Here is a 55,801-nt window from a genome sequence, read left to right as displayed (position 1 = left end):
CCCTAGCGCCGGTCCGGGCGGCCTTCGGCGGGCTCCGTGTTGACAGATTCCGAAACGCACGCCTACTCTGTGTACGTTCACAGACTCTCAACGTGGAGTTGTCGCTCTTCGATCTGTGCACGTTCACAGATCGCGGAAGGCGCCATGAGCACGACCCCCACGTTCAGCCACGACGGCATCGCCTACGGCTGCGACTACAACCCCGAGCAGTGGGATCGGTCCGTCTGGCGCGAAGACGTCGCGCTCATGCAGGAGGCGGGCGTCGACCTCGTCGCCCTCAACATCTTCGGCTGGTCGCACCTCGAGCCACGGCCGGGGGAGTTCGACTTCGCCGGGCTCGACGAGATCCTCGATCTGCTCCACGAAGCCGGCATCCGGGTCAACCTCGGGACCGGCACCGCATCGGCCCCACCGTGGCTGACGTTCCGGCACCCGGAGATCCTCCCCGAGACCGAGGACGGAACGACCCGCTTCCCTGGCGGTCGCCAGGCCTGGTGCCCGTCGTCCGCGGTCTTCCGTCGCTACGCCCTCGAACTCGTGGAGCGCGTCGCCAAGCGCTACGGCGAGCACCCCGCCGTCGAACTCTGGCACGTGTCGAACGAACTCGGCTGCCACAACGCGCTCTGCTACGACGACGAGAGCGCCGAGGCCTTCCGAGGCTGGCTCCGCGCCCGCTACGAGACGATCGAGCGCCTGAACACCGCGTGGGGCACGTCGTTCTGGAGCCAGCAGTACAGCGACTTCGCCGAGATCCTGCCGCCGCGCCTGACCCTGTCGAGCCGGAACCCGAGCCAGGTCATCGACTTCCACCGCTTCTCCTCCGACGAGCTCCTCGGCTACTACCGGGCCGAGCTCGAGGTCCTGCGCCGTCACAGCTCGGTGCCCGTCACGACCAACTTCATGGTCACTGCGCACATCCGGAACCTCGACTACTGGCAGTGGGCGCCCGAGATGGATGTCGTCGCCAACGACCACTACCTCGACAACCGCCTCGCGGACCCCACGGCCGAACTCGCGTTCGCGAGCGACCTCACGCGCGGTCTCGCCGGGGGCGGCGCATGGTTGCTCATGGAGCAGTCCACCGGTGCGGTCAACTGGCAGCCGCAGAACCTCGCGAAGGCACCGGGCGAGATGACCCGCAACTCGCTCACGCACGTCGCGAAGGGCGCGGAGGCGATCTGCTTCTTCCAGTGGCGCGCGTCGCTGCAGGGCTCGGAGAAGTTCCACTCGGCCCTCCTGCCGCACGCGGGCACCGACTCCGACGTGTGGCGCGAGGTCGTCGAGCTGGGCGGCACGCTCGACCGACTCGACGAGATCACCGGCACGCGCGTCCAGGCCGATGTCGCCCTCCTCTTCTCCTGGGAGAACTGGTGGGCCGCCGACGGCGAGAGCCGCCCGACCCACGCGATCGACCACCTCTCGCAGGTCCACGCGGTCCACGCGTCGCTGCGTCGTCTGGGCCACACCGTCGACGTCGTGCGTCCGGGCGCCGACCTCTCCGCCTACCGGCTCGTCGTCGTCCCGAACCTGTACCTGGTGCGCGACAGCGAGGCCGCGGTCGTCTCGGACTTCGTCGCAGCCGGTGGGCACGCCGTCGTCACGTTCTTCAGTGGGATCGCCGACGAGGAGGACCGGGTCCGCCCCGGCGGCTACCCCGGTGCGTTCCGTGACCTGCTCGGCGTCAACGTCGAGGAGTTCGCCCCCGTCCTCCCCGGCCAGGTGCTGACGCTCGCGTCGGGCCGGACCGCGACGGCCTGGTCCGAGCGGACCCGCGTCCGCGGTGCCGAGGTCGTCGACTCCTTCGCCGACGGCCCGTCGACCGGTCGCCCGGCCATCACGCGCAACCGCATCGCGGGTGGCGGCGACGCCTGGTACCTCGCGACGAACCTGGATGCCGTCGCGCTCGACGAGGTGCTCCGCGACGCAGCCGCGGGGGCCGGGGCGCTGCCACAGGGTGATCCGGACCAGCCGGGCCTCGAGGTCATCCGCCGCGCCGATGAGGGTCGGAGCTACCTCTTCCTCATCAACCACTCGACGAACGACGTCGAGCTGCCGGCCAGCGGGCGCGAGCTCGTCACCGGCGAACCCGTCGACTCCATTGCACGCGTGCCAGCCGGCGCCGTGCGCGTCATCAGAGAGGACCGCACGCGATGAGCGTCAACATCGAGACGGCCGAGGCGACGTCGCCACGGCCCGTCCGCCCGCCGAGGGCGGCCAAGCTGCCGAAGGCGGTGGTGCAGCACAAGCGGGCGATCGCCATCTTCATCGTCCCGTTCGCCGTGCTGTTCGCGCTGTTCTACCTCGTGCCGATCGGGTACGCGGTCTACCAGTCACTGCTCGTGATCGAGCGTGACGGCACCTTCGGTCAGGCCCGGGAGGTGTTCGGCGGACTGGCGCAGTACGTGCAGGTCTTCCAGAACGGCCCGTTCTGGCAGTCCGTCGGACGGGTGCTCCTGTTCGGCGTCGTCCAGGTGCCGGTCATGCTCGGGCTCGCGCTCCTCTTCGCGCTGCTGCTCGACTCACCGCTCCTGCGGGGCAAGCGGTTCTTCCGTCTCGCGTTCTTCGTCCCGTACGCGGTGCCCGGCGTGATCGCCGCCATCATGTGGGGCTTCCTCTACTCGCCGAACCTGTCGCCGTTCACCGCGATCACGCAGAACGTGGACTTCCTCTCGGCCGATCTCGTGCTCTGGGCCATCGCGAACGTCGTCACCTGGGTGTTCGTCGGCTACAACATGCTCATCATCTACTCCTCGCTGCTCTCCATCCCGACGGAGATCTACGAGGCCGCGCGGCTCGACGGCGCCGGTCAGGCGCGCATCGCCTGGTCGATCAAGATCCCGCTGGTGATGCCGGCGATCGTGCTCACGGCGATCTTCTCGATCATCGGCACGCTGCAGCTCCTCGCCGAGCCGCAGGTGTTCCGCACCTTCAGCTCAGCCGTCAGCAGCACCTTCACCCCGAACCTCACCGTCTACACCACCTCGTCCATCCCGAACGTGAACCTCGCAGCCGCCTTCTCGGTCGTGCTCGCGCTGGCGACCTTCGTCCTCTCCTTCGGGTTCCTGAAGTTCACGCAGCGAAAGGAAGGCAAATGACCGCCATCCTGTCCACCGGCCGCGGCCCGCAGGAGAGCCGCCTGTCGCGCGCCGGCGCGCTCATCGTGATGCTCGTCTTCACGCTCTACTTCCTCATCCCCATCTGGTGGCTGTTCATCGCCTCGACGAAGTCGTCAGCGCAGTTCGGCAACTCGGCTCCGCTCTGGTTCGCGGACTTCAACCTGTTCGACAACATCGGCCAGCTCGTCGCCTACCGCGACGGCGTCTACCTCAAGTGGATGCTGAACTCGGTGCTGTACGCCGGCCTCGGCGCACTGCTCGGCACGCTCTTCGCGGCCATGTGCGGCTACGCCCTCGCGAAGTACCGGTTCCCGGGACGCGACCTGATCTTCAACGTCGTCCTCGGCGGTGTGCTCGTCCCCGCGACCGCGCTCGCGCTCCCACTGTTCCTCATCTTCAGCCAGGTGGGCCTCACGAACACGTTCTGGGCGGTCTTCCTGCCCTCGCTGGTGAGCCCCTTCGGTGTCTACCTGACCCGGATCTTCGCGGTGTCGAGCGTGCCCGAGGAACTCCTCGAGGCCTCGCGTCTCGATGGCGCCGGTGAGATCCGGACCTTCTTCACCATCTCCGTGCGACTCATGTTCCCGGCGCTCGTCACCGTGTTCCTCTTCCAGTTCGTCGCCATCTGGAACAACTTCTTCCTGCCGCTCATCATGCTGCGCGACGAGGCCCTGTTCCCGGTCACCCTCGGGCTCTACTCCTGGAACTCGCAGGTCAACCAGATCCCCGAGCTGCGCCTCTACGTCCTCGTCGGCGCGTTCCTGTCGATCATCCCGCTCGTCATCACGTTCCTCCTGCTCCAGCGGTTCTGGCGCTCCGGCCTCGGCGCCGGCGCCGTGAAGTAGTCGGACCGACGAGCAGGCATCTTCTCCATCCCGCACCAACACCCATCCCGCACCATTCACAGAAGAACGGATTCGCTATGAACCTCAAGAGAACAGCGGTCGCCGCAGCGGTGCTGTCGGCCGTCGTCCTGAGCGGCTGCTCCTCCACCGGGTCGGAGGGCGGCAGCGCTGCTGCCTCCTGCGCCCCGGCCGAGGGCAAGGTCGACCTCAGCTTCACCTCCTGGATCCCCGGCATCGAAGAGGTCGTCGACGTCTGGAACAAGGAGAACCCCGACATCCAGGTCAAGGTCCAGACCGGCCCGAACGGCAACAGCGGTACGTACCAGAACTTCTTCAACCAGCTGAAGGCCGGCAACGCCCCCGACCTCGGCCAGATCGAGTACGACGCCCTGCCGAACTTCCGCGTGCAGAACGGCCTCATGGACCTCGGTGCGTGCGAGGACGTCATGGCAGCCAAGGACGACTTCGTCGACTGGACCTGGGGTCAGGTCTCGCTCGGTGAGTCCGACTCGGTCTACGCCGTCCCGCAGGACTCCGGCCCGATGGCCATGTTCTACCGCGCGGACCTGTTCGAGCAGAACGGGATCGCCATCCCGACGACGTGGGCGGAGTACAAGGAGGCCGCCAAGAAGGTCCGCGCCACCGGCGCGTACATCACCAACTTCTCGCAGGGCGACATCAACCAGTTCGCCGGCTTCGTCTGGCAGGCCGGCGGGAGCTGGTTCGACAACGACGGCTCCGACTGGACCGTCGACCTGACCGACCCCGCCTCCAAGAAGGTCGCCGACTACTGGCAGGACCTGATCGACGAGGACCTCGTCTCGACCGTCCCCACCTGGACGACCGAGTGGGACAACGCCTACAACTCCAGCGCCGCCTGGACCTGGAACTCCGCCGTCTGGGGCGCGAACTCCATCGCGTCGGGTGCTCCCGACACCGCCGGCAAGTGGGCCGTCGCGAAGGCTCCGCAGTGGGAGGCCGGCGACTCCGCGGCAGGCAACTGGGGCGGTTCCTCGACCGCCGTCTTCACCGGTTCCAAGCACCCCTATGAGGCGTCGAAGTTCGCGCTGTGGCTGAACACCTCGGACGAGGCGCTCACCATGCTCAACACGAGCGCCAACATCTACCCGGCGACGAAGGAGGGCCTGAACCTGCCCGTCCTCAAGGAGGGCGTCGACTTCTACGGCGGCCAGCCGATCTACGATGTCTTCGCGGAGGCTTCCTCCGAGGTGTCGGAGGACTTCGCCTGGGGTCCGACGATGACGCAGACGTACAACGACGTGTCCGACGGCTTCAAGGCTGCGGTCTCCGGCGACGGAACCCTGCTCGACGCCCTCACCAAGGGCCAGTCGGCGACGATCGACGCCCTCAAGGCGCAGTCCATCCCCGTCAAGGAGTAACAGAGCAGTGATCCACCACCTTCGTGCCGCGGGCGTCAGCCTGATCGTCGACGCCCGCGGCACGGAGGTGCCCACCATCCTCCACTGGGGAGCCGATGTCGGCGAACTCGCCACCGACGCCCTCACCGACCTCGCCGACGGGCTGACGCCGGCGATCCCGCCCTCCTCCATCGATGCCCCGCCGCGCCTCAGCCTGCTGCCCACCGTGTTCGATGGTTGGAGCGGTCGCCCCGGTATCGGCGTGCACCGGCCGGGCGGAACCGATGCGTCGAACCTGCTCGCGCTGCGGCTGATCGACCAGCAGGCCACCGACACCTCGCTGGTCCTGACGACGTCCGACGAGCGCGCCGCGGTGACGATCGTCTCGACGATCGAGTTGACCCCCCAGGGTGTGCTCCGCGTCCGGCACACGGTGCGGAACGATGCCGAGGTCGACCGACCCCTCGCCGTCGACGCCCTCGCCGTCGTGCTCCCGCTTCCCGACCGCGCCACGGAACTCCTCGACTTCACCGGTCTCTGGACGCACGAGCGCACGCCGCAGCGCCACCGCCTCGGGCAGGGCGCCTGGACGCGCGAGCACCGTCACGGACGACCCGGTCACGACGACGCGTTCCTGTCCGTCGCGGGCGCACCCGGCTTCGACTTCCGCTGCGGCGAGGTGTGGGCGACCCACCTCGCGTGGAGCGGCGACAAGGTGATCTGGAGCGAGCGCTCGCCACTCGGTCCCGTGGTCACCGGCTCCGGTGAACTCCTCGCGCCCGGTGAAGTCACGCTGGCACCGGGGGACAGCTACGAGTCGCCGTGGACGGTCGCCGTGTACTCCGACGCGGGTCTCGACGGCGTCTCCGCGCGACTGCACCCCTGGATCCGCTCGTGGAGCACGATCACGAAGCCCCGCCCGGTGGTGCTGAACACCTGGGAGGCCGTGTACTTCGACCACGACCTGCCGACACTGCTCACCCTCGTGGAGCAGGCCAAGCGCGTCGGTGTCGAGCGGTTCGTCCTCGACGACGGCTGGTTCACCGGTCGCACGGACGACCGCCGCGCGCTGGGCGACTGGTTCGTCGACCCGGAACGCTGGGCCGGTGGGCTGTCGCCACTCATCGACGCGGTCACCGGTGCCGGCATGGACTTCGGGCTATGGGTCGAGCCGGAGATGGTGAACCCCGACTCGGAGCTCGCGCGCACGCATCCCGATTGGGTCCTCGGGCATCCGGACGCTCCGACCTGGCGCTTCCAACGGGTGCTCGACCTGGACAACCCGGACGCCTTCGCGTACCTCCTCGGACGACTCGACGCGTTGCTGACCGAGTACGACATCGCGTTCCTCAAGTGGGACCACAACCGCGACCTCCTCGGCGGCTCGGCGCACCGGCAGACGACGGCGCTCTACCGACTGCTCGACGAGGTGCGTGCCCTGCACCCCGGTGTCGACATCGAGTCGTGCGCCTCAGGTGGCGCGAGGATCGACCTCGGCATCCTCGAACGGGTCGAGCGGGTGTGGACGAGCGACACGAACGACCCGCTGGAGCGGCAGTCGATCCAGCGCTACACGGGGCTCGTCGTTCCACCGGAGTACCTCGGCGGTCATCTCGGTGCGGCCCGTTCGCACACCACCTGGCGCACCTCGGACCTCTCGTTCCGCCTGGCCACGGCCCTCTTCGGCAGCGCTGGCATCGAGTGGAACCTCAACGAGGCGAGCGAGCCGGAACTCGAGCTGATCGCGACCTGGATCGCGCACTACAAGCGCCTCCGGCCGCTGCTGCACACGGGCGAGATCGTCCGCATGGACAGCGCCGACCCGGCACTGCACGCGCACGGGGTGATCGCCCAGGACCGCTCGTCCGCGATCGTCGCGCAGGTGGCGCTCGCCGCACCGCTGACGGCGATCCCCGCGCCACTGCGCGTGCCCGGCCTCGATCCCGAGCGTCGCTATCGGGTCCGCCCGCTCGACCTCGGCGCGCCCGCCCGGTCGATCCAGGACGTACCGCCCCGGTGGTTGGTCGAGGGCTCGGTCGTGCTCACCGGCCGTGCGCTGGCCGAGGTCGGGATCGCGATGCCGCTCCTCGCTCCCGAGCAGGCGCAGCTCTTCACCCTCGACGCGGAGTAGCCGCCGCGTTCGTTCGCCCATCTTCGGGCGAATGTGTGTTCGTTCGCCCCTGTTTGGGTGAACGGAGCACGGTCAGTCGATGCCGATGTCCTCGCCGACGACGGTGATCTGGGCCGGGACGGGCCAGGGGTGGTCGCCGACGGGTGCGAGACGGACGAGCTCGGTGACCCGGGGCGCCGGCGCACCCGCGGAACCGATGAGCCAGCCGCCCACGAGGAAGGTGGTGCCGGGGACCGACCAGACGGCGATGCCGGTCACGCCGAAGTCGCCGTAGGCGCCGTCGGAGAACCGCACCGTGACGAGGTCGCCGTGTGCGAGCTCGGCGAGCTGAGCGGCGACGGCACCGGGGTCGGGGTCGACGGGGTCCAGCTCGGGGATCGTCTCGAGCACCTGGAGCGGCTTCGTCGGCTTGCCGTTCTGGTCGAGCGCCGTACCGGCCAGGAGGAGCCCGCCGATGATCGGCGAGCGGCGGGCCCGGCCGACGAGATCGAACACGCCGTAGCGGGGCACGCTCAGGCGCGCTTGCAGTGAAGCAGCGTCCTCGGCCGACTCGATGGCGGCCGTGAGGCCTTTGATGTCGCGGCGAGCAGGAGCGCTGAGGTCGTAGTTCACCCATCAACTCTCCCATGTCCACTCCGGCAGCAGACAGACACGCTCAATCAACAAGTTCAATCATGTATGAACGGTCCGTTATGGAACCGTGACCAGTCTGCGTTGACCTGTCCCGGGGACACCCGGCATGCTGAACAACACTTGGCCGCTGATACTGGCGCCGCCGCCCAGGACGACCCGCATGCAGCGGACTGCTCCTCACAAGGATGTGAGTATGACGACTTCACAATTGATTACAGATTCAAACAAGCCGAGGCGGATGCCGGACGGGATGTTCGCGTTCGTCCTCGTCCTCCCCGGACTCGCGCTCCTCGTCGCGGTCGTCGCCTATCCGCTGCTGACCGCTCTCGTCACGGCGTTCTTCAAGCAGAGCCTGGTGGTGCCCGGCCGCGAGTTCGTCGGATTCCAGAACATCATCGACGTGCTGCAGGGTGACTTCCTCAAACTGCTCGGGCAGACGATGGTCTTCACGCTCGGAACGACGATCGCCCCCTTCGTCATCGGTTTCGCACTGGCCCTCGCGCTCAACACCCGCATCCGCGGTGCCAAGGTGATGCGCGGACTCATGCTGATCCCTTGGCTCGTTCCCGGCGTCGTCGTGTCGTTCCTCTGGATGTGGATCTTCAACGCGAACTACGGAGTGGCGAACGCCATCCTCGGTCTGTTCGGAATCGACGCGCAGGCGTGGCTGGCACAACCCCAGACGGCCATGTTCGCGGTGATCGTCGCGAAGACCTGGCAGTCCTTCCCCTGGATCATGGTCATGCTGCTCGCCGGCCTGCAGACCGTGCCACAGGAACTCCATGAGGCGGCCGAGATGGACGGCGCCGGGACCATCCGACGCTTCTTCTCGATCACGGTCCCGCAGCTGAAGGGCATCATCGGTCTCGTCCTGCTGCTCGAGTTCATCTGGAACTTCCAGCACTTCGACATCATCTACGTCCTGACAGGCGGCGGCCCGGCTGGGAGCACCCAGACCTTCGCCACCGCCGTCTACGAGACCGCCTTCCGCGGCTTCGACCTCGGCCACGCGGGCGCCCTCGGGCTGCTCTGGCTCATCCTCCTGATGGCGCTCGTCGTCGTCTACGTCCGATTCTCGGAGAAAGGCGAGCAGAAATGAGCGTCTCCACCGCCCCGCCGGCACCGCAGGACACCACGCCGGACCCGCAACCGCCGTTCGTCGCGACCGAGCTCGGCACGCTGCGACGCCGTCCGTCGCTCTTCCGCTCGGAGAGCCGGGCGGTCCGGATCAGCGCTTGGGTCGCGGTGATCGTCTGCGGCGGCTTCGGGCTGCTGCCGGTGTACTGGTTGCTGGCCACCTCGCTGACCCCACGCGCCCAGGTCTTCTCGTACCCACCGAAGCTCTTCCCCACGGAGATCAGCTTCGAGGCCTACACCGCCCTCGCATCGAACCCGGACCTGTTCGGTTACCTGCGGAACAGCATCATCGTGTCCGTCATCACCGCCCTGCTGTCCGTGATCGTCTCGGCCTACATGGGCTACTCGTTCTCGAAGTTCCGCTACCGCGGGCGTCGATCACTCATGTACTTCGTGCTCGCCTCGCAGATGTTCCCGCAGGCGTTGCTGCTGATCACCCTGTACTCGGTGTTCAGCGCCTACGGGCTCCTCAACACCTATGCAGCGCTGGTGCTGTCGTTCACGACGTTCACCCTGCCGCTGTGCGTCTGGATGTTGAAGGGGTTCTTCGACACGATCCCGGACGAACTCATCGAGGCGGCCCGCGTCGACGGGGCCTCCCGCCTGCGGATCATCCACTCCATCGTTCTCCCGTTGTCCGCACCCGGCCTGGTCGCCGCGGGCCTGTTCGCCTTCGTCCGCGGGTGGAACGACTTCATCTTCGCGCTCACGCTCGCGGGACCCGACAAGCAGACACTCCCGCCCGGCCTCGTGAACACCTTCGTCGGTGAGGCGGCCACGGCCTGGCCCGAGCTCATGGCCGCGTCCCTCGTCGTCTCCCTACCCGTGGCGATCGCGTTCATGGCCCTGCAGCGTCACCTCGTCGGCGGACTGACCGCCGGCGCCGTGAAGGGCTGAGCGCAGTACACCGGACCGGCCCGCCGCCGGCCTCCCCATAATCCGTCCCACCAACCCAGACACGTCCCACCAGGATCACGCTCGAGGAGGAGCCATGTCCCACCGCACCCCGTCCTTCGCCACCGCCGCACAGCAGACCGTCATCACCCGCCGCCGTGCCCTGCAGTTCCTCGGCATCGGCGTCGCCGCAGCCACCCTCGCCGGATGTGCACCCACCGGTGCTGCACCCGGGGCTGGATCCATCCCGAAGGCGACCGCCGGCGGCACCGCGACCGACTTCGACTTCGCGAGCTGGTCGCTCACCGAGAAGGCTTCGGCACCCGCCATCCAGAGCCTCCTGCAGAAGTACGAGGGCAAGGCCAAGATCGACGTCGGTGAGGTGTCCTTTCCCTACAACGAGTACATCAACCAGCTCATGCTGCAGGTCCGCGGCGGGCAGTTCTCCGGTGTCGCCCACGTCGACGTCGCTTGGCTCGGCTCGCTGGCGAGCCTCGGCAAGCTGCAGGACGTCTCCGGGCTGACCGAGGGACGCGGATACACGAAGGCAGGGCTCACGGCCGCGACATTCGACGGCGTGCAGTACGGCCTCCCGTGGACGATCGGCGCGATCGGCCTCGTCACCAACCAGGCGATCCTCGACCAGGCCGGCATCGGCGAGTTCCCCACGACGATCGACGAGTTCGAGGGGTCGCTCAAGCAGCTCAAGGGTCTCGGCAACGGCATGATCCCCTACGCCGCGTCGACGAAGGCCGCGCAGCTGAAGGACATCCTCATCTGGATGCAGACCTTCGGCAGCCCGCTGGTCGACGGGGACACCGTCACGATCGGCGACGACGCGAGCATCGAGGCGGTCACCTGGTACAAGAGCCTGTACGACCAGGGCCTCATCGCCGCCGACGTCGACCGCTTCGACGCACGCTCACTGTTCGCGCAGGGGCGCACCGCGATCTACGACGACGCGATCGTCGGACGGAGCGCCGTGACCGGCGAATCACCCGACCCCGACTTCGCGAGCAAGCTGCAGCCGGTCTCCCGGCCGGTCCTCAAGCAGGGTGACACGCCGCGTGCGCTCGTCTGGGGTGGGGCGCTCGCCGTGGTCGACGGTCCGGCCGCCGGCACCGCAGCGGACTTCGCCCAGTGGGTGACGTCCGACCCGGAGACCGTGCTCGAGGACTTCGCAGCCCGTGGTCTGCCGCCGGCGACCGAGGACGCGCTCAACTCCGACGCCGTGAAGAACGACTCGTTCGCCACGAACTTCAGTGACCGCATCACCAAGACGAGCTCGACGAACCCGTTCTGGAAGTTCGTCCAGTACTCGCAGATCGAGACGAAGATCGCGGAGAAGGTGCAGGCGGTCCTCGTCGGGCAGGAGAAGCCCGCTGAAGCCATGAAGTCCGCGGGCGAAGCCGCCCAGAAGCTCGTCGGCTGAGCCACGGATCGACGATCGGACACTTGTGACCGGCACCGGGGGAACCATGCGACGCAGCTCATCGAACACCGTCCGCGCGCTCGCCGGGGCCGCACTCACGGTCCTCGCGCTGGGGGTGACGGCGCCGGCGGTCGCCGCCCCCGGAGGACCGGTGCGTGGTGACGCGGGCGGGAAGGCGGTGACCGACACGGTCGAGACCGTGCCCGTCACCGTCGACACGTCGAACCAGGCCGGCTGGTGGCGACCGCTCGACGTCGTCGACGGTGTCTCCTACTTCGCCTTCAACGCGCCGGCGGCCACCGCGTCCAAGCACGAGGTGCACCTGGCCTCGCGGGGCGCGGACGGGACGTGGACCGAAGGGTGCCTGCGCTCGACGGCCGGAGGTGCCTGCGTGACCTTCACCGACGACAACGGCCACAACCAGCCCTCGATCGTGGTCGACGGCGACGGCGTCATCCACGCCTTCGTGTCGATGCACAACGAGCAGTGGAACGTGTTCCGCTCCTCAGTGCCCGGCGACGTCACCTCGCTCGTGGAGGCGACGTCGTCCATGCCCGACCTCGACGCGGCGATCACCTATCCGGTGACCGCGCGCGGGCCGGACGGCGACGCCTGGGTGCTCGTGCGCGTCGGAACGGACACGCAGGGGCGACGAGAGGGTCGGCTCTACCGGTACGATCTCGACACCGGTGTCTGGGAACGCGAAGCGGTGGTCGCCGCGGCGACCGGCTACTCCTTCTATCCCGACGACCTCGAGGTGGACGCCGACGGCCGCGTCCACGTGCTGTGGGAATGGGGCCCGTTCCCGGCGGACCCGGCGCGGCACCTCGGGTCGTACGCGACGTACGACCCGTCCGACGGTTCCTTCGCCGACGTCACAGGGACCGCGCTCACCGGACCGATCACCCCGACCACCCCGGGATCCGTCGTCTGGCGCCCCTTCGGTGCCGGCGAGGCCATCGGCAGCTACACGCCGGCGCTGCAGACCGCGAAGCTCGCCCTTGACGGCACAGAGCTCGCGGGGATCGTCTACCGGTTCGTCGAAGCCGACGAGACCGCATACGACGTGCGATACACCTCGTGGGACGGCGGTGCCTGGAACGACGAGTCGCTCATCGACGCCTCCGCGCTCGGTTCCGGCGTCTCGACCGTCGCCGCGATCGACGCGACGAGCTCCGGCGGAGTCGACCGCGTCTACGCGGTCCTCGCCGTACAGGTCTGCGGCGAGAACCGCAGCCAGGTGGTCCGGCTGGAGCGCGAGACGGTCGGCACCCCGTGGACGGCCCGCACGGTCGGCACCGATCAACTCGGCCAGCAACGGCTGCGGGCGGAGACCGTCGACGGCACGGATGTGCTCTACCTGAGTGCGCCACTCAGCGAGACCACTCGCGGCACCGTCCGGTACGCGGCGATCCCGCGAGCGGCGTCGGCCGAGACCGGCGGGACCTCGCTCCAGGACATCGTGTCGGGCCTTCGTGGCGAGGCATCCGGCACGAACGTGGCACTCGGTGCGACCGTCAGCGTGTCGTCGTCGCTGCGAGCCGACACCGGCGGTGCGCTCGCCGTCGACGGCGTGTGCACGGACGCGAGTCGCTGGATCTCTGCGGTCGGCGACACGGCACCCACGATCACGGCCGCCTGGCAGACCCCGACGGCGCTCGCAGAGATCAGGGTCAAGAGCGGCTACGCCGGGGGAGTCTCGACCGATTCGGTGCTCCGTGACTTCACCGTCGAGGTCCGGACGGGCGGTGCCTGGGTCGAGGTCGGACGGTTCGACGACAACACCGCCGGTACCGTCACCGCGACCGTGGACGGACTGGTCGTCGACGCGGTGCGCCTGCTCATCACCGACCCGTCCGCCTCGGCGACCGACGTCGCGCGGGTCTTCGAGATCGAGGCGATCGCGGCACCCGCCACCGAATCCGCGAGGAACGACGATGTCCCGAGATAGCGTTGTGCTCAGTCGGGACCGCAACGGTCCCGAGCGGCCGGGATCCGCCCGGTCAGCAGTGAGGAGCAGCACCATGTCGGACGCCGCTTTCGGCTCTCAGCGATCGGCACCGGTACCGCGCCGTTCGCGCACGGGCATGGTGGCGCTCGCCGTCCCGAACCTGGACGAACCGTACTTCGCGGAGCTCACGACGCTCCTCGTCCGCGGCGCCGACGAGCGTGGACTGTCGATCCTCATCCAGCACACCGAGGGCGACCACGATCGCGAGGTCGACATCGCCAACGGGGTGGGCCTGCCGCTCACGGACGGACTCATCCACATCCCCCGCTCGCTGACGGTCGGCGACCTGACGCGGCGGACCTCCCCGGGGCCCCTGGTGCTCCTCGGCGAGCACATCCAGGTGAGCCCGTTCACGCACATCTCGATCGACAACCGGGCGGCCGCCGACGCCGCGACGACCCACCTCGCCGAGGTCGGCTGCTCCCGCATCGCGTTCATCGGGCCCAGGGACGAACGTCCGTCCGACGCAGCGGATCAGCGGTACGCCGGGTATCGGGACGTGGTCGCGCGGCTCGAGCTCGCGCAGGAGCCGTCGCTCATCGGGCACGTCGACGCGTTCACCCCCGAGGAGGGACGACGCGTGATGCGTCGGATGACCGCCGAGGGCGTCGAGCTCGACGGTGTCGTCTGCTCCAACGACTCGATCGCCTTCGGCGTGCTCGCGGCCCTCCAGGAAGCTGGCCGGCGGGTTCCCGAGGAGGTCGCGGTGATCGGCATCGACGACGTCCACGCCGCCCAGTTCTCGACCCCGTCGCTCACCACGGTCGCCCCCGACTACGACGCGATCGTGCGCGCGGCCTTCACCGAGCTCGAACGTCAGATCGCCGCCCCGCCCGGTGCCGACACGCCGGTCCGGCACGTGGTCGTCGACGCGCGGATCGTCGCGCGGAACAGCACGGCGCGCTGAGGTCCATGAGCGGAAGGACAGGCCGGCGCTCCGCTGTGCCGGGGTGCTGGAAGCGGCGCGGTCAGTCGTCCATGCGGTCGTCGTCGACCGCAGCGGAAGCGACCGGCGCGAGCCAGACCTCGCCGAACTGCGCGCGGAGCGTGGTCTCGATGTCCTCGGTCACGTCGTCATCCATGACGAGGTGGTCCACCTCGCGGAGGTCGACGATCGTCGTCAGTCCGACGGCACCCCACTTCGAGTGGTCGGCGAGGACCACGGAGCGACGCCCGGCGCCGACGAACGCCCGGTTGGTCTCGGCCTCGAGGAGGTTCGAGGTCGTCAGTCCCGCCTGCAGGTCGATCCCGCGGACGCCGAGGAAGACGACGTCGCAGTGCAGGGACTCGATCGCCCGCACGGCGACCGGACCGACGAGGGCGTCCGAGGGGGTACGGACGCCGCCGGTCAACACGACCGTCTGGGTGTACGGCTCGTCGGCGCGGTCGGGCCGCGCGAACACGTCTGCCACCGGGAGGGAGTTCGTGACGATGGTGAGCTCCGGGATGGCGCGCAGCTCCTGCGCGAGGGTCCAGGTGGTGGTGCCGCCGGACAGGCCGACCGACATGCCGGGCTCGACGAGGACGGCCGCGCGACGGGCGATGGCGCGCTTCTCGGCCAGCAGTCGGCGTGCCTGGTTGGGGAAGCCGAGCTCGACACGGTCGGGCAGCCGGGGCGTGGTGGCGCCACCACGGACGCGGTCGACGAGGCCCTCCGTGGCGAGTTGCTCGATGTCGCGCCGCACGGTCATCTCGCTGACGCCGAGCGCGGTCGCGAGGTCGACGACGCTCGCCGCACCGTTGCGGCGCACCTCCGACATGATCTGCGATCTGCGTTCTGCACCGAGCACAGCGTCCTCCTTCGACCCGGTTGCCAGTCTGTCACGAGCGCGTGCCGGGCTGAGGCACCGGCGATCCACGACGACGAGACGGAGGCGGATGACGCATGCGTGAGGTACGACATCGGGACTGGTTCGGCGATGTGGTTCGCGACGGCACCTACGGCTACGACCTCGAGGCGCTCCTGGCCGTCGAACCGGTCGTGCCGCCGGCCGGATTCGAGGAGCTGTGGCGCGGGTGGTACGCGGCGGCACGTGAGGTTCCTCCGGATCCGATCTTGACCCCGATCGGCCGGCAGGGCGCGCACGAGGTCTTCGTCGTCGAGCACACGGTCGCCGACGGCCTCCGTCTGCGCGGATGGCTCGCGATGCCGGCGGGCGGGCCTGCACGCTTCGGGATGGTGCATGGTCACGGGTACGGCGGGCGGGAGGCGCCGGACTGGTCTCGCGTCCCGGACGACGCTGCCGTCATCTTCCCGATCGCCCGCGGCCAGGGCGTCTTCAACGCGGGACTCGGAGCGCCGACACCGGAGGACGGGCATGTCCTGTTCGGCATCGACAGCGTAGAGCGGTACGCGCTCGGCCGGTGTGCCGTCGACCTCTGGCACGCGGCGTCGGCGCTGCTCGACGTCGTCGGACCGCTCCCGCTCTACTTCGTCGGTGAGAGCTTCGGCGGCGGGATCGGTGCGCTCGCCCTGCCATGGGACGACCGCTTCGTCGGAGCGACGCTCGTGGTGCCGAGCTTCGGTCAGTACGACCTGCGTCTGCGCCTGCCGTGCGAGGGGAGCGGAGAGCGGGTTCGACACCACGTCGCCGAGCACCCGGAGGCGCGTGAGGTCCTGCGGTTCTTCGACGCGTCGACGGCCGCGGGGTTCGTCCACGTGCCGGTGCGGGTGGAGGCCGCGCTCTGGGACGGACACGTGCCACCACCCGGGCAGTTCGCCGTCGCCAACGCTCTCGAGGATATCGAGCTGAGCGTCCTCCCCGCCGGGCACACCGAGTACCCGGGGCTCGATGCCGTGCTGGCGGAGTCGTATGCGGCGACGAGGGCGCACGCGCTCCGGTCGGTCGCGCGGGCAGTGGGAGGAGCTGCAGGCGCGAGGTGAGAGGGTGGATGGATGATAGCTGCCCTCACGCTCCCCGTCGCCCTCTCCACACCGGGGCAGGAACTGCTGCTGCGCCGGGCCGACCTGGCCGACCTCGACGCGCTGATGACGCTCCTCGCCGACGACCCGATCAGTGCGTCCCGCGGTGACCTGGCGAACGAGAGCGATCTCCCCGCCTACGAGCGTGCGCTCGCGGACCTCGTCGGCGACCCGGCGAACGAGATCCTGCTGGTCGTCGACGCGGCGGAGGCCGTCATCGCGACGATGCAGCTGACGCGCATCCCCGGGATGGCTCGCCGCGGCTCAACCCGACTGCTCGTCGAAGCCGTGCGGGTCTCCTCCGCGCTGCGATCCGGCGGCGTCGGAACGGCGATGATGCGCTGGGTGACGGACGTCGCCGCTCCGGCGACCGGCTCCTCGATCGTGCAGTTGACCTCCGACGAGGCCAGGGTGGACGCCCACCGCTTCTACGAGCGCCTCGGCTTCGTCGGTTCGCACCGCGGCTTCAAGTACGCCGTGACGGCGGCGAGCTGAGATGGAGTTCGTCCGCGCACTCGCCCGCTGGCTCCTCGGAGCTGTCCTCACCTTCGCCGGCGTCGGCCACCTCACCTTCGCGCGGCAGTCGTTCGTCGCCCAGGTGCCGCAGTGGTTGCCCCTGCCGGTCGACGTGGTCGTCGTTGCGTCGGGAGTCGTCGAGATCCTGCTCGGCCTCTCGCTGATCCTGCTCGCCCGGTACCGCGTCGCCGTCGGCTGGATCGTCGCCGCGTTCTTCGTCGCGGTGTTCCCCGGCAACATCGAGCAGTTCGTCCGCGGCACCGACGCCTTCGGGCTCGACAGTGAGCTCGCACGCGGCATCCGGCTGGTCTTCCAACCCCTCCTCGTCATCTGGGCCCTGTGGTCGACGGGTGCGTGGCGAGCGTGGCGGACCAGCCGCCGCCGTTCTTCCTCGACTGAGTCCGGCATCGAAGCTGCCTAGTCATCCGGCCCCACCGGGTGTCAAGGGGCCTGAGCTTCCAGGCACGATCCGGCAGGGTTGATGCATGCGATGCATTACATACGCGGGTGAGAATGTCGTGACGACCGATGAGGTCGCGGGCCTCCTGGTGGAGCTGACCGCCGAGCTCGCCAAGCGAGGTCGGGCCGAAGCGGTCACGATTCCGATCGTCGTGGAGTCCGATGCCGAGGACGCATCCGCCCAACTCGTGATCGGTCTCGGCAACGACGTGCTCTCAGTGCCGCACGACTGGGACCGCGACGTGCCGGACTTCAGCGAGGCCGAATCGCGTCTGCAGGGCTATCTCGACGACCTCCGCCCGTCCACGACGGCGTACGAGCCACGCGACTCCCTCGAGACCTCGGACGTGCTCGAGGACCCCGACCTCGACCTGCGCGACTTCTCCCGCTGAGACGGACCCGCACGACAATGCCGGCGTCGACCCATCTGGTCGACGCCGGCATTCGTTCGGGTCGCTCAGCGCGGGAGCGGCAGCTTGGCCGTCTCGCGGGCCCGCAGCACGACGATCAGCGTGATGAGCGCGGCCGCCATCACGTAGAACGCGGGGGCGAACCGGTTGCCGGTCGAGGCGATCAGGAATGTCGCGAAGTACGGCGTGATCCCGCCGAACACGGCGACCGACAGGTTGTACGCGATCGCCATCGAGCCGTAACGGATGCTGGTCGGGAACAGCTCGGCCATCGCAGCACTCGACGCACCGTCGTAGGCGGCCATGAAGACACCGAGGATCACCATGGCGATCGCCGCCGCCGCGAAGTTGCCCGCGCTCATGAGCATGAGCGTCGGGTACGTCAACACCAGGAACCCGACGCAACCGGCGATCATCACCGGCTTCCGCCCGATGCGGTCGCTCAGCAGGCCCATGAACGGCACGAGGATGGCGATCGCGAGCAGCCCGAGCACGGTGACCGCGTAGCTGAGCGGTTGCGAGTAGCCGAGATCGGTCTGGAGGTACGACGGCATGAAGGTCTGCAGGATCCAGTGGCCGACGGCCTTGATGACGACGAAGCCGACGCAGAAGAGCAGCGCCTTCCAGGACGTCCGCAGCGAGGTCCGCAACGGTGACTTCGAGACGGCCCCCTTCGCTTGGATCGCTTGGAACTCGGGGGTGTCCTCGAGCTTGTTCCGCAGGTAGAGGCCCGCGAGGCCGAGCGGCAGGGCGAGGAAGAAGAGCGCGCGCCAACCCCACTCGTTGAGGGCGTCCGTGCCGAGCGTCGAGGTGAAGAGGAGCACGAGGCCCGCACCGACCACGAAGGCCGCGAAGCCGAACACGTCGATGAAGCTCGTCACGAAGCCGCGCCGGTTGGACGGGGCGTACTCGGCGAGGAGTGTGGTGGCACCCGAGCTCTCGCCACCGGCGGCGAAGCCCTGCACGAGTCGCACGATCACGAGCAGGATCGGCGCCCAGAGGCCGATGAGGTCGAATGTCGGCAGGAGACCCATGACGACTGTCGCCCCGGAGGTCACGAGGATCACCGTCGCGAGGACCGTCTTGCGCCCGATGCGGTCACCGAGCGAGCCCCAGAAGAGGCCACCGAGCGGACGCATCACGAAGCCGGCCCCGAACACCGCGAATGCGGAGAGGAGAGCAGCCTGGGTGTTGCCCTGCTGGAAGAAGTTGAGGCTGATGACGGTCGCGAGCGTGCCGTAGAGGCCGAAGTCGAACCATTCGACGAAGTGACCTGCCCCGGCCGCCCAGATCACCTTCCGCATACGGCGTGATCGCTCCGCGTCGTCGTAGGGGGTCTGTGCGCTGTGCGCGGCGGCTTCGGCCAGGGCTGCAGCCTGGGTCCTGCTCTCGTCCATCGGTCCTCACATCGTTGTCGGGGTGCTTCGAGGTTCACCTGCCGAAGAATCTTACCCACTGAATGGGAAAGTCGTACCGCTGAATGGTAGCGTGGCACTCGCCTGGCGGTCGCCACCAGTTCGACGGCCTCCAGGATCGCGCATCACGAAGGAGTGTCATCCATGCAGCACCGCACCCAGACCGCAGACGTCGTCGTCATCGGCGGTGGCCTCGCGGGCGTGTCAGCCGCCGTCGCCGCTGCCCGCCTCGGTTCGCGGGTCTCGCTCGTCACCAATCGCCCGGTGCTCGGTGGGAACTCGTCGAGCGAGGTTCGGGTGTGGGTGGTCGGCGCGACCGCGCACGGCCACCAGCGGTTCGCCCGGGAGACCGGGATCATGGGGGAGCTCTTCCTCGAGAACCAGTACCGCAATCCGGAGGGCAACCCGTTCTACTGGGACCAGACCGTCCTCGACCTCGTGCGCGCCGAGCCGAACCTGCAGCTGCACCTCAACACCGACGTCCGCATCGTCACGATGGCGGAAGGTGCGGAGGGCGCGGTGTCGCCGTCACCGAGGATCGCGTCCGCCACCGGGTGGACGATGGGCAGCGAGATCGAGACCGAGTTCGTCGCCCCCGTCTTCATCGACTGCACGGGAGACGGGCTGGTGGGTCATCTCGCCGGTGCCACCTCCCGCATCGGGCGCGAGGGTCGCGCCGAGCTCGGCGAGCCGTGGGCGCCCGAGGTGGCGGACGACGAGCTCCTCGGCAGTTCGATCTTCTTCTACACGAAGGACGCCGGACGCCCCGAGCGGTTCGTCGCCCCCGACATCGCGCGCGACATCCGCGACACCCCGATCCTCACCAACCGGATCATCCGGACCGGCGACAACGGCTGCAACTACTGGTGGATCGAGTGGGGCGGTGAGCTCGACACCGTCGCGGAGAACGAGCAGATCCGAGACGAGCTGTGGAGCGTCGTCTTCGGGATCTGGGACTACATCAAGAACTCCGGCGAGTTCGACGCCGACACCCTCACGCTCGAGTGGGTCGGATCCATCCCGGGGAAGCGCGAGTATCGCCGGCTCCTCGGCGACCACACCCTCACGCAGAACGACCTGCTCGACCAGGTCGACTTCGAGGACACCGTGGCCTTCGGAGGATGGTCGATCGACCTGCACCCCGTGGAGGGCGTCTACGCCGAGACCGCCGGTGCACAGCAGCGGTTCAGCAACGGCACCTACGGGATCCCCTTCCGCAGCCTGTACTCGCGGGACGTCGACAACCTGCTGTTCGCCGGACGCAACATCTCCGCCTCCCACGTCGCGTTCGGGTCCACCCGCGTCATGGCGACCTGCGCCACGCAGGGTCAGGCGGTGGGGACGGCTGCGGCGCTCATCGCCCGCGACAGGCTGACGCCGCGGGACCTCGCCGGGCAGGCGCTCCCGCTCCTGCAGCGCACGCTCCTCCGCGAGGACGCCCCGGTCATCGGCATCACCACGGACGACCCCGACGATCTGGCCGGGCGGGCGACGGTCTCCGCGTCGAGCGCGCTCGACGCGATCTCCACGCTGGAGCACCTCGGCTCCGGCGAGCGGTTCACCCTCGACCGCGACGTCGCGATCCTCGTACCCGTCGCTCCGTCACTCGACCAGATCACCCTGCTCGTCGACGCTGCACGCGACACGACCCTCCGCGTCGAACTGTGGAGCACGGGCAAACGCCAGAACGCCGTCCCGGTCGAGCACCTCCTCGACGGAGCCACGGAGATCGCCGCCGGGGTCGGCGTGTCGGCCACCGTCCGCTTCGGATGGACGCCGGAGATCGAGCAGAACGCGGTGCTCGTCGTCCGTGCCAACCCGGACGTCAGCCTGCTCCTCACGGAAGGCCACCCCTACGGGCTCCTCGTGCTGACCGCCAAGCATGCTTCGGACGAGGTGTTCGACGACCACATCCCCGAGGAGCAGGACCAGGCGATCCTGGACTGGAACGCGCGGAAGCTGCGCGGCCGGAGCGTCGCGCTGACCGTCGGTGGAGACACCACGGCGTACCGCCCGGAGCGGATCGTCGACGGCTACCAGCGACCGTACGGGGGACCGCACCTGTGGTCCTCGGAGCGACTCGCTGACAACCGCGATCTGGTCGCCGAGCCCGAGGTCCTCACACTGCACTGGGACGAGCCCGTCGATGTCGCGTCCGTGCGGATCGTGTTCAACGACGACGTCGACGTGGACCTCATCAACCTGCACCACCACCGCACCGACTTCGAGGCGGTCCCCGAGCTCGTCGCCGACTACCGACTCGAGGGGAGACCCGCGGGTGCGGCTGAAGGGATGTGGACGGTGTTGGCCGAGGTCGAGGGGAACCGCCACCGCCACCGGATCCACGACGTCGAGCCCGTGCGGGTCGACGCCCTCCGTGTCGTCGTCACGGCCACGAACGGCTCGCCCTACGTGAGTGTCGCGAGTGTGAAGGTCTTCGAACAGCCGAGCGGGCGCACCACCCGGCCGCGCCGAGCCCGACCGCTACGCTGAACACGGCCTCCGAGGCCGGACATCCGAACCGACACCGACACCGTGGAGGACCCGTGGCAGGTGAGATCCAGCAGGGCATCGGCCGTGCGGCATCCGTGCTCGCCGTGCTCGGCGCATCGACCACCGGACCGTTGCGGGCCTCCGACATCGCCCGTGCCACCGGTCTCGGCACCTCGACGACCGCACGCCTCCTCGGCACGCTCGAGGAGCTCGGCTATGTGACGAAGGCGGCCGACAGCCCGTCCTACGCCATCGGGGCGACCATCCTGGCGCTCGCGAGCGAGGGGCTCAACCAGAACCCGGTGCACCGGGAGTCGCGTGCTCCCGCTCAGGAGCTCGCGCAACGGATCGGGCTCAGCGTCAACGTGGGCGTCCTCGACGGCTCGAGCCTCATCTACCTCTGTCACTTCGAGGGAGCCCTCGCTCCGAAGTCGCACTCGATGATCGGGCTGCGCCAGCCGTTGCACGCGTCCGCGCTCGGCAAGTGTCTGCTCCTCGACCTCGACGCGGACGGTCTCCATGCGCTGCTCGGTGACGAGCCGCTCCCGCGCTACACGGCCAACACCATCACGGAGCACGCGGCCCTCGCCGCGGAGCTCGCGGCGGCGCGGGAACGCGGCGTCTGCATGGAGGACCAGGAGCTCGCGTTGGGTCGTCTCGGGATCGCGGCGCCGATCCGCGACGCGAACGCCAGAGTCGTGGCGGCGATCTCGATCTCGGGTCGGCTGAGCCTGATGCGCGAACGCGACCTCGACGTCCTCACCGAGGACCTCATCGAAGTGGCCGACCGCATCAGCGTCGGTCTCGGGCTCATCTCCGCGATCCCGTCCTCCTGATTCGTCCTCCCGCATCCGATCTCACGAACCGAAGGTGACCCGTGGCGCAATTCGACCTCCCCCTCGCCCAGCTCCAGCAGTACCGGCCCGACCGCGAGGAGGCGCCGGATTTCGACGCGTTCTGGGCGGACACCCTCGCCGAAGCCCACGCCCTCGCCCAGCCGACGGTGCGCGAACGATCCGACCCTGAGCTGACCGGTCTCGTCGTCGAGGACGTCACGTTCTCCGGATTCGGCGGCGACCCGATCAAAGGCTGGTTCATCCGGCCGGCGGGCGCGACCGAGCCGCTCCCGTGCATCGTGCACTACATCGGGTACAGCGGCGGTCGCGGGCTCGCCCACCAGTGGACGATGCACCCGTCCGCGGGCTACGCCGTGTTCGTCATGGACACCCGCGGCCAGGGGAGCGCGAACCTGCCGGGCGCGACGGCCGACCCGTTCGGAAGCGGTCCGCAGGTCGCCGGCAAGATGAGCGCCGGGCTCGACAGCCCCGAGACCTACTACTACCGTCGGGTCTTCACGGACGCGGCGCTCGCCGTCGACGCGGTGCGCAGCTTCCCGGAGGTCGACCCAGCCCGGGTCGTCGTCGCCGGTGGGAGCCAGGGCGGCGGCATCGCGCTCGCCGCGGCCGGGCTCTGCGAGGGACTCGCGGCGGCGCTCGTCGACGTCCCGTTCCTGTCGCACTTCCGTCGTGCCCTGCAGATCACCGACGCGAGCCCCTTCGCCGAGCTGAAGACGTACCTCATCAGCCGACGTGGTCACGAGGAGGAGGTGTTCCGGACGCTCTCGTACTTCGACGCGACGAACTTCGCCGCCCGCGCGACCGCCCCCGCACTGTTCTCCGTCGCGCTCTGCGATGCGGTGTGTCCGCCCTCCACGGTGTACGCGGCGTTCAACCACTACGCGGGCACGCAGAAGGACATCGCCGTCTACCCGTACAACGGGCACGAGGGTGGCGGGCCGGTGCAGCAGCAGGCGCAGCTGACCTTCCTCGCGGACCTCCTCGCCTGACGCGCCGTTCGCCCGAAGATGGGCGAGCGGGCGTGGGACGATGTGCACGTGACTGAGACCGGCGGTACCGACCCGACACTGACGACCAACCGTCGTCGGACGCGGGCCGGCATGATCGCGGCGATGGCGCTCGTGCTCTCGTTCGCGGCCGGAGCGACCGACGCCTTCGCGTTCCTCCAGCTCGGCGGCGTCTTCACCGCGAACATGACCGGCAACTTCGTGCTGGCCGGACTCACGAGCAGACCGGACTTCGGCGAGGTCCTGCTCGGGGCGACGGTCGCCGTGCTGCTGTTCTCCGTCGGGACGTTTCTGGCCTTCCGCTTCACGAGGCTCGTCGCCACCCCTGGGCGGCCTCCGGAGGCGCCGCAGCACCGGCTCGTCCTCGTCCTCGGCGGTGCGGTGGTCGCGCAGGCGTGCGTCCTCATCGGATGGATCGTGTCCTCCGACCTGCGCACGACGCCCGTGATCTGCGTCCTCATCGCGCTCTCCACGCTCGCGATGGCGGGGCAGACGGCCGTCGCGCGACGCATCGAGCGGTCGGGCGTGACGACCACCTTCGTGACCGGCACCCTCACGAGTCTCATGCAGAGCCTCGCCGACGGCGTCCACGACCACCACCTCATCCGCATCGGCGCGATCGTGCTGCTCGTGACGGGCGCCCTCTGCGGCTCGCTCCTCACCGGTGTGGACCCGGTGTTCGGTGCCGCGCTGCCCCTCCTCCCATCGATCGTCGGGCTTGTCCTCCTCCGGCTCGCGCCGACGGCCTCCGACGGCTGATCCACCGCTCCTCGCGCGCGTGCCCGAGACGCGCCGCCGTCAGTGGGTGAGCTGCGCCCGGATGAGGATGGGGAAGTGGTCGCTCGCCTCCGAGGTGGGTTCCTGCTCGTCCACGAGGGCTTCGATCGGTTCCAGTCGGGTGTGCGGCGCGACGCTGCCTGAGCGGCCGAGCACCCAGTCGATGCGTGCGTTCCCGGGACGCTGCGGACCGTAGCCCTGGAACGTGCCGATGCTGTCGCTCTCCACCGGCGAGAGGTCGACGAACCCGGCGTCCGCCAGGGCGTCGTGCGCCGCCGATCCGCGCTCGGTGTTGAAGTCGCCGGTGAGGAGGACGGGCACGTCCACGCCGGAGAAGCGGTCGGCGATCAGTTTCGCACTGCGCGTCCGGACGTCGTCGCCGTGCGGCGTACCTTCGTGGTCGAGGTGGGTGTTGGCGAAGACGAGCTCGTCGCCGGTGCGGCGCTCGCGGAGCCTGACCCAGGTGACGAACCGCGCGTGCAGTGACGGCCAGGTGTTCGAGCCCGGTTCGTCGGGGGTGTCCGACAGCCAGAACTCGCCGGCGTCGAGCTGCTCGAACCGCGAGCGGCGGAAGCACACCGGTCCGTACTCGCCGGCCGAACCGCCGTCACGGCCCTGCCCGAACCAGTCGTACTCGGCGAGGCCCGGGAGCAGGTCGTGCAACTGATGCTCGCGGACCTCCTGCAGCCCGAGGAGGTCTGGAGCGTTGCGGGCGATGACCTGCGAGACGAGCGGTGCACGGTCCACCCACTCGTGACCGGGCTGGGCGACAGCGGTGCGGATGTTGTAGCTCATGACGGTCAGGACGTTCTGGGTCAGGATGGATTCGCTCACCCGGCCAGCGTAGGGGAGCCGGGTGACGGGGAGCTGTCCCCATGTCGCCGAGCGGTCCGCCTGCCTAGACTCGCCCCATGACCTTCGACCTCCGCGACGCCCAGGCCCGGATCCTCGCGCTCAACAGCGAAGAACTCCCCTTCATCTACGACCCGACACCCGACGGGATCGTCGCGCACTGGCGCTACGCCGACCAGCGCTGGCTCGGCTTCATCGGTGCCGGGATGTTCAGTGCCGAGTACGAGCTGCGGGTCGAGCTGCACCCCGAGGACGGCGAGTGGGAGTTCCACGAGCAGTCGTCCTCCTCGAAGACGACGCTCGGCGTCGACGGACTCTCGACGAAGCGCACCTGGCAGTCCGGGCCGCAGAAGTCCTTCTCCTTCGGGCGGAGCGTCGCGCCCATCTCGCAGTCCACCGACCGCGATGGCACGACGACCGGACAGTTCATGGGCTACGAGTTCACGACCGACGAGGTCAAGCAGCCCGTGATCGATGCCCTGACCGCCGCAGGCTGGAAGCAGCGCAAGGGGTTCTTCGGCAAGCTGTTCGGGGGCTGATCAGCCGGCCCTGAGTCGCCCGGAACTGCACGGAGATCGCTGAATTCCATGCAGATCCGGGCGACTCACGCACGCACGACGACCGCCGCTAGGCTTTCAGGAACCTCGCCGCCGAACGGACGGATGGACCAGTGCTCGTCACCATCACCTCGACCGCGCCCTCGGCCGCCGACCTGGGGCACCTCGTCCGTAAGCATCCCGCGCGGGCGCAGAGCTTCGACCTCAGCGTCGGGCGCGCCCACGTGTTCTACCCGGAAGCGAGCGACGAGCGGTGCACCATCGCCCTGCTGCTCGAGGTCGACGCGATCGCGCTCGTCCGCCAGAAGCGCTTCGGTGGCGGTGACGCCGCGTCGCTCTCCCAGTACGTGAACGACCGACCGTACGCGTCGTCGTCGATGGTCGCCGTCGCGATCGGGCAGGTGTTCCGCAGCGCCATGACCGGCCGCAGCGACTCCCACCCCGAGCTCGCCGCGGCAGCGCTCCCGCTGACGATCACCGTCGCCGCGGTGCCGTCGCGAGGTCTGGAGCAGCTGGCGACCCGACTCTTCACCCCGCTCGGCTGGACCGTCGTCGAACGGGTGATCCCGCTCGACCCGACGGTCCCCGCGTGGGGCGACTCGCGATACGTCGACCTGGAGCTGACCGGTCACCTCCGCCTCGCCGACGCGCTCCGCCAGCTCTACGTGCTGCTGCCCGTGCTCGACGACGCCAAGCACTACTGGGTCTCCGACGACGAGGTCGGCAAGCTCCTCCGTGCCGGCGAGGGGTGGCTGGCCGATCACCCCGACCGGGACCTGATCACCAAGCGGTATCTCGCGCACCAGTCGCGGATGGTCACCGATGCGCAGTCGCAGCTGGACCCGGAGGCGCGGACCGACGGCGCCGACGGGGACGACACGGCCACCGCGTCACAGACGAAGCGTGCCCCGGCGCTCGCCGGCCTGCGCGCCGAGGCGGTCCTGCAGGCGCTCACCGACGTGCGGGCTCGGTCGGTCGCCGACGTCGGGTGCGGCGAGGGTGCGCTCCTCACGCGACTGCTGGCGGATCCCCTCGTCACCACGGTGATCGGCACCGACGTCTCCGCACGCGCGCTCGCATCCGCGTCGCAGCGGCTCGGGCTCCGCGACGCGAGCGACCGCGTCCGTGAGCGTGTCCAGCTGCTGCAGTCCTCGGCGACCTACGCCGACACCCGGCTGCGCGGACTCGATGCGATCGTGCTGATGGAGGTCGTGGAGCACATCGACGCCGAGCGCCTCGATGCACTCGAGGCTTCGATCTTCGGTGCTGCGGCTCCAGAAGCCGTGATCGTCACGACGCCGAACCGCGAATACAACGCGCTGTATCCGTCGTTGCCGGCGGGCTCGTTCCGGCACCCGGACCACCGCTTCGAGTGGGACCGTCAGGAGTTCGCGACCTGGTGCACCACTGCGGCCGAGCGGTACGGCTACGGCGTCGAGCACCGCACGGTCGGCGACGTCGACCCGCAGCTCGGCTCGCCGACGCAGCTCGCCGTCTTCCGGAAGGCCATCGCATGAGTGACCTCGAGCACACCCCCGCCGCCCTGCCGATCCCCGAACTGTCGCTCGTGGTCCTCATCGGCGTGAGCGGGTCCGGCAAGTCGACCTTCGCCGCCACGCACTTCGGCCGGTTCGAGACCCTGTCGAGCGACTTCTTCCGCGGGCTCGTCTCCAACGACGAGAACAACCAGGCCGCCAGCGCCGACGCCTTCGCCGCACTCCGCGATGTCGCCGCTCGCCGCCTGGACGCCGGGCTCCTGACGGTCATCGACGCGACCAACGTCCAGCCGGCCTCGCGCAAGTCGCTCATCGATCTGGCACGCAACCACGACGTCCTCCCCGTCGCCGTGGTGCTCGACGTCCCGGAGCGCGTCTGCATCGAGCGAAACGAGGCCCGCGAGGACCGCTCGTTCGGTGCCGCCGTCATCACCCGGCAGCAGGACCAACTGCGTCGGTCGATGCGGCACCTCAGCAAAGAGGGCTTCCGGAAGGTCCACGTGCTCTCCGGCGTCGAGGCGATCGCGCAGGCGTCGTTCGTGCGTGAGCCGCTGCTCAACGACCGCCGTCAGGAGCGCGGTCCCTTCGACGCGATCGGCGACGTGCACGGGTGCCGGAGCGAGCTCGAGACGCTGCTCACGAAGCTCGGGTACGTGATCGAGCGCGACCTAGCGGGCCGACCGATCGACGCCGCCCACCCCGAGGGCCGCCGCGCGATCTTCCTCGGCGACCTCGTCGACCGCGGGCCGGACACCCCTGGCGTGCTAAGGCTGGCGATGGGGATGGTCGGCGCGGGGCATGCCTTGGCGGTGCCCGGCAACCACGAGTCGAAGCTCGTCCGTGCGCTGCAGGGCAAGCGGGTGCAGACCAGCCATGGGCTCGCCGAGTCGCTCGCCCAATTGGCCGAGGAGCCGGAGGAGTTCCGGGCCGAGGTCGAGCGGTTCTGCCGCGAGCTCGTCGCGCACCTCGTCCTCGACGACGGGAAGCTCGTCGTCGCGCACGCCGGCCTGATCGAGCAGTATCACGGACGCGCCTCCGGGCGGGTGCGGTCGTTCGCGCTGTACGGCGACACCACGGGGGAGACCGACGAGTTCGGTCTGCCCGTGCGGCTGCCCTGGGCGGAGGACTACCGCGGCAAGGCGACCGTCCTCTACGGCCATGTGCCGACCCTCGACGCCGAGTGGGTCAACAACACGATGTGTCTCGACACCGGCTGCGTCTTCGGGGGCAAGTTGAGTGCCCTGCGGTGGCCGGAGCGCGAGGTCGTCGACGTCCCGGCCGAGCAGGTCTGGTACGAACCCGTCGTGCCGCTCGGCCGCCCGACCGGTCCCGCCGGCGAGCAGCGGGATCCCGGGCTGCTGCGCATCGACGACGTCCTCGGCAAGCAGGTCGTCGAGACCCGCGTCTCGGGCCGGGTCGGCATCCGCGAGGACGCTGCGGCCGGCGCACTCGAGGTCATGAGCCGGTTCGCGATCGACCCGCGGCGCCTGGTCTACCTGCCGCCGACGATGAGTCCGCCGAGCACCTCGAAGCGGAAGGAGCTCCTGGAGCACCCCGCTGAGGCGTTCGAGGCGTATCGCCGGGAGGGGCTCGACCGGGTGGTCTGCGAGGAGAAGCACATGGGCTCGCGTGCCGTCGTGCTGCTCACGCGGGATCCGGCACCCTTCGGTGCTCCCGCGGGATGGCGTGGCACCGTCCACACCCGCACCGGTCGGCCGTTCTTCGACGAGGAGACGACGCAGACGCTCCTGACGCGGCTCGACGCCGCCGTGGAGCGAGCCGGTCTCTGGGAGGAGCTCGACGCCTCCTGGGTGCTCTTCGACAGCGAGCTGCTGCCGTGGTCGGTGAAGGCCGAGAGCATGATCCGGGAGCAGTACGCCTCGGTCGGAGCTGCCGCGACCGCTGCGCTCCCGGCGGCCGTCCGCGTGCTGGAGCAGGCGGCGGCGACCGGTGTCGACGTCTCGGACCTGCTCGAGCGGACGCGCCGTCGGGCCGAGGCCGCTGACGCCTACGTCGCGGCCTACCGTCCGTACACCGCGCCCTCGAACGGTCTGGAGGGCGTGCAGCTCGCGCCGTTCCAGCTCCTCGCCTCGACCGGCACGAGCCACCTGGGCCGCGACCACGCCTGGCACCTCTCAGTGGCGGACCGCCTTGCGGACGCCGACCCGGAGCTCATCCGTCGGACCCGCTCGATCGAGGTCGACCTCACCTCGTCGGCCTCCGAGGACGCCGCGACCGCGTGGTGGGAGGAGCTGACCGGTGCGGGTGGTGAGGGCATGGTGGTGAAGCCCGTGGCCGGCCTCGTCCGCGGTGAGAAGGCGCTCGCGCAGCCCGGCATCAAGGTGCGGGGCCGTGAGTACCTGCGCATCATCTACGGCCCCGACTACACGGAGCCGCACAACCTCGAGCGCCTGCGTGATCGGGACATCGGCCACAAGCGGTCGATGGCGCTGCGTGAGTACGCGCTCGGTGTCGAGGCGGTCGAGCGGTTCGTCGCCGGTGAACCGACCTGGCGGGTGCATCAGGCCGTCTTCGGCGTGCTCGCCATGGAGTCCGAGCCGATCGACCCGCGCCTCTAGCGTCGACCCCGGCGGGTCGTCAGCGGAGGACGGAACTCAGCAGCAGGCTCGTCTCGCTGTTGACGACGCCCTCGATGCGTCGGATCCCGCCGAGCACGCGGTCGAAGTCGGTCAGCGTCTCGGTGCGGAGTTCCGCGACGAGGTCCCACCCGCCGTTGGTGGTGTGGAGCGCGCTGATCTCCGGGAAGCCGCGGAGCTGGCGGATGACGTGATCGGTGGTGCGACCCTCGACCTCGATGAACGCGATCGCGCGGATGGTGCCGGGGTCGAGTTCGTCGCGCACCCGGACGGAGAACCCGACCACCGTGCCGGAGGAGATGAGTCGCTCCAAACGGCTGTTCACGGTCGCCCGGGCGACGTCGAGCGACCGGGCCAGGCTCGCGACCGACGCACGGCCGTCGGCTCGGAGCGCAGCCAACAGCCTCCGGTCCAGATCGTCCAGCGCAGCCATGCACATAATGTACAACCGAGTTACTCACATTGTGCATAACCTGTGCACAAATCGCGCATCTCTGGAATGGAAAGTGCAGATCGTCGAAACCTAGGCTCGAAGCAACCGCGAGCGGTCTGCTCCGGTCGGCTCCGAGCCCGAACTCGTCTGGAAGGGAACGTCATGACGCGTTTCGTCGATGTCCGCAACATGGTCCGCTGGACGGCAGACCGAGGTCCCGAGCGCATCATCGCCGGCATGATCGGTTACCTCGAGGCCGACTTCCGCCGCTGGCCGTCGTTCGACAAGAGCCCGCGGGTCGCGAGTCACACGCCGTTTGGCGTCATCGAGCTCATGCCGACGAGCGACCACGAGACGTACGCCTTCAAGTACGTGAACGGCCACCCCTCCAACCCCGCCCGGGGCTACCAGACGGTCACGGCGTTCGGCGTCCTCGCCGACGTGCACAACGGCTACCCCACCTTCCTCGCCGAGATGACGCTCCTCACGGCCCTCCGCACCGCCGCGACGTCGGGCATGGTCGCGAAGCACCTCGCCCGTCCCGATTCGAGCGTCCACGCGCTCATCGGCGCCGGTAGCCAGGCCGAGTTCCAGGCCCTCGGCATGCGTGCCGCCCTCGGGATCAACACGGTGCGGATCTGGGACGTCGACCCGCTCGCGATGGACAAGTTCGCGCGCAACCTGGAGCCGCTCGGATTCGAGGTCGTCATCGGGACGAGTGCCGCCGACGCCGTGGCGGGCGCGGACGTCGTCACGACCTGCACGGCCGACAAGGCGCTCGCGACCGTGCTCACGAACGACCTGGTCGAGCCCGGCATGCACCTGAACGCCATCGGTGGCGACTGCCCCGGCAAGACGGAGCTCGAGGCGTCGATCCTCGATCGCGCCGAGGTGTTCGTCGAATTCCCGCCGCAGACCCGCATCGAGGGCGAGATCCAGCAGATGGCTCCCGATTTCCCGGTGATCGAGTTCTGGCAGGTCCTCACGGGTGCCGTCCCCGGCCGCACCTCGCGGGAGCAGATCACGCTCTTCGACTCCGTCGGCTTCGCGATCGAGGACTTCACCGCGCTGCGCTTCCTCCGCGACTCCGTCGACGGCAGCGAGTACTTCGAGGAGATCGACCTCGTCGCCGCCCCCGACGACCCGAAGGATCTCTTCGGGCTCGTCGGCGCGCTCTCTCCCGTCGGCTGAGTCCCACATGTCCGTCCAGGCGCCGTCGGCCGTGGTGCTCATCCGGCCGCACCGGTTCACGCCGAACCCGCTGACCGCGGCCGACAACGTCTTCCAGGTGGCGGAGGGCGTCCCGTCGGCGTCCGTGGCCGGGGTGGCTCACGCGGCGTTCGACGAGGTCACCGCCGTGGCGCAGGCCCTCGATGCCGCGGGCGTCCGCGTCCACCTGTTCGACGATGAGGACCCGGACCGCCCCGATAGCGTCTTCCCCAACAACTGGCTGTCCACCCATGCGGGCGGGCACCTGGCGGTCTACCCGATGTACGCGGTGAACCGCCGACGCGAGCGGCGGTGGGACATCGTCGAGATGCTGAAGCGCGAGTACCGCGTGCAGGACGTCATCGACTACTCGGGGCTGGAGCTCGACGACGTGTTCCTCGAGGGCACCGGTGCGATGGTGCTCGACCACGCAGCGCGAGTGGCGTTCGTCGCGCGATCCCACCGTGCCGACCCGATCGCCCTCGAGCGGTTCTGCACCAACTTCGGCTACGAGCCGCTCGTCTTCGACGCGGTCGACCCCCACGGGGTCCCGATCTACCACACCAACGTCATGATGGGCGTGGCGACCGAGTTCGCGCTCGTCGGTCTCGACCTGATCGCCTCGCCGGCGCGACGCGATCAGGTGATCGAGCGGCTCACGGGCCATGGGCGGACGATCGTCGACCTCGACTACGGACAGGTCTGCGACTTCGCCGGCAACGCGATCGAGCTGCGTTCGGCGACGGGGGAACGCCTCCTCGCGATCTCGAGTCGTGCCGTCCAGAGTCTGCGGTCGGAACAACTCGCGATCATCGAGCGCAGCTGCCGGATCCTGCCGCTGGACGTCCCGACGATCGAACTCGCCGGGGGTTCCGTCCGATGCATGATCGCCGGGATCCACCTGGACCGGCGGCCTGCGGCGACGGCGTCCGATGTGGCACCGACCGCCCAGCTCGCCCGGTCCTGATTCCACCGATCGGTGATCCGATTAACGCAAATCCGTCCGTCAGACGCGGTGCCTGGGCCCGACAGGCCTCCGCCGATGGCTGATCGCGTGCGCATGGGCTAGATTGACGATCGATCAGCTGATCGACGTGGAATCCGGCCGACGTCCTCTCTGACCGAGCTGCAGAGAGTGGGCGATCATGCCGCTGTTGGAACATGAAGCCTCTCGACGCGGCCGACTCCGGGTGTTCGCCCGCGCACAGCTCCCGTTCGCGATCGCCTTCGGCATCGTCGCGATCCTCGTCGCGATCGTCCTGCCCGAGCGGTTCTTCACGGTCGCCGTCCTCTCGGGCACTGCTCTCGCGGCGATCAGCACCCTCCTGGCGGGATTCCTGCCCTGGGAACGCTGGCCGACGCACGCGATGGCCGTCATCGCGGTCCTCGACCTCCTCGCCGTCGCGAGCATCCGGCTCGAGCTCATCAGCGTGACTCCGGGCGCGAGCCTGCTCTGCATCTTCCCCGTCCTCTGGTTGGCGTTCGGGTTCACCCCGCGGATGATCATCCTGGCCGTGGCGGGGACCCTGTTCATCAGCAGTGCTCCCTACGTCCTCCGGGCTCGCACGCCGGAGACCGCCGTGGACTGGCTCAATGTCGCCCTGCTGCCCATGCTCACGATCGGTATCGCGGTCGCCGTGAACATCGGGGCCCGCCAACTGCGACGGAGCCGACACGCCATCCAGGAGCAGGCCGCGCAGCTCGAACGCTCGCTCGCCAGGGCGCTCGACGCGGAGGCGCTCGCCGAATCGATCCTCGAGACGGTGGACGCGGGCGTGGCCTTCTACACGGCGGACGGCACCCTGGGCGTGGCGAACGCGCATGCCGCGGACATGGTCGCCGCCGTCGGGTTCCGGCTGGACACCCCGCCGTATGCCGGGGAACACGTGCTCCAAGCCGACCGCCGGACACCCATCCCGTTCGACGAGCAGATCATCCCCAGAGCGCTGCGGGGCGAGCTGCTGTCGAATCATCTCGAATGGGTGGGGGAGGCCGGCCGACAACGGGCGATCCTCGCCAGCTCCACGCGGGTCATGCGCAACGGCGACACGCATCTGGGGACGGTCATCGTCGCACACGACGTCACCGAGCTCGCGAATGCGATCAACGTCCGTGAGGCGTTCCTCACGACGGTCTCGCACGAGTTGCGGACGCCGCTCACCTCCATCCACGGCTACCTCGAACTGATCATGGACGACGCCGAGGTCGATGCCCCCGGCCTGCTCCCGGCGCTGCGGGTGGTCCAGCGCAACGCGGTCGAGCTGGAGCGGCGGGTGCAGGAGCTGTTGACCGCATCCGACTCGACGGTCCAGATAGCGCCGAGTCGTATCGACCTCACGGACGTGGCCACGCGTGCGATCGAGACGTCGACCGCGGGAATCTCGGGTCCGGCCGTCCGACTGCACGCCGATGCGGCGGCGGTCGTCTCCGCGGACCCCGAGCAGGTCCTCCGTGCGATCACCGAGCTCGTCGCCAACGCCGTGAAGTTCACGCCGGCCGATGGGACGGTCGACGTGGTCGTCGAGCCGGGCGACGGGCACGCCGAGGTGACCGTCAGCGACACGGGCGTCGGGATGAGCGCCGACGAACTCCGTCAGGCCTTCGACAAGTTCTACCGGGCCGAGTACGCGCGGGACCAGGCGGTGCAGGGCGTGGGACTCGGCCTGCCGGCAGCGCGGGCGATCGCCGAGGCCCATGGCGGCTCCGTGACCCTGCGGAGCACGCCCGCGGTCGCACACGTCCCCGGTGGGACCGTCGCGACCCTCGTCCTGCCATCGGAGCCTGTCCGCACACCGTCACGATGACGCGAACGCTCGGCCAGCCCTAGTCTGCTGACGGTTCACCGAGGAGTGCCGACCGTGCCGCGTCGAGGCCGGTGACCTCAGCCGCCCAGTCGGGCCGAATGAACTCGTCGCGGTGCAGCCGGAGGCCCTGCGACTCGACGAGTTCGCCCGGTCGGCCGATGAAGCGTTGCAGACCGTTGTCCCGATAGCCGAGTCGACGCGAGACGCCGAGCGATGCGCCGTTCCAGACGGCGGCGTCCGACACGGCGACCTCCGCGTCGAGGTGGTCGAAGGCGAACTGGAGCATGCCGGCCCGCATCTCGATGCCGAGCCCCTTGCCCTGCTGTGCCTGCGTCAACCAGGAACCGCTCCCGACCGTCCGCGTGACGGCGAAGTCGCGGGCGCCGACGTCCTGCAGACCGATCGGCGTCCCGTCCAGGAGGATCGCGAGATTGAGCGTCCAGGAGGAAGGAGTCACCTTTGCGCGCTGCGTCCAGAGGAACCGAGCCGTCTCGCGGATGAGTTGTTCGCGCGGCTGGTCGGTCCACGGTGTGGAGAACGGCATGACGGCGGGGTCGTGGACGCCGGCGAGGGCGGCCTCGATCAGTCCGGGGAGGTCCTCGTCGCGCACGAGGCGCAGGACGAGTCTCGGCGTGCGGATCTCCAGGCCGAACAGCGGCCAGACGTCGGTGAGGCTGAGCATCAGGCCACGGTATCGCCTCGGGCTGTAGCCGGTCGAGGCCGCGCTGTCGAGCCGGGGGTGTGGAGGGCGGCTTCCGTGACACACTCGACGCGCCGCGGGATCGCGGCCCGGTTCGACGATGAGAAGGGCTCCACGATGAAGTACACGCACCTCGGCCGCACGGGGACGACGGTCTCCAGGATCGTGCTCGGCACCATGAACTTCGGCGACCGGACGAGCGAGGAGGACTCGTTCGCGATCATGGACCGGGCACTTGAGCTCGGCGTCAACTTCTTCGACACGGCGAACGCGTATGGCGGCAGCGCCGGTCGTGGCGCGACGGAGGAGATCATCGGCCGGTGGTTCGCAGCCCGCCCCGGCGTCCGTGACGACATCGTCCTGGCGACGAAGGTCCACTCGCCCATGACTGCTCCGAAGGACGACGGCTCGGACGTCGTGAACGCCCGTGGTGCGTCGGCCTGGCAGGTGCGTCGCGAGGCGATCGCCTCCCTCGAACGACTGCAGACGGATCGGATCGACCTCTACCAGTTCCACCACATCGACCGTCACATCTCCTGGCAGGAGCTGTGGCAGGCCATGGAGGTGCTCGTCGCGCGCGGCGAGGTCGTCTACACGGGCAGCTCGAACTTCGCGGCGTGGAACATCGCGCAGGCGAACGAGGTCGCATCTCAGCGACCCTTCCTCGGTCTCGTCAGCGAGCAGTCGCTCTACAACCTCGCGCAGCGCTCGATCGAACTCGAGGTCATCCCCGCCGCACAGCACTACGGGCTCGGCATCCTGCCGTGGTCGCCGCTGTCCGGTGGTCTGCTGAGCGGTGGTTCCTCCGACAAGCGCGCGCGGTCGGGCGAGTCCCGTATCACCGAGGCCCGAGCCAAGCAGCAGGAGCAGCTCGACGCCTACGACCACTTCGCGTCCGAGCGTGGTTGGACCTCGGCGTCGCTCGGTCTCGCGTGGCTTCTGCACCAGCCCGGCGTGACCGGCCCGATCATCGGACCGCGCACGATCGAGCAGCTGGAGTCCGCCGTCGCAGCGGTCGACATCGAGCTGAGCGCCGATGACCTCGCCTCTCTCGACGAGCTCTTCCCCGGTCCCGGTGGCCAGGCCCCGGAAGCCTACGCCTGGTAGGAACGTGCGACGCGGCCGACCGCCTCGCTGATGGCGGTCGGCCCGGTGTTCACTTCGAGGATCCGCCGGCTGATGGTCGGCTCGAGGACGAGTGCCTCGAGGACCGCGGCCACGTCCTCGCGTGTGATCTCGTCGTGGAGCTCGGCGGGCCCCAGGGCGACCGTGCCCCGGGCCGGGTCGTCGGTCAGCAGGGACGGGCGGAGGATGACCCAGTCGATCGGCTGACGGGTGAGGGCGACCTCCGCCCGTTTCTTGACGGCGAAGTAGTGTTCCTCGTCGTCGCTCAGCTGCCGCTCGCGCCAGGCCTCCGGCAGGACGGACAGCAAGATGAGGCGTTTTCCCGGTGATGCCATCACTGCATCCGACACGCGCTGGAGCGCCGCGTCGTCGATGTCGTTTGTCACGCTTTGAGCTCCGGCATTCGACCCCGCGGCGAAGACGATGACGTCCCAGTCCGAGATCATCGCCGTGATCTCCCGCGTGGTGGCGAACCCGAGCTCGCCCGTGACGGTCGTTACTCCGTCGGGGCCCAGGGTGGGGTCAGGCAGTGACGACCTCGTAAGGCCTGAGACGATGATGCCGCCCGCGCGGAGTCGGGCGGCCAGGAGGCGACCGACCCTGCCCGTGATCCCGAAGATGAAGACGCGCGTGGTGGGTGCGGCTGAATCGTCGTGGGATGCGTTCTCGGCCGCGGCGGTGGTGTCTCGTGACGTCATGGGTGATCCTCTCGATCTCTTACTTACCAATGGTAACTTACCAAGAGTAGGTACAATCGGGGGATGAAAACTACCGCGGACGACAGCTTCAGCTCTGGGCCGAGACGTCGCCTCTCGTGGGATGCGCGCCACGTGCAGTTGCTCGATGCGTTCCGCGACCTCATCCGCACGCAGGACCTCGCGGATGTCACCCTGGCGCGTGTGGCCGCGCACGCCGGCGTGACGAAGCCCGTGGCCTACGACCACTTCGGCGATCTGTCGGGGCTGTTCTCCGAGGCCTACCGAGCCTTCGAGTCCCACCAGCGAGACCTCCTGCTCCGGGCCCTCGAGAGCGCCCCGCGGGACCTCGATGCTGTAGCCGACCTGGTCGCCGAGGCCTACATCGCGTGCTGGGTCGCTGAGGGGTTGGAGCTTTCGGCCGTGGTGGACGCCCTCCGCGGGTCGAAGACCCTGAGCGCCCTGCGGTCGGAGGCGGAGCTGGCGTATCTCGAGATCTGTCGCGAGGCGCTGGAGCCTTGGACCGGACCCCTCGTGAGTGCATCGTTGGTAGCTGTCGTCGGTGCCGGGGACGCCCTCGCCCGAAGTGTCATGTCCGGGTCACTCTCAACCGCCCAGGCCTCCTCGACACTCGCCGTGGTGGTTCGTGCCGTCGCGTCGGCGTCTGCCGTCCCCGATGCCACTCGAGACCGCAGGACCTGAGCGGCGCCTTCCTCAGCGTGGGGAGTCGGCGGGAGCGAGCGCGATGACGTGTTCGCCGACCCCCCGTTATGGTGGCTCCATGGCTCGCGCACCCTGGAATCGACCCGGCGAATCTCCACAGATACGACGGCTTCGCATCGTGATGTTCTGGACCGCCGTCGTCCTCGTCGTGGCATTCGTCGCCATCCTCGTGTACTTCGTCGTGCGATCGGCTGAAATCGCCGGTCTGTAAGGGCGGCCCGCGGGGATGGACACTCACTGGCCCCCGGGCATGATGGCTTCGATGAGGCTGAAACTCGCGTCCACGGATGACTTCATCACGCTTCGTCGCCTGTTCGATGACCCTTCCTTCCACGGATGGGGCGGGCCGGGACGGCTTTCCGACGAACTCATCCGCGCCAAGTACCTAGGGGCGCGACTGCCCGACGTCGAGTGCTATCTCGTCCTCGTCGAGGAGCAGGCGGTCGGGCTCGTCCAGCTGCACGTGGACGGGGCTGACTGCGCTGGGATCGACCTCATCTTGTCGCCCTCGGCGCGAGGTCAGGGGACCGGTCGACGGGTGGTCGATGCCATGGTGGCCCGCGCAAGGGAACGGAACATCGCTCGACTCACCGTCGACCCGGAGGTCGGGAACGAGCGCGGCGTCCGGTTCTGGCGAGCCGTCGGGTTCGAGCCGCGTCAGACGGTCACCGACCGCGCTGGACGAGCGCCCTATGTCGTGCTGTCGCGCAGCACCGAGGCGGCAGCGATCGGCTGCTGCAGTTCCGTGACCCAGTCGGATTGATCCTCCGACACCGCCCGAACGTAGAGCTCGCGGCACGGCCCCGCCGGCACGAAGCCCCGGGCGATGATCTCGGCGTGGATCGACTGCCAGCTCTCAGCGATCCGGTCCATCGACCCGAGATGGATGCCGCAGATCGCCAGGAGCTCTGCCGGCAGCTCGACCACCTCGAAGCCTTCGCGGGGCGCGCCGTTGTAGGCGTAGCCGACGACGACTTCGGTGCCGTCCTCGCTCGCGCTGTACTGCGCGATCGGCGTGGTCAGCGAACCGCTCTCGTCTCCGATGATGGACGCGACCGCGTCGAACGAGGGTCCGACGAAGTCCGCGATGTCCGGCTGGGAGGGGACGACGCCACGGCGGGCGGCCAGCCGAACGGCGGGCAGGGGCTTCTCGATGATCTCGATCTCTGACATGTGATGCTCTCTCTCGATGAGGTGGAGCCGCCGTTCCACATCGACGAGTCGTGCGGCCGCGACGCGATGCTCGCGTTCGACCTCGGCTCGACGCGCCTGCAACAACCGGGCGATGCGCGTGGCATCCACCCCTTGGTCGAGGATCAGGGCGACGTCCTCGAGACCGAAGCCGAGATGTCGAAGCGCCACGATCCGATGCAGTCGTTCCAACTGCGAAGGATCATACGAGCGGTAGCCGCTGGACTCGTCCACGTGGGCAGGCACGAGCAGACCTGCGGTATCCCAATGCCGGAGCATCCGGTGGGTCACCTGGCCGATCTGCGCGAACGCTCCGATGGACAACATGTCTCAGTTCTCCCTCCTCACACGGTGTCAGAGTCAAGCATCTCGATCACTCCACCGTGAGCACGCGGTGGGGAATCCACCCCTCGCGACCGTCGGCGTTCCGACACCAGGACCAGCCGCTTTCCGGATCATCCTCGACGACGTCGACGGTGTCGCCGGTGACTGCGGGCAGCTCGGTGGTGTCGTATCCGGCGCGGACGACACCCACCGACCCGTCGACGTCGAGATGGCGGGCGGGCACCCAACCCGTTCCGTGTGACGCCGTCACGAACACGAACGCGGGCCACTCTGTGTCCCGGTCCCCGACCTGAACGACGTCTCCGGGCCTCACCGTCAACGGCGGGCGCTCGGGAATCTCATGATCAGCAATCAAGACGCATCGCACAGCGTCAATCCTCTCAGTGCGGTCCTTCGCCGCCGGGATACACGCCATGGAGCCACCGCCGGATGCGGCCTCGCGCACGAGCTCGGAGCGTCGGCGGAGGAGGGCTCCTAGTTTCCGCTGATGACGCTCACCGCTTGGAGGCCGATGACGATGGCGTTGATCGGTACGGCGATGATGAGCACGACGGCGGCCCCGACGGCGGCGATGATCGAGTGACGAGGGGTCCGCTTGTGGACCCTCGCCTGCAGGATGAGCGTGACGATCGGCGGAGCGATCGCGATCACGGCGCCGAGGATGAAGCCACCGAGCATGCCGCCACCGCTCAGCCGGTCCTCGGGCGGCCCGAACTCGCCCTGCAGTGCGAACGAGAGTTGGACGAGCCAGCTCACGACCAGCAGCCCGAACAGGAGCAGCGTGATCCCGACGCCGGATGCTCGCCCGGTGACCGGCTCGTCCTGGTCGGCTGCTCCGGCTTCGACGCCAGCCACCGATCCGTCCGCCACGGCAGGCCCGGTGGCTGGGCTCGGCCCCGATGGCGGTTCGGCCGGCGGCCGCAGTCCGTCGCCGGTGCTCGGTTCGTCGCTCAACGCGTGCCTTTCATCGGTCGATCAGACGCCAGGGTCCCGTCGTCCTCATCAGCCTATTCGTCACGCCGTGAGCGCCGCCCGCACCTGCGCGGCCAGCAGCGGGACCGTCTCCTCCTGGAACCAGGGGTTCTTGGTGCGCCAGCCGCGCGCGAGCGGCGACGGGTGCACGATCGGGAAGAGCGGGAGGTGGGTCTCCGCGGACCGGACGTTCTCCGTCAGGGTGCGACCGGCCCGCGGTCCGAGGTAGGCGCGCTGGGCGTAGGCACCGATGAGGATCGTCAAGCGCACCTCCGTCAGCTGCTCGAGCAGGGGCGGATGCCAGCGCGGTGCGAAGTCCCGGCGCGGCGGCAGGTCGCCGCTCGTCCCCTTGCCCGGGAAGTAGAAGTCCATCGGGATGATCGCGACGTTCGCCGGGTCGTAGAACTCCTCGGGCGTCACACCCATCCATGAGCGGAGGAGGACGCCGCTCGGGTCGTTCCACGGGATGCCCGACTCCTGCGCCAGGCGACCAGGCGCCTGACTGATGATGAGGACCCGTGCCTCGGGGGAGGCGACGAAGAGCGGTTCCCAGCCGAGTTCGCGGGCCCAGGCGTTCGACTCGTGCGCGGCGACCTCGGCTCGGAGTCGATCGATCGGATGCATCCCTGCAGTCTCCCACCCGCCGCCCAATACAGTGAGGGGATGGACGACGACCAGCGGCGACGGCGACTCATCCCCGAGCCGGTGGACCGGTTCGCGACCGGCGAGGAGTACCCCGAGTACCGGGTCGACCTCGAGCGCATCCGGTTCTCCCCGTACTTCGCGCGGTTGTCCGCCGTGACGCAGGTCGTCTCGCCCTCCGGTGTCGGCCAGGTCGTCCACAACCGGCTCACGCACTCGATCAAGGTGACCGCGGTCGCCCGCGCCATCGCCATGCAGCTCACCACGACCGATCCCGAGCAGAACGCCATCGTCGAGCGGCTCGGCGGTTGCGACCCGGTCGTCGTGCAGGCAGCGGCATCAGCTCACGACCTCGGCCACCCGCCGTTCGGCCACCTCGGCGAGCAGGTCCTCGACCGCCTGGCCCGAGAGCGACTCGGCCTCGCGGAAGGCTTCGAGGGCAACGCGCAGTCGTTCCGCATCCTCTCCGCGCTCGACGTGTGCGAGACGGTGAAGGAGGGCCTCAACCTCACGGCGGCCTCCCGCGCCGCCGTGCTCAAGTACCCCTGGGGCCGCACCATCCACCGTCCCGACCTCGACCCCACCGACCCGACCAGGATGCCGCGCGGGTCCACCGCAAGCCGCTGGGAGACCGCGCCGCCGAAGTTCTCCGCGTACACCCTCGATCTCGACGACATGCTCGACGCACGCAGTGCGTTCACCGCGATCGCCCCCTGGCAGCAGACCGTCGAGTGCTCCGTGATGGACGTCGCCGACGACATCGCCTACTCCCTGCACGACCTCGACGACTTCTACCGGGCCGGCGTCCTGCAGCAGGCGGCGGTGGCGGTCGAGTTCCGCACCTTCCTCCGCGACCAGCACACCCTCGCCGCGCTCGACGCCGAGGAGCTCTGGAACCGCGCACCCGGCCACTCGCTCGAACTGTTGCGCCGGCGGATCGTCTCGCGCGACCCGTGGATCGCCAGCGACGAGCACTTCCGGGCGTCGGTCCAGCGGGTCGCGACCGAGCTCGTCGAAGGACTCCTCGCGGTCCCCTTCGACGGTTCCAGCCGCACCGAGCGCGCCATCGAATCCTTCGTGTCGTCCTGGATCGGCCGCCTCCAGCGTTCCGTCCTCGTCGTGGAGGAGCCGAACGTGCGATCCGGTCATGTGTCACTCCTGCCCGAGGCGTGGCACGACGTCACCGTGTTGAAGTTCGTCCACACCCGGTTCGTCATCGACCGGCCGGACTTCGCCACCTATCAGCGCGGCCAGTCGCGGGTGCTCGACGTGCTCGTCACCGAACTGGACAGCTGGCTCGACGACCCGCGCGACGGCCCGCGCGCGCCGCAGAAACTGCTCGACTTCGTCGAACTCGCCACGGACGGCTACTTCCGCCTGCGGGCCGACAACCCCGACTGGCTTCCGGCCGACCCCGAGTCCGACGACGGTCGTCCGCAGAGCGACCCGCGCGCACTGGGGCGCCTCGGTCGGGCGCGCGGCATCCTCGACTACGTCGCCTCGCTGACGGACGAACAGGCGACGGCGCTCGCGGCCAGACTGCGCGGCGACCGCGAAGCCTGGGCCTTCGGGAGCTGATCCACACCGTCGTTGAGGACCTCGACGACGGGTGTCGGCGCATTTCGGATAGTTCTGAGCACCGGAATGCTAGACCGTCTAGCGTTATTCCTGGCGCCGGGAATCTCCTCGGACCACGACTGAACGGATGGCGCGACCATGGGCAACCTCCTCTACGGAACCCCTCCGACCCCGCACGAGATCGAAGACCGACTGCTCGCTCACCTGCAGACGGTCATCTTCACGAAGTTCCGCCGCAACGAGAGCTTCGCGTTCCACCTCGATGCCGTGCCCGGCCGCGGTACCGGACGCCAGTCGCTCTGGCTGAACCCGATGATCCCCCTCCAGTTCTCCTTCTACGGCAGCCGTGCCCCTGAACTCAACCGGGAATGGCTGGCCGCGCTTCTCGAGCAGGCCAACAGTGCCAAGGGCATGCGGGTCGTTCCGGAGCCCGCTGCCAGCGGCGTGAAGCGCGTCGAGTCGGCGGCCTAGGTCCGAGGGTCCGCTCCGGCGGATCGATCAACGCCACGACGAGCTCCGGCAGTCGGGCATCTGCGAAACACCAGTTGGGGGTGGGACCGTGACGACCTGGTCTTCCAGTGCGCCCGACTTCCTCGCCCTCGATGACGCGCGCACCACGGGCCGGCTGCTCGACCGGACCGACATCGTCTTCGAGACCTCGCACGTCAGCGCCGAGGCGGGCGGCGGTCTCTCGCTCAGTCGCTCGGCGATCGCCCTGGACGTCGACGGCGACACCGTCCGTGTCCTCACCCGGCACGTCGTCGCGTGGTCGCTTCGCGCCGAGGGCGGACTCATCGTCGTGACCGTGTGGTCCGAACGACCGACCGCCGTCCACGAGACGACGGTGCTACCCCGCTTCGCCCACATGACGTCGTCGGCGATGACCGACGTCCTCGGCGCGGAGCACGGCTTCCTGCAAGGGACCGCCTGACATCGAGTGGACTGCTCCGCGTCCGGACGCCCCGTCGAGGGTGACAGTTCAGGATCGTCGTGAGATTCTATGAACGATGAGCGAACACACGGGACCCGTCGAGCGGTCCGAGGTCGCAGGTCGCGACGTCGATGAGGCCCGCGACCTGTTCGCCGGTGCCTACAACGCCGGCTCGATGGTCATCGAGCCCACGGCATCCGACTTCACCTTTCGATACACCGCCATCGGCGACGACGAGCTGACCCTGCGCGGCACCCAGTTCGACGGCCACGTCACGGGCACGGTCCTGACGCAGGGCGAGTACATCGTCTCGTGGTTGACCGGCGGCAGTGGCGCCACCGATCTCGCCGGTGATCCGGTTCGACTCGTGCACGGGCAGCCGGCGATGTTCGCGAACAACCGGCTCGCCGAGTTCGACTTCACGGACTACCGGCAGAACCTGATGCACTTCGACGGGACGTTCCTCGAGCGGGTGGCCGGCGAGGTGGAGGGCACGAGCGGCCCGATCCTCTTCGACACGACGGCCCGCCCGTCCGGAGAACAGCTCCGTCGTTGGGCCGCCTCGGTGACGTCCGTCGCCCGGGTCATCTACGACGACACGAGTCCAGCGCTCCTGCGGTCCGAGGCGAACCGCGCGGCAGCGGTCGCGCTCTTGGAGACCTTCCCGCACACGGCGCTCCATGCGCCGGTCGAGATCGGGGTACCGAGCGGCGGCAAGACCCGCGCGGCCGTCGAGTTCATGATCGCCAACGCGCATCTCCCGATTCGAACGGAGGACGTGGCCGAAGCGGTCGGCATGAGCCAGCGCAGTCTCCAGAGTGCCTTCCGCAAGGAGCACGACATCACCGCGATCGACTACCTCAGGCGTGTCCGGCTCGATCGGGTGCAGGAGGAACTTCGTCAGGCCGACCCGGGGCGGGCCACGGTCGCCGAGATCGCCAACCGATGGGGCTTCGCCCATCTCGGGCGCTTCTCCGCCTCGTACACCAACCGCTTCGGAGAGTACCCGAGCACGACGCTCGGCTCATAGCCGTCGAGACCGGTCGGGTCAGAACTCGCCGAACTCGTCGTATTCGTCGAGACCGGAGAGACTCTCCGTCTCGAGCGTCGGGACGATCTCCAACGCCCGGTTCGCGAAGGACTCCACGCTGACGTGCAGGCCGGGGCTGACGAGGACGTCGAGGTTCCGGTCGGAGGCGAGCGGGACGCGGACGAAGCGACCGCCGACCTGGACGGCGGACTCGATCTCGGACATGAGCGCTGGAATGTCGACACCGGGTTCGATGTCGTAGGTGGCACGCCCGATGGCGATGCTGTACTGCATGACCATCACCTCCGAGCTCGGGTTGTTGATGCCAGCGTAGGGAACGGTCCTGAGGATGACGGTGGGTTGACCAAGGCGGCGACTCATGCAGGGGGTGTCGCCTCAGTCCTCCTCCCGCGCGGCGAAACTGCGCAGCACGGATGCGACGAATGCGAGCTCCGCGTCACCCGTGGCGACGCTGTTCATGAACGCCTCCGCTGCATCCACGTTGAAACCGTGGCTGAGCCGGATGCCGTTCATGCCGAGGAACACCCACGCAGACGCCCAAGCCGTGCGCTTGTTTCCGTCGACGAAAGCATGATTGCGAGCGATGGAGTGCAGTAGGGCTGCCGCTTTCAGGAAGATGTCCGGGTAGGCGTCGAGTCCGAAAACGGTGCTCTGCGGCCGGGTGACTGCAGCGTCGAGAAGTCCGAAATCACGGACGGCAGGCTGGTGGCCGAGCGCGGCGGCGCTGGCCGTGAGGACATCCTCGCGGTCAAGGAAGTACGCGGTCACGCGAGGCGCGCATTGAGCTCGGCGGAGGTCGCTGCGACCTCCTGCGCGAGTTGGGCGATCATCCGCTTCCGGTCGTTCGCCGCAGCCAATGCAGCATCGTGGACGAACACTTTCAGGGAGGTCTCCGTGCCTGAGGCGGATGCGCGGAGCTGCTCGAGTTCCGCGTCGGTGAAGGTCACGTTGAGTGCCGGCATGGATCGATGATAGCTCGTTGGTACCTGAACAGGTACCTGCTACCGTGCGCGGTCGACGCGGGTCTCCTCCCAGACGGGCTCGTCGGAGGCCTGCACCCGGCCGTCGGAGCCGAAGACGAGGAAGCGGTCGAAGCCGCGCGCGAACCAGCGGTCGTGGGTGACCGCGATCACGGTGCCCTCGAAACCCGCAAGGCCCTGCTCGAGCGCCTCCGCCGAGACGAGGTCGAGGTTGTCGGTGGGCTCGTCGAGGAGCAGCAGCGTGGCACCGGAGAGTTCGAGCAGGAGGATCTGCAGGCGCGCCTGCTGTCCGCCCGAGAGCGACTCGAACGACTGCTCGGCCGCACCCGCCAGCCCGTAGCGGTCGAGCACGCGGCTGGCGGCCTCGCGGGGGAGACCCGATCGGTGCTCGTCGCCGCGGTGCAGGATGTCGAGCAAGGTCCGGCCGACGAGTTCCGGGTGCCGGTGCGACTGTGCGAACCACCCCGGCTGCACGCGCGCGCCGAGCTTGGCGTCGCCGTCGTGCTCGACGGGGACGAGCGCGTCGCCCGCTGCGGCGAGATGCCCAGCGCCCGGATCGGGATCCGTCCCACCACCGGCGAGCAGCCGGAGGAAGTGCGACTTGCCCGAACCGTTCGAACCGAGGACGCCGATGCGCTCGCCGAACCAGATCTCCGCGTCGAACGGCTGCATGAGGCCGGTCAGTTCCAGCCCCGTGCAGACGATCGCGCGACGGCCCGTGCGTGCGCCGCGGAGGCGCATCGTGACCTGCTGGTCCTTCGGCCGCTCCTCAGGCGGACCGGCCTCCTCGAACTTGGCGAGTCGGGTCTGCGCGGCGCGGTAGCGGGAGGCCATGGAGTCATTGAACTTGGCCTGCTCGCGCAGACGAAGCACGAGTGCGCGCAGCTTCACGCGGTCCTCGTCCCAGCGCCGGCGGAGTTCGTCGAGTCGGTCGAGGCGGGCGTCGCGGGCCTCGTGGTAGCTGCGGAAGCTGGAGCCATGGGTCCACGTCGTGCTGCCGGCCGCACCGACCTCGAGGGTGATGATGCGGGTCGCCGCCTGTGCCAGGAGCTCGCGGTCGTGCGAGACGAGGAGGACGGTCTTCCGGGTCTCGGCGAGCATCCCCTCGAGCCAGCGCTTCGTCGGGACGTCGAGGGAGTTGTCGGGCTCGTCGAGGAGGAGGACCTGCTCGGGGCCGCGGAACAGGGCCTCCAGGACGAGCCGCTTCTGCTCGCCGCCGGACAGCGTGCCGAGCGTCCGCCACTGCGCGCGGTCGTAGGACACCCCGAGCGCCGCCTCGCAGCAGCTGTCCCAGAGCACCTCCTGGTCGTACCCGCCGGCGTCGGCGTACTCGGCGAGCGTCGTCGCGTAGGCCATCTGGGTCGCCTCGACGTCGTCCTCCATGAGGGCGAGTTCGGTGCGGTCGACCGCCTCGGCGGCCGCACGGACCCGCGGAGGTGCGACCTGAACGAGGAGGTCACGGACCGTCCGGTCGTCGTCGCCGCGACCGACGAACTGGTCCATCACGCCGAGGCCGCCGTCGATGGAGACGACCCCGGAGTCGGGCTGGAGTTCGCCGCGGATGATCCGCAGGAGCGTCGTCTTGCCGGCGCCGTTCGCTCCGATGAGCGCGGCGATCGCCCCTTCGCCGACGCGGAACGAGACCTCGTCCAGCAGGGTCCGTCCGTCGCTCAGCGTGTAGCTGAGGTCACTGACGTCGATGTAGCCCATGGTGCGCACTCCCCAGGGAGCCCATCGCTCCCGAACGGGCCCGCGCTGGTTCGCGCCGGGCCGCCCACCGCCTGGCGAGCCGACCAGTCTAGCGGCGTCGATCCGGACGCGCGCAACGCGCGCTCACCGAGTGCACACGTTCCGCTCACTGAGCGCACCCCCTCCCGGTCACTGAGCGCACCCCCTCCCGGTCACTGAGCTTGTCGAAGTGTCCACGGGGTGCCCTTCGACAGGCTCAGGGACCGGGGGAGGGCTGACCAGAGACCGCGGGTGGCAGGAGGCTCAGGCGAGCGAGGCCGCGATGTCACCGATCCACGTGCGCACCGACGCGTCGTGCTCGTCGAACCAGTCACCCTCATAGCCGCGCGGAACGCCCTCCACCACCATGACGAGGGCGAGGTACAGCGACCACAGGCGTGCGCGGGTCCGGGCGTCCTCGTCGGGGAGGATTTCGCGGCCGGCTATCTCACGGTAGGCGCGGATGAGTTCCGTGTCGGCGGCGACCGTCTCCGGCACGTCGGTGAAGAGCGCCAGGGAGACGAGGTCGGCGGTCGGGTCGGCCCAGTGCGCGCGTTCATGGTCGATGACGCCGGTCAGTTGGGCGGCCTCCGCCCCGTGCTCGGGCATGACGAGGAGGTTGCCCTCCCAGAGGTCGAAGTGGACCAGTGTCGGCTCCGTCACGCTGTCGAAGGCCGGAAGTGCGGTGTCGACCAGGCGTCGGATCTCGTCCGCCGCGACCGGGAGGTCGACGTCGAACCGCAGGGCGTCGGCGAGGACGGCCTCCACGACGAGTCGGTAGGCGTCGGCGGCGCTCGCCGCCTGGAGGTCCGGGCGTACGGGGTAGCCGAACCGCTTCCCCTCGGCGAGCCCGGTCGATGGATCGGTCGACGCAGCCTCCGCCGGGGTGTCGACGTCGCCTGGTTCCACGTGGAACGGCGTGCGACCCGCCTCGTGCAGACGGGCGAGCGTGCGGCCGAGGACGTCGCGGGCGAGGGGGACGGTCTCGGTGCTGTTCGCCGGCCGGCCGGTGAGCTCGGTCATGACGAGCGCGTCGCGTCCGTCGAGCGTCGCCTCGAAGACGATCTCCGGCTGCGGCACCTCCGCACGCCCGAGGATGCGCAGCGCGAGCGCCTCGGTCGCCATGAGTGAGCGCTCGTAGGTGAGCCCGTCGGCGTCGGCGGGGGACAGCTTGACGATGACGCGCTCGCCGCCGTCGAGTTCGACCGCTGCGACCTCGTTCGCCGTGCCCGCTCCGAGCATCGTGATGGTCGGGCTGCCGGGCTGCATCGCCGGTCGCTCGGCCGCCCAGTGCTCGGCGACCGCGATCATGGTGTCACTGGGGCGAGGCGTTCGGCTCATCCGCCCACGGTAGCGCGCCCCGCGCCCTTCGCCCTCCGCTGGCCTGCTCGCCGAGCGCCCCTACCGCGGTCACCGAGCTTGTCGAGGTGCGCAGCCCAGAGCGTCCACAACTCCTGCTGGAGTCGCGCGCGGATCACGCGGGGTGCGGGATCTCCTGGCGGGCGGCGTCGGCGGGCTCATCCTGCAGGAGTCGTGGACGACGGCGGGCGCGTTTCTCGGCGCTCGACGCGCCGATGATGACGATCAGCCCGAGCAGAGTGATGGCCGCACCGGCCCAGATCGGCGAGGTGTAGCCGAGGCCGGCGGTGATCGTGACGCCGCCGAGCCAGGCGCCGACCGCGTTGCCGAGGTTGAACGCGGCGATGTTCGCTCCCGAGGCGAGCGTGGGAGCAGCCGACGCGTACCGCATCACCCGCATCTGCAGGCCGGGCACGGTCGCGAATCCGAAGCCGCCCATGAGGACGAGGGCGATCACCGTGGCGACGGGCGACTGCGCGGTCGCGGCGAACGCGACCAGGATCACGGTCAGCACCGCGATCACGACGATGAGCGTCCGGTCGATGTTCCGATCCGCCGCCTTGCCGCCGACGATGTTGCCGACCAGGAGTCCGACGCCGAAGAGGATGAGCAGCCACGGCACCGTGGTCGAGGCGAAGCCGCTGACCTCCGTGAGTGTGTACGCGATGTAGGTGAAGGCGCCGAACATGCCGCCGTAGCCGAGGACCGTCACAGCGATCGAGAGCCAGACCTGGCCGGAGCGGAATGCGCGCAGCTCGGCGAGCAGTGATGCCGGGGCCCCGTCGTGCTTCGGTTTCGGCACGAGGGTCAGGATGCCGATGAACGCGATGACCCCGATCACCGTGATGGCCCAGAAGGTCGAGCGCCAGCCGAAGTGCTGGCCGAGCAGCGTGCCGAAGGGGACACCGAGCACGTTCGCCGCGGTGAGGCCGGTGAACATGATCGCGATCGCGCCGGCCTGTCTGTGTGCGGGGACCATCGCCGCGGCCAGCACCGAGCCGATACCGAAGAACGCGCCGTGACTGAGCGCAGCGAGGATGCGGCCCGCGAGCATGACCTGGTAGTCGCCGGCGAGTGCGGAGACGAGGTTGCCGGCGATGAAGAGCACCATCAGGGCCAGGAGGACGGGCTTCTTCGGCAGTCGGGTGACCGCCGCGGTGAGGGCGAGCGCCCCGACGACGACGGCCAGGGCGTAGCCGGAGATGAGCCAGCCGGCTGCGGCCTCCGAGACGCCGAAGTCGGTCGCCACCTCGGGCAACAGCCCCATGATGACGAACTCCGTGAGGCCGATGCCGAAGCCGCCGAGGGCGAGGGCGATGAGACCGAGTGGCATGACGATTCCTGCGATTCCTGGGGGTCGGGGGGAGAGTGCTGGTGGCCGGTAGCCGGGACGCGTACGCTGATAGTTGCAGACGCGCGATAGATATCGTTGCACGCGCTAGGTAATAGCGCAAGCAACTATGTGCGTCTGCAATCAATTGATCGATGTTCGAACCGAGGAGTCCCGATGGGCATCGCCGACGACGCTGTTGAGATCCGCGCGCAGGGGTGGCGGACGCTCGCCGCCCTGTACGGATCGATCGAGTCCGATCTGGAACGTGCGCTGCAGGCCGAGGCCCGGCTCTCGGTGGTCGAGTACACCGTGCTCGACGCCCTCGGGCGCCAGGACGGCTGGCACATGCGCATGCAGCAGCTCGCCCGCGCGACGGCCCTGTCGCCGAGCGCCACCACCCGGCTCGTCAACCGCCTCGAGGATCGCGCGCTCCTCACCCGTGTGCTGTGCGCCGACGACCGCCGCGGGGTCTACACCGAGCTCACTGCGGCCGGGAAGGCGCTGCTCGAGGAGGCTCGACCGGTGCACGACCGCGCCCTCGAGGAGTCGCTCACCACTGCGGAATCGCTCCCGGAACTCGCGCCGCTCGTGGAAGCGATCCACCGGCTGGAACCCGTCCCGTCCACCGTCTGATCGACCGGACCGTTCTCAGGAGAACTCCGGCGCGTCGCCCGGGGAGCAGGGCGGCGTGCCGGAGGAGGCCTGAAACAAGGACGTCCGGGTCGCAGTACGGTGCGCGCGTCGGCGGGTGATGCCAAGCTGAGTCGTCCGACCCGAGGGAGCACGATGAGCACCGCAGCACCGAACACCCGTGTCACCGCGCTCGTCGCACCAGGGTCCCGCAGGGTGCTCGGCGCCTATCTCGGCGCCGCACTCATCTGGGGTGCCAGCTTCCTCTTCATGAAGACGGGCCTCACCGGACTCGCTCCGACGCAGGTCGCACTGTCCCGCGTGGTGCTCGGCGCCGTCACGCTCTGCATCATCATGCTCGTCACCCGACGCCGCTGGCCGCGGGAGCGTCGGCTCTGGGCGCACCTCGCCGTCGTCTCCGTCTTCCTCTGCGTCGCCCCGTTCCTCCTGTTCTCCTGGGCGGGACAGTTCCTGCCGTCCGGCCTGTCGAGCATCCTCAACGCGACCACACCGATCATGACGCTCGCCGTCGGCGCGGTGTTCCTCCCGAAGGAGCGGCTGAACGGCCTGCAGGTGTTCGGTATCTTCGTCGGAGCCCTCGGCGTCGCGATCGTCGTCGGGCCCTGGCGCGTCCTGGCCGACCCGGCGATCCTCGAGTCCATCCCGGCGCAGCTCGCCTGCCTCGGCGCGACCCTCTGCTACGGCATCGCCTTCGTCTACCTCCGGAAGTTCGTCCTCGGCACCCACGGCTACGACGCGGTGGTCATCTCCGCCGTGGAGATCTCGCTCGCCGCCGTCATCATGCTCGTGCTCTCGCCGTTCATCGCGATGCAGCCGGTGTCGCTCGACGTCCCGGTCGTCCTCAGCATGCTCGCCCTGGGAGCACTCGGTACCGGCGTCGCCTACATCTGGATGACGACGATCGTCGACTCTTGGGGTCCGACGGCGGCGTCCACCGTCACCTACCTCACACCCCTCGTCGGTGTCGTCCTCGGCATCCTCGTGCTCGGTGAGGTCCTGCACTGGAACGAGCCGGTGGGCGGCGTGATCGTCGTGCTCGGCATCCTCGTGAGCCAGGGCCGGCTCCGGCTCCGGCGGCGCACGCCCCCACTCTCGGCATAGGGTGGCTGGACGGCCGCGCGCCGACGGTCGCGGCCCTTCCCACGGAACGAGGTTTCACATGCGCATCGCATCCGGGCAGTTCTCCGCCGGAACGGACATCGACGAGAACCTCGCCAGCGTGGTCGCCCTGCTCGGTGAGGCCGCAGCGGGCGGCGCCGAACTGCTCGTGCTGCCGGAGATGAGCAGCTACGCCACCTCGGAGCCGCCGAGCGCGCTCGCCGCGATCGCCCAGCCACTCGACGGCCCCTTCATCACGGGCGTCGCCGCCGCAGCCGCAGCGCGCTCCCTCCCGACGGTCGTCGGCACCATCGAGGAGATCCCCGGTGGGTTGCCTTACAACACGCTCGTGGCGATCGACGCCGAGGGCAACATCACCGCGACGTACCGGAAGGTGCACCTCTACGACGCCTTCGGGTACGCGGAGAGCGACGGCATCTCGGCCGGCGAGCTCACCGAACCGTTCGTCCTCGAGCTCGGCGACCTCCGCATCGGGGCCTTCACCTGCTACGACCTCCGCTTCCCGGAGAGCGCGCGGCGCCTCATCGACGCCGGCGCCAACGTCATCCTGCTGCCCGCGATGTGGATCGTCGGCCCGGGCAAGGAGGACGCCTGGACCACCCTCGTCCGCGCCCGGGCCATCGAGAACACCGCCTACGTCGTGAGCGCCAACCAGACCGGCCCGCTCGCCACCGGCAACTCGATCATCGTCGACCCCGCCGGCGTCGTCATCGCCGCCGCCGGCGAGGCACCGGGCGTGGTCTTCGCCGAGCTCGATCCGGCGCGGCTCGACACCGTGCGGGCGCGGGTGCCCTCGCTCGCCAACCGCCGGTTCACCGTGGTCCCGCGGACCGCCGAATGAGCGTGGGCGAACGCGTGGGCGACCCGGTCGGTCTCTCCGAGGTCGTCTCTATCACGCGCGACCTCATCCGGATCGACACCTCGAACTACGGCGGCGGGCGTGCCGTCGGCGAGTCCCGCGCGGCGGACCTCGTCGAACGCCTGCTCGGTGAGGTCGGGATCGTGTGCGAGCGCTTCGAGGCAGAGCCCGGCAGGACGAACCTCGTCGCGCGATGGCCGGGTCGTGACCGCACGCTGCCCGGTCTGCTGCTGCACGGGCACCTCGACGTCGTCCCGGTCGACGCGGCCGCGTGGACGGTCGACCCGTTCGGCGGCGAGATCGCCGACGGCATGCTGTGGGGCCGCGGCGCCGTCGACATGAAGAACATGGTGGCGATGATCGTCGCGTCGGTCCGGCGCATGGTGACGGCGGGGGAGCAGCCCGAGCGCGACGTCGTCCTGGCGTTCTTCGCCGACGAGGAGGCCGGGTGCGTCCTCGGCTCGCAGTGGATGGTGGAGCACCACCCGGAGCAGTTCGCCGGCGTCCGCGACGCGATCAGCGAGGGCGGCGGGTACAGCGTCACCCTCGGCGAACGGGCCGACACCCGCGCGTACCTGCTCAACACCGGTGAGAAGGGCGTGCTCTGGTTGCGCCTGACCGCCCACGGTGCCGCCGGTCACGCCTCGCTCGCGAGCCAGGATTCGGCGATCGTGAAGCTCGCCGCCGCCGTCGGCCGGATCGGCGCGCTCGACTGGCCGGTGTCGTTCACCGAGACCACGACGCACCTGTTCCAGCGACTGCGCGAACTGACCGGAGCGTCCTCCGAGCTGTCGCCGTTCGAACTCGCCGCGCTCGTCGGTCCCAGCGCATCGCGGCTGCGCGCCGGCCTGCAGAACGTGGCGAACGTCACCATGATCACCGGCGGGTACAAGGAGAACGTGATCCCCGAGTCCGCGACCGCGACGGTCGACGCCCGGTTCCTGCCCGGCCAACGGGACGAGGTCATCGCGCGCATCCGGGAGGCGGCGGGCGAGGGGGTCGACGTCGAGGTCCAGCTGGAGCTCATCGCGATGGAGTCGCCGAACGACGGTGAGCTCGTCTCGGTGATCGAAGCGGTCATCGAGCGGCACGATCCCGGTGCGACCGTGCTCCCGCACCTCATCCCCGGCGGCACCGACGCGAAGGCGCTCAGCCGACTCGGCATCACGGGGTACGGGTTCATCCCGCTCAGGTTGCCGGCGGACTTCGACTTCCCCGGGATGTTCCACGGTGTCGACGAACGTGTGCCACTCGATGCGCTCGACTTCGGCTGCGCGGTGCTCACGGACATCATCCGCTCGGTCTGACGGGCAGGGGACCGGGGGCCGACCGGTGTTCGGGTTCGCCGATGGGCCACCCGGGGTCGGGTGGCACGGGGTTCTGGCGAGCTCGGGGTCCGGGAGTCTCGGCGGTACTAGCGTGCGGGTGGTGCAGGCGGAACAGGCGTCGTCGCCGTCGCGAACGGGCCCGAGAGCCTCGCCCACTGCAGCAGCATGATGGTCTTCGCGTCGATGATGTCGTCGCCGATGCGCGCGACCGCGTCGTCGATGTCGAGTTCGAGGAGTTCGATCTCCTCGCCCTCCTCGGCGAGCCCGCCCCAGTCGCCGCGACGCGCAGCGGGGTCGTACTCGGCCGCGTAGAAGTGCAGGCGCTCGGTCACGGAGCCGGGGCTCATGAAGGCGTCGAACACGTGCTGGACGGCCTCGACCGCGAATCCGGTCTCCTCGTGGGCCTCGCGGGCGACCGCCGTCTCGGGATCGTCGTCGTCGAGCAGGCCCGCGGCGGTCTCGATGAGCTCGCCGGTCGGGTGTCCGTTGACGTAGGCCGGGTAGCGGAACTGCCTGGTGAGCAGGACCTTCCGGGAGTCACCGTGGTAGAGCAGGATCGTCGCGCCGTTACCGCGGTCGTAGGTCTCGCGCTGCTGCGTCGACCAGGCGCCCGAGCGGTCCTGGACCCGCAGGGTCGTCCGGCGGAGGACGTGCCAGGCGGCGGCGACCAGTTCCACGTCGGTCACCTGGACGCGCGGGTTGCCGGTGAGGTCGAGGCCGGTCCGGTGCAGACCGGTGCGCCCGCGGGCGTCGGGGAGGTCTGCTCCGGGTTGCGGCTCCCGGACCGTCGTGGAATCGGCCATCCATCGAGTGTACGACCGCCTGGGAACGGTCGGCCAGGGGGATGCCCCGGGCGCGTTTGGCCGGTGAGCCCTGCTGCGCGACGCGCCCTTTCGTGAATGGCGACTACCCTTCGGTTTTCGTGGGTTCTGCAACATACTGGTGGGAGCACCGGTCGCGGTCCACGGAGGACCCCCGTCGAAAGGCACTCGATGACGAGCAGCATTCCCGCCAGCAGCCCCGTCGCCAGCGGAGGCGCCACGCCTTCAGCGCGGTCGGTCAGCTGGGTCGTGACCACCCAGGACGCACCCTGGCAGGAGCAGGAGCCCCTCGGGTTCGGACGACTCGCGGGGATGCCGAACGTCATGGTCGACGTGACGAACCCGCAGCAGACCGTCGATGGCATCGGCGGATGCTTCAACGAACTCGGCTGGACCGCGCTCGGGCTCCTGTCCGAGGAGGACCGAGAGGGCATCCTGTCCGACCTCTTCACGCCGGGCGCGGGACTGAACCTCTCGCTCTGCCGCATGCCCGTCGGCGCCAACGACTTCTCCACCGACTGGTACTCCTACGACGAGGTCGACGGCGACTTCGACCTCGAGCACTTCAGCATCGACCACGATCGCGCGACGCTCGTCCCCTTCATCCAGGCGGCGCAGCGGTACCAGGGCGACCTGCGCCTCTGGGCGTCGCCGTGGAGCCCGCCCACCTGGATGAAGACGAACGGGCACTACGCGGCCGCGCGACCCTGGGCGGAGTCAGGCGTCGACAACGGCATCCGTGACGACCAGCTGGGCTCCGAGGGGACCGATCTCTTCATCCTCGAGGACCGCTACCTCGAGACCTACGCCCGGTACTTCGCCCGCTTCGTCGAGGCCTACGGCGAGGAGGGTATCCGGGTCGAGATGGTCATGCCGCAGAACGAGTTCAACTCGGCGCAGGTGTTCCCGAGCTGTGTGTGGACGGCCGAAGGGCTCGCTCGGTTCATCGCGGTCCTCGGGCCGGAGATGGACCGTCTCGGAGTGCGGGTCTTCCTCGGCACGCAGGAGCGGCCGCACGACGCGCAGATCGAGACCGTGCTCCGGGATCCGGCGGCCGGTCCCTGGGTCGCCGGAGTCGGATTCCAGTGGGCCGGCAAGGGCGCGATCGCCGCGGTGCATCACGCCCACCCGGACCTCGCGCTGTACCAGACCGAGCAGGAGTGCGGTGACGGCCGGAACGACTGGCGCTTCGTGCGGCACACCTGGGGACTCATGCGCCACTTCTTCACGAACGGCGCACAGGCCTACACGTACTGGAACCTCGCGCTCACCGAGGGAGGGGTCAGC

At 69.3% G+C, this 55,801-nt stretch carries 55 protein-coding genes (1 of these 55 running past the window's edge); 37 read left to right on the top strand and 18 right to left on the bottom strand.

The genetic code is table 11. The annotated features are described in order from the left end of the window. Positions 1–144 precede the first annotated feature (144 nt). The 5 genes from BIU99_RS14895 to BIU99_RS14875 all read left to right on the top strand — a co-directional run bounded on the left by BIU99_RS14895 (position 145) and on the right by BIU99_RS14875 (position 7,471). Positions 145–2,154, top strand: a complete 2,010-nt coding sequence (locus tag BIU99_RS14895; RefSeq protein WP_071261968.1) for a beta-galactosidase — start codon at positions 145–147, stop codon at positions 2,152–2,154. After that, the gene (locus BIU99_RS14890) at positions 2,151–3,095 is read left to right on the top strand and encodes a carbohydrate ABC transporter permease (protein WP_064294001.1); all 945 of its coding nucleotides are present in this window, start codon (positions 2,151–2,153) and stop codon (positions 3,093–3,095) included. Before BIU99_RS14895 ends, BIU99_RS14890 begins: the two co-directional genes overlap by 4 nt. Beyond that, on the top strand, positions 3,092–3,961 hold the full coding sequence (locus BIU99_RS14885; protein ID WP_083397395.1) for a carbohydrate ABC transporter permease: 870 nt from the start codon (positions 3,092–3,094) through the stop codon (positions 3,959–3,961). Before BIU99_RS14890 ends, BIU99_RS14885 begins: the two co-directional genes overlap by 4 nt. 77 nt (positions 3,962–4,038) lie before the next feature. After that, positions 4,039–5,361 carry an ABC transporter substrate-binding protein gene (locus BIU99_RS14880; RefSeq protein ID WP_071261966.1) on the top strand — a complete coding sequence of 441 codons (1,323 nt, stop codon included), beginning with the start codon at positions 4,039–4,041 and terminating at the stop codon, positions 5,359–5,361. A gap of 7 nt (positions 5,362–5,368) precedes the next feature. After that, the gene (locus BIU99_RS14875) at positions 5,369–7,471 is read left to right on the top strand and encodes an alpha-galactosidase (RefSeq protein ID WP_071261965.1); all 2,103 of its coding nucleotides are present in this window, start codon (positions 5,369–5,371) and stop codon (positions 7,469–7,471) included. A gap of 72 nt (positions 7,472–7,543) precedes the next feature. Here the strand turns inward: BIU99_RS14875 and BIU99_RS14870 are convergent, their stop codons facing one another. Then, on the bottom strand, positions 7,544–8,083 hold the full coding sequence (locus BIU99_RS14870) for a hypothetical protein (protein ID WP_064293998.1): 540 nt from the start codon (positions 8,081–8,083) through the stop codon (positions 7,544–7,546). 271 nt (positions 8,084–8,354) lie between these two features. Between BIU99_RS14870 and BIU99_RS14865 the strand changes: the two genes are divergently transcribed. The 5 genes from BIU99_RS14865 to BIU99_RS14845 all read left to right on the top strand — a co-directional run bounded on the left by BIU99_RS14865 (position 8,355) and on the right by BIU99_RS14845 (position 14,485). Next, a complete protein-coding gene (locus BIU99_RS14865) occupies positions 8,355–9,203 on the top strand; it encodes a carbohydrate ABC transporter permease (protein ID WP_139205479.1) in 849 nt (282 codons plus the stop codon). Then, positions 9,200–10,138 (top strand): carbohydrate ABC transporter permease, encoded by a 939-nt coding sequence (locus BIU99_RS14860; RefSeq protein WP_083397394.1) that lies wholly within the window; start codon positions 9,200–9,202, stop codon positions 10,136–10,138. Before BIU99_RS14865 ends, BIU99_RS14860 begins: the two co-directional genes overlap by 4 nt. 94 nt (positions 10,139–10,232) lie before the next feature. Continuing rightward, positions 10,233–11,567 carry an extracellular solute-binding protein gene (locus BIU99_RS14855; protein WP_064293996.1) on the top strand — a complete coding sequence of 445 codons (1,335 nt, stop codon included), beginning with the start codon at positions 10,233–10,235 and terminating at the stop codon, positions 11,565–11,567. A 46-nt stretch (positions 11,568–11,613) separates the two neighbouring features. After that, positions 11,614–13,518: a BNR-4 repeat-containing protein gene (locus BIU99_RS14850; RefSeq protein WP_071261962.1), complete on the top strand. Its 1,905-nt coding sequence runs from the start codon at positions 11,614–11,616 to the stop codon at positions 13,516–13,518. Positions 13,519–13,591: 73 nt separating this feature from the next. After that, positions 13,592–14,485: a LacI family DNA-binding transcriptional regulator gene (locus BIU99_RS14845; RefSeq protein WP_064293994.1), complete on the top strand. Its 894-nt coding sequence runs from the start codon at positions 13,592–13,594 to the stop codon at positions 14,483–14,485. A gap of 61 nt (positions 14,486–14,546) precedes the next feature. Here the strand turns inward: BIU99_RS14845 and BIU99_RS14840 are convergent, their stop codons facing one another. Continuing rightward, complete coding sequence (locus BIU99_RS14840) at positions 14,547–15,368, bottom strand: DeoR/GlpR family DNA-binding transcription regulator (RefSeq protein WP_071261960.1); 822 nt, start codon at positions 15,366–15,368, stop codon at positions 14,547–14,549. A gap of 95 nt (positions 15,369–15,463) precedes the next feature. Between BIU99_RS14840 and BIU99_RS14835 the strand changes: the two genes are divergently transcribed. From BIU99_RS14835 to BIU99_RS14820, 4 genes are all read left to right on the top strand, one after another. After that, positions 15,464–16,462 carry an acetylxylan esterase gene (locus BIU99_RS14835; protein ID WP_071261958.1) on the top strand — a complete coding sequence of 333 codons (999 nt, stop codon included), beginning with the start codon at positions 15,464–15,466 and terminating at the stop codon, positions 16,460–16,462. A gap of 12 nt (positions 16,463–16,474) precedes the next feature. Then, positions 16,475–16,996 carry a GNAT family N-acetyltransferase gene (locus tag BIU99_RS14830; RefSeq protein ID WP_071261956.1) on the top strand — a complete coding sequence of 174 codons (522 nt, stop codon included), beginning with the start codon at positions 16,475–16,477 and terminating at the stop codon, positions 16,994–16,996. Between the two features lies 1 nt (position 16,997). Then, a complete protein-coding gene (locus tag BIU99_RS14825; RefSeq protein WP_071261952.1) occupies positions 16,998–17,438 on the top strand; it encodes a hypothetical protein in 441 nt (146 codons plus the stop codon). Between the two features lie 97 nt (positions 17,439–17,535). Then, positions 17,536–17,868, top strand: a complete 333-nt coding sequence (locus tag BIU99_RS14820) for a hypothetical protein (RefSeq protein WP_139205468.1) — start codon at positions 17,536–17,538, stop codon at positions 17,866–17,868. A 65-nt stretch (positions 17,869–17,933) separates the two neighbouring features. Here BIU99_RS14820 and BIU99_RS14815 read toward each other — a convergent pair whose 3' ends face one another. After that, a complete protein-coding gene (locus BIU99_RS14815) occupies positions 17,934–19,283 on the bottom strand; it encodes an MFS transporter (RefSeq protein ID WP_082915862.1) in 1,350 nt (449 codons plus the stop codon). 162 nt (positions 19,284–19,445) lie between these two features. Here BIU99_RS14815 and BIU99_RS14810 point away from each other — a divergent pair, with 162 nt between their 5' ends. Genes BIU99_RS14810 through BIU99_RS14795 form a run of 4 tightly spaced genes read left to right on the top strand, consistent with a single transcriptional unit; the run spans position 19,446 to position 24,417 of the window. Beyond that, positions 19,446–21,794, top strand: a complete 2,349-nt coding sequence (locus tag BIU99_RS14810; protein WP_071261951.1) for an FAD-dependent oxidoreductase — start codon at positions 19,446–19,448, stop codon at positions 21,792–21,794. Between the two features lie 53 nt (positions 21,795–21,847). Beyond that, positions 21,848–22,630: an IclR family transcriptional regulator gene (locus BIU99_RS14805; protein WP_064293987.1), complete on the top strand. Its 783-nt coding sequence runs from the start codon at positions 21,848–21,850 to the stop codon at positions 22,628–22,630. A gap of 41 nt (positions 22,631–22,671) precedes the next feature. Next, complete coding sequence (locus tag BIU99_RS14800) at positions 22,672–23,640, top strand: acetylxylan esterase (protein ID WP_071261950.1); 969 nt, start codon at positions 22,672–22,674, stop codon at positions 23,638–23,640. Positions 23,641–23,688: 48 nt separating this feature from the next. Next, entirely contained in the window at positions 23,689–24,417 is a 729-nt protein-coding gene (locus tag BIU99_RS14795) for a YoaK family protein (protein WP_175484417.1), read from the top strand. Positions 24,418–24,456: 39 nt separating this feature from the next. Here BIU99_RS14795 and BIU99_RS14790 read toward each other — a convergent pair whose 3' ends face one another. Further along, a complete protein-coding gene (locus BIU99_RS14790; protein ID WP_071261949.1) occupies positions 24,457–25,269 on the bottom strand; it encodes an endonuclease/exonuclease/phosphatase family protein in 813 nt (270 codons plus the stop codon). A 77-nt stretch (positions 25,270–25,346) separates the two neighbouring features. Here BIU99_RS14790 and BIU99_RS14785 point away from each other — a divergent pair, with 77 nt between their 5' ends. The 3 genes from BIU99_RS14785 to BIU99_RS14775 all read left to right on the top strand — a co-directional run bounded on the left by BIU99_RS14785 (position 25,347) and on the right by BIU99_RS14775 (position 29,919). Next, the gene (locus tag BIU99_RS14785) at positions 25,347–25,826 is read left to right on the top strand and encodes a hypothetical protein (RefSeq protein ID WP_071261948.1); all 480 of its coding nucleotides are present in this window, start codon (positions 25,347–25,349) and stop codon (positions 25,824–25,826) included. Between the two features lie 131 nt (positions 25,827–25,957). Then, positions 25,958–27,361, top strand: a complete 1,404-nt coding sequence (locus tag BIU99_RS14780) for a 3' terminal RNA ribose 2'-O-methyltransferase Hen1 (RefSeq protein WP_071261947.1) — start codon at positions 25,958–25,960, stop codon at positions 27,359–27,361. After that, positions 27,358–29,919, top strand: a complete 2,562-nt coding sequence (locus BIU99_RS14775; RefSeq protein ID WP_071261945.1) for a polynucleotide kinase-phosphatase — start codon at positions 27,358–27,360, stop codon at positions 29,917–29,919. The genes BIU99_RS14780 and BIU99_RS14775 overlap by 4 nt, the downstream gene beginning before the upstream one ends. A 19-nt stretch (positions 29,920–29,938) precedes the next feature. On the opposite strand, the gene BIU99_RS14770 is transcribed toward BIU99_RS14775, so the two are convergent. Next, positions 29,939–30,370, bottom strand: a complete 432-nt coding sequence (locus BIU99_RS14770) for an Lrp/AsnC family transcriptional regulator (protein WP_064293981.1) — start codon at positions 30,368–30,370, stop codon at positions 29,939–29,941. Positions 30,371–30,532: 162 nt separating this feature from the next. Here BIU99_RS14770 and BIU99_RS14765 point away from each other — a divergent pair, with 162 nt between their 5' ends. From BIU99_RS14765 to BIU99_RS14755, 3 genes are all read left to right on the top strand, one after another. Continuing rightward, positions 30,533–31,561 carry an ornithine cyclodeaminase gene (locus BIU99_RS14765; protein ID WP_064293980.1) on the top strand — a complete coding sequence of 343 codons (1,029 nt, stop codon included), beginning with the start codon at positions 30,533–30,535 and terminating at the stop codon, positions 31,559–31,561. A gap of 7 nt (positions 31,562–31,568) precedes the next feature. Then, the gene (gene ctlX / locus BIU99_RS14760; protein WP_064293979.1) at positions 31,569–32,546 is read left to right on the top strand and encodes a citrulline utilization hydrolase CtlX; all 978 of its coding nucleotides are present in this window, start codon (positions 31,569–31,571) and stop codon (positions 32,544–32,546) included. A 178-nt stretch (positions 32,547–32,724) separates the two neighbouring features. After that, on the top strand, positions 32,725–34,383 hold the full coding sequence (locus BIU99_RS14755) for a cell wall metabolism sensor histidine kinase WalK (RefSeq protein ID WP_071261943.1): 1,659 nt from the start codon (positions 32,725–32,727) through the stop codon (positions 34,381–34,383). 19 nt (positions 34,384–34,402) lie between these two features. On the opposite strand, the gene BIU99_RS14750 is transcribed toward BIU99_RS14755, so the two are convergent. Further along, complete coding sequence (locus BIU99_RS14750; protein WP_071261941.1) at positions 34,403–35,065, bottom strand: GNAT family N-acetyltransferase; 663 nt, start codon at positions 35,063–35,065, stop codon at positions 34,403–34,405. A gap of 135 nt (positions 35,066–35,200) precedes the next feature. On the opposite strand from BIU99_RS14750, the gene BIU99_RS14745 reads away from it, so the two are divergent. Next, a complete protein-coding gene (locus BIU99_RS14745) occupies positions 35,201–36,190 on the top strand; it encodes an aldo/keto reductase (RefSeq protein WP_071262162.1) in 990 nt (329 codons plus the stop codon). Here the strand turns inward: BIU99_RS14745 and BIU99_RS14740 are convergent. After that, positions 36,178–36,906 (bottom strand): NAD(P)H-binding protein, encoded by a 729-nt coding sequence (locus BIU99_RS14740; protein ID WP_082915859.1) that lies wholly within the window; start codon positions 36,904–36,906, stop codon positions 36,178–36,180. The genes BIU99_RS14745 and BIU99_RS14740 overlap by 13 nt on opposite strands. A 63-nt stretch (positions 36,907–36,969) precedes the next feature. On the opposite strand from BIU99_RS14740, the gene BIU99_RS14735 reads away from it, so the two are divergent. From BIU99_RS14735 to BIU99_RS14730, 3 genes are all read left to right on the top strand, one after another. Further along, positions 36,970–37,605, top strand: coding sequence for a TetR/AcrR family transcriptional regulator (locus BIU99_RS14735; RefSeq protein ID WP_083397392.1), 636 nt, complete (start codon positions 36,970–36,972; stop codon positions 37,603–37,605). Between the two features lie 79 nt (positions 37,606–37,684). Continuing rightward, positions 37,685–37,837, top strand: coding sequence for a hypothetical protein (locus tag BIU99_RS20035; RefSeq protein ID WP_175484416.1), 153 nt, complete (start codon positions 37,685–37,687; stop codon positions 37,835–37,837). Between the two features lie 51 nt (positions 37,838–37,888). Further along, positions 37,889–38,389, top strand: coding sequence for a GNAT family N-acetyltransferase (locus tag BIU99_RS14730; protein WP_175484415.1), 501 nt, complete (start codon positions 37,889–37,891; stop codon positions 38,387–38,389). On the opposite strand, the gene BIU99_RS14725 is transcribed toward BIU99_RS14730, so the two are convergent. The 4 genes from BIU99_RS14725 to BIU99_RS14710 all read right to left on the bottom strand — a co-directional run bounded on the left by BIU99_RS14725 (position 38,317) and on the right by BIU99_RS14710 (position 40,758). Beyond that, complete coding sequence (locus BIU99_RS14725; RefSeq protein ID WP_064293975.1) at positions 38,317–39,144, bottom strand: MerR family transcriptional regulator; 828 nt, start codon at positions 39,142–39,144, stop codon at positions 38,317–38,319. The two genes, BIU99_RS14730 and BIU99_RS14725, sit on opposite strands and share 73 nt — an antisense overlap. A 46-nt stretch (positions 39,145–39,190) precedes the next feature. After that, on the bottom strand, positions 39,191–39,607 hold the full coding sequence (locus tag BIU99_RS14720) for an SH3 domain-containing protein (RefSeq protein ID WP_254773627.1): 417 nt from the start codon (positions 39,605–39,607) through the stop codon (positions 39,191–39,193). A 29-nt stretch (positions 39,608–39,636) separates the two neighbouring features. Next, positions 39,637–40,017: a hypothetical protein gene (locus tag BIU99_RS14715; protein WP_139205467.1), complete on the bottom strand. Its 381-nt coding sequence runs from the start codon at positions 40,015–40,017 to the stop codon at positions 39,637–39,639. Positions 40,018–40,176: 159 nt separating this feature from the next. Next, complete coding sequence (locus BIU99_RS14710) at positions 40,177–40,758, bottom strand: uracil-DNA glycosylase family protein (RefSeq protein ID WP_071261937.1); 582 nt, start codon at positions 40,756–40,758, stop codon at positions 40,177–40,179. 39 nt (positions 40,759–40,797) lie between these two features. On the opposite strand from BIU99_RS14710, the gene BIU99_RS14705 reads away from it, so the two are divergent. The 4 genes from BIU99_RS14705 (at position 40,798) to BIU99_RS14690 (ending at position 44,315) form a co-directional block, all read left to right on the top strand. Beyond that, positions 40,798–42,354, top strand: a complete 1,557-nt coding sequence (locus BIU99_RS14705; protein ID WP_071261935.1) for a deoxyguanosinetriphosphate triphosphohydrolase family protein — start codon at positions 40,798–40,800, stop codon at positions 42,352–42,354. Between the two features lie 138 nt (positions 42,355–42,492). Further along, positions 42,493–42,825, top strand: coding sequence for a hypothetical protein (locus tag BIU99_RS14700; RefSeq protein WP_064293971.1), 333 nt, complete (start codon positions 42,493–42,495; stop codon positions 42,823–42,825). Between the two features lie 88 nt (positions 42,826–42,913). Further along, entirely contained in the window at positions 42,914–43,285 is a 372-nt protein-coding gene (locus tag BIU99_RS14695) for a hypothetical protein (protein WP_064293970.1), read from the top strand. 76 nt (positions 43,286–43,361) lie between these two features. Next, positions 43,362–44,315, top strand: a complete 954-nt coding sequence (locus BIU99_RS14690; protein WP_071261933.1) for a helix-turn-helix transcriptional regulator — start codon at positions 43,362–43,364, stop codon at positions 44,313–44,315. 18 nt (positions 44,316–44,333) lie between these two features. On the opposite strand, the gene BIU99_RS14685 is transcribed toward BIU99_RS14690, so the two are convergent. The 6 genes from BIU99_RS14685 to BIU99_RS14660 all read right to left on the bottom strand — a co-directional run bounded on the left by BIU99_RS14685 (position 44,334) and on the right by BIU99_RS14660 (position 49,736). Further along, a complete protein-coding gene (locus BIU99_RS14685; protein WP_139205466.1) occupies positions 44,334–44,609 on the bottom strand; it encodes a hypothetical protein in 276 nt (91 codons plus the stop codon). A gap of 102 nt (positions 44,610–44,711) precedes the next feature. Further along, positions 44,712–45,104: a type II toxin-antitoxin system death-on-curing family toxin gene (locus BIU99_RS14680; protein WP_071261932.1), complete on the bottom strand. Its 393-nt coding sequence runs from the start codon at positions 45,102–45,104 to the stop codon at positions 44,712–44,714. After that, the gene (locus BIU99_RS14675) at positions 45,101–45,298 is read right to left on the bottom strand and encodes an antitoxin Phd (RefSeq protein ID WP_071261931.1); all 198 of its coding nucleotides are present in this window, start codon (positions 45,296–45,298) and stop codon (positions 45,101–45,103) included. Before BIU99_RS14675 ends, BIU99_RS14680 begins: the two co-directional genes overlap by 4 nt. A 39-nt stretch (positions 45,299–45,337) precedes the next feature. Then, positions 45,338–47,026, bottom strand: a complete 1,689-nt coding sequence (locus BIU99_RS14670; protein ID WP_071261930.1) for an ABC-F family ATP-binding cassette domain-containing protein — start codon at positions 47,024–47,026, stop codon at positions 45,338–45,340. A 282-nt stretch (positions 47,027–47,308) separates the two neighbouring features. After that, positions 47,309–48,385: a phosphotransferase family protein gene (locus BIU99_RS14665; protein ID WP_083397389.1), complete on the bottom strand. Its 1,077-nt coding sequence runs from the start codon at positions 48,383–48,385 to the stop codon at positions 47,309–47,311. A gap of 133 nt (positions 48,386–48,518) precedes the next feature. Beyond that, on the bottom strand, positions 48,519–49,736 hold the full coding sequence (locus tag BIU99_RS14660; protein WP_071261927.1) for an MFS transporter: 1,218 nt from the start codon (positions 49,734–49,736) through the stop codon (positions 48,519–48,521). Between the two features lie 174 nt (positions 49,737–49,910). On the opposite strand from BIU99_RS14660, the gene BIU99_RS14655 reads away from it, so the two are divergent. The 4 genes from BIU99_RS14655 (at position 49,911) to BIU99_RS14640 (ending at position 53,672) form a co-directional block, all read left to right on the top strand. Beyond that, positions 49,911–50,369 carry a MarR family winged helix-turn-helix transcriptional regulator gene (locus BIU99_RS14655; protein ID WP_071261925.1) on the top strand — a complete coding sequence of 153 codons (459 nt, stop codon included), beginning with the start codon at positions 49,911–49,913 and terminating at the stop codon, positions 50,367–50,369. Between the two features lie 153 nt (positions 50,370–50,522). Continuing rightward, the gene (locus BIU99_RS14650; RefSeq protein ID WP_079000470.1) at positions 50,523–51,488 is read left to right on the top strand and encodes a DMT family transporter; all 966 of its coding nucleotides are present in this window, start codon (positions 50,523–50,525) and stop codon (positions 51,486–51,488) included. Between the two features lie 58 nt (positions 51,489–51,546). Next, on the top strand, positions 51,547–52,347 hold the full coding sequence (locus BIU99_RS14645; RefSeq protein ID WP_071261924.1) for a carbon-nitrogen hydrolase family protein: 801 nt from the start codon (positions 51,547–51,549) through the stop codon (positions 52,345–52,347). Beyond that, positions 52,344–53,672: a M20/M25/M40 family metallo-hydrolase gene (locus BIU99_RS14640; protein ID WP_071261922.1), complete on the top strand. Its 1,329-nt coding sequence runs from the start codon at positions 52,344–52,346 to the stop codon at positions 53,670–53,672. Before BIU99_RS14645 ends, BIU99_RS14640 begins: the two co-directional genes overlap by 4 nt. Before the next feature lie 107 nt (positions 53,673–53,779). Here BIU99_RS14640 and BIU99_RS14635 read toward each other — a convergent pair whose 3' ends face one another. Beyond that, a complete protein-coding gene (locus BIU99_RS14635; RefSeq protein ID WP_071261921.1) occupies positions 53,780–54,496 on the bottom strand; it encodes an NUDIX domain-containing protein in 717 nt (238 codons plus the stop codon). Positions 54,497–54,685: 189 nt separating this feature from the next. Between BIU99_RS14635 and BIU99_RS14630 the strand changes: the two genes are divergently transcribed. Further along, positions 54,686–55,801, top strand: the 5' portion of a protein-coding gene (locus tag BIU99_RS14630) for a glycoside hydrolase family 30 beta sandwich domain-containing protein (RefSeq protein WP_071261920.1). 312 nt of this gene lie beyond the right edge of the window; 1,116 of the gene's 1,428 nt are visible here — the first part of the coding sequence; it begins with the start codon at positions 54,686–54,688; its stop codon lies beyond the right edge, outside the window.

The sequence above is a fragment of the Plantibacter sp. MMLR14_011 genome, assembly GCF_001865025.1.
GTDB lineage: Bacteria > Actinomycetota > Actinomycetes > Actinomycetales > Microbacteriaceae > Plantibacter > Plantibacter flavus_A.
Note: the sequence above shows the minus strand (reverse complement) of the source record. Positions and strands in the feature narration are given on the sequence as shown.

Excerpts from the sequence above, each read along its gene's own strand:
- BIU99_RS14895 (WP_071261968.1), top strand. The coding sequence starts at position 145 with ATGAGCACGACCCCCACGTTCAGCCACGACGGCATCGCCTACGGCTGC.
- BIU99_RS14890 (WP_064294001.1), top strand. The coding sequence starts at position 2,151 with ATGAGCGTCAACATCGAGACGGCCGAGGCGACGTCGCCACGGCCCGTC.
- BIU99_RS14885 (WP_083397395.1), top strand. The coding sequence starts at position 3,092 with ATGACCGCCATCCTGTCCACCGGCCGCGGCCCGCAGGAGAGCCGCCTG.
- BIU99_RS14880 (WP_071261966.1), top strand. The coding sequence starts at position 4,039 with ATGAACCTCAAGAGAACAGCGGTCGCCGCAGCGGTGCTGTCGGCCGTC.
- BIU99_RS14865 (WP_139205479.1), top strand. The coding sequence starts at position 8,355 with ATGTTCGCGTTCGTCCTCGTCCTCCCCGGACTCGCGCTCCTCGTCGCG.
- BIU99_RS14860 (WP_083397394.1), top strand. The coding sequence starts at position 9,200 with ATGAGCGTCTCCACCGCCCCGCCGGCACCGCAGGACACCACGCCGGAC.
- BIU99_RS14855 (WP_064293996.1), top strand. The coding sequence starts at position 10,233 with ATGTCCCACCGCACCCCGTCCTTCGCCACCGCCGCACAGCAGACCGTC.
- BIU99_RS14850 (WP_071261962.1), top strand. The coding sequence starts at position 11,614 with ATGCGACGCAGCTCATCGAACACCGTCCGCGCGCTCGCCGGGGCCGCA.
- BIU99_RS14845 (WP_064293994.1), top strand. The coding sequence starts at position 13,592 with ATGTCGGACGCCGCTTTCGGCTCTCAGCGATCGGCACCGGTACCGCGC.
- BIU99_RS14835 (WP_071261958.1), top strand. The coding sequence starts at position 15,464 with ATGCGTGAGGTACGACATCGGGACTGGTTCGGCGATGTGGTTCGCGAC.
- BIU99_RS14830 (WP_071261956.1), top strand. The coding sequence starts at position 16,475 with ATGATAGCTGCCCTCACGCTCCCCGTCGCCCTCTCCACACCGGGGCAG.
- BIU99_RS14825 (WP_071261952.1), top strand. The coding sequence starts at position 16,998 with ATGGAGTTCGTCCGCGCACTCGCCCGCTGGCTCCTCGGAGCTGTCCTC.
- BIU99_RS14815 (WP_082915862.1), bottom strand. The coding sequence starts at position 19,283 with ATGGACGAGAGCAGGACCCAGGCTGCAGCCCTGGCCGAAGCCGCCGCG.
- BIU99_RS14810 (WP_071261951.1), top strand. The coding sequence starts at position 19,446 with ATGCAGCACCGCACCCAGACCGCAGACGTCGTCGTCATCGGCGGTGGC.
- BIU99_RS14785 (WP_071261948.1), top strand. The coding sequence starts at position 25,347 with ATGACCTTCGACCTCCGCGACGCCCAGGCCCGGATCCTCGCGCTCAAC.
- BIU99_RS14775 (WP_071261945.1), top strand. The coding sequence starts at position 27,358 with ATGAGTGACCTCGAGCACACCCCCGCCGCCCTGCCGATCCCCGAACTG.
- BIU99_RS14770 (WP_064293981.1), bottom strand. The coding sequence starts at position 30,370 with ATGGCTGCGCTGGACGATCTGGACCGGAGGCTGTTGGCTGCGCTCCGA.
- BIU99_RS14765 (WP_064293980.1), top strand. The coding sequence starts at position 30,533 with ATGACGCGTTTCGTCGATGTCCGCAACATGGTCCGCTGGACGGCAGAC.
- ctlX (WP_064293979.1), top strand. The coding sequence starts at position 31,569 with ATGTCCGTCCAGGCGCCGTCGGCCGTGGTGCTCATCCGGCCGCACCGG.
- BIU99_RS14755 (WP_071261943.1), top strand. The coding sequence starts at position 32,725 with ATGCCGCTGTTGGAACATGAAGCCTCTCGACGCGGCCGACTCCGGGTG.
- BIU99_RS14750 (WP_071261941.1), bottom strand. The coding sequence starts at position 35,065 with ATGCTCAGCCTCACCGACGTCTGGCCGCTGTTCGGCCTGGAGATCCGC.
- BIU99_RS14745 (WP_071262162.1), top strand. The coding sequence starts at position 35,201 with ATGAAGTACACGCACCTCGGCCGCACGGGGACGACGGTCTCCAGGATC.
- BIU99_RS14740 (WP_082915859.1), bottom strand. The coding sequence starts at position 36,906 with ATGACGTCACGAGACACCACCGCCGCGGCCGAGAACGCATCCCACGAC.
- BIU99_RS14735 (WP_083397392.1), top strand. The coding sequence starts at position 36,970 with ATGAAAACTACCGCGGACGACAGCTTCAGCTCTGGGCCGAGACGTCGC.
- BIU99_RS20035 (WP_175484416.1), top strand. The coding sequence starts at position 37,685 with ATGGCTCGCGCACCCTGGAATCGACCCGGCGAATCTCCACAGATACGA.
- BIU99_RS14730 (WP_175484415.1), top strand. The coding sequence starts at position 37,889 with ATGAGGCTGAAACTCGCGTCCACGGATGACTTCATCACGCTTCGTCGC.
- BIU99_RS14725 (WP_064293975.1), bottom strand. The coding sequence starts at position 39,144 with ATGTTGTCCATCGGAGCGTTCGCGCAGATCGGCCAGGTGACCCACCGG.
- BIU99_RS14710 (WP_071261937.1), bottom strand. The coding sequence starts at position 40,758 with ATGCATCCGATCGATCGACTCCGAGCCGAGGTCGCCGCGCACGAGTCG.
- BIU99_RS14705 (WP_071261935.1), top strand. The coding sequence starts at position 40,798 with ATGGACGACGACCAGCGGCGACGGCGACTCATCCCCGAGCCGGTGGAC.
- BIU99_RS14700 (WP_064293971.1), top strand. The coding sequence starts at position 42,493 with ATGGGCAACCTCCTCTACGGAACCCCTCCGACCCCGCACGAGATCGAA.
- BIU99_RS14690 (WP_071261933.1), top strand. The coding sequence starts at position 43,362 with ATGAGCGAACACACGGGACCCGTCGAGCGGTCCGAGGTCGCAGGTCGC.
- BIU99_RS14685 (WP_139205466.1), bottom strand. The coding sequence starts at position 44,609 with ATGCAGTACAGCATCGCCATCGGGCGTGCCACCTACGACATCGAACCC.
- BIU99_RS14675 (WP_071261931.1), bottom strand. The coding sequence starts at position 45,298 with ATGCCGGCACTCAACGTGACCTTCACCGACGCGGAACTCGAGCAGCTC.
- BIU99_RS14670 (WP_071261930.1), bottom strand. The coding sequence starts at position 47,026 with ATGGGCTACATCGACGTCAGTGACCTCAGCTACACGCTGAGCGACGGA.
- BIU99_RS14665 (WP_083397389.1), bottom strand. The coding sequence starts at position 48,385 with ATGAGCCGAACGCCTCGCCCCAGTGACACCATGATCGCGGTCGCCGAG.
- BIU99_RS14660 (WP_071261927.1), bottom strand. The coding sequence starts at position 49,736 with ATGCCACTCGGTCTCATCGCCCTCGCCCTCGGCGGCTTCGGCATCGGC.
- BIU99_RS14655 (WP_071261925.1), top strand. The coding sequence starts at position 49,911 with ATGGGCATCGCCGACGACGCTGTTGAGATCCGCGCGCAGGGGTGGCGG.
- BIU99_RS14650 (WP_079000470.1), top strand. The coding sequence starts at position 50,523 with ATGAGCACCGCAGCACCGAACACCCGTGTCACCGCGCTCGTCGCACCA.
- BIU99_RS14645 (WP_071261924.1), top strand. The coding sequence starts at position 51,547 with ATGCGCATCGCATCCGGGCAGTTCTCCGCCGGAACGGACATCGACGAG.
- BIU99_RS14640 (WP_071261922.1), top strand. The coding sequence starts at position 52,344 with ATGAGCGTGGGCGAACGCGTGGGCGACCCGGTCGGTCTCTCCGAGGTC.
- BIU99_RS14635 (WP_071261921.1), bottom strand. The coding sequence starts at position 54,496 with ATGGCCGATTCCACGACGGTCCGGGAGCCGCAACCCGGAGCAGACCTC.